40 protein-coding genes (1 of these 40 cut by a window edge) are annotated in these 57671 nt (G+C 55.0%); 14 read left to right on the top strand and 26 right to left on the bottom strand.

Annotation, left to right across the window (positions count from 1 at the left end; genetic code table 11):
- Positions 1-14: 14 nt before the first annotated feature.
- From C5Y96_RS10325 to C5Y96_RS10300, 6 genes are all read right to left on the bottom strand, one after another.
- Positions 15-1355: a TIGR04283 family arsenosugar biosynthesis glycosyltransferase gene (locus C5Y96_RS10325; protein ID WP_105352811.1), complete on the bottom strand. Its 1341-nt coding sequence runs from the start codon at positions 1353-1355 to the stop codon at positions 15-17.
- Positions 1352-2395: an arsenosugar biosynthesis radical SAM (seleno)protein ArsS gene (arsS, locus tag C5Y96_RS10320; protein WP_105352808.1), complete on the bottom strand. Its 1044-nt coding sequence runs from the start codon at positions 2393-2395 to the stop codon at positions 1352-1354. The genes C5Y96_RS10325 and arsS overlap by 4 nt, the downstream gene beginning before the upstream one ends.
- 40 nt (positions 2396-2435) lie before the next feature.
- Positions 2436-3590 (bottom strand): methyltransferase domain-containing protein, encoded by a 1155-nt coding sequence (locus C5Y96_RS10315; protein WP_233198905.1) that lies wholly within the window; start codon positions 3588-3590, stop codon positions 2436-2438.
- A gap of 78 nt (positions 3591-3668) precedes the next feature.
- Complete coding sequence (locus tag C5Y96_RS10310) at positions 3669-5225, bottom strand: mercuric reductase (RefSeq protein WP_105352804.1); 1557 nt, start codon at positions 5223-5225, stop codon at positions 3669-3671.
- A gap of 14 nt (positions 5226-5239) precedes the next feature.
- Positions 5240-6157, bottom strand: a complete 918-nt coding sequence (locus tag C5Y96_RS10305) for a TVP38/TMEM64 family protein (RefSeq protein ID WP_105352802.1) — start codon at positions 6155-6157, stop codon at positions 5240-5242.
- A 135-nt stretch (positions 6158-6292) separates the two neighbouring features.
- On the bottom strand, positions 6293-6937 hold the full coding sequence (locus C5Y96_RS10300) for a hypothetical protein (protein WP_105352799.1): 645 nt from the start codon (positions 6935-6937) through the stop codon (positions 6293-6295).
- 412 nt (positions 6938-7349) lie between these two features.
- Between C5Y96_RS10300 and C5Y96_RS10295 the strand changes: the two genes are divergently transcribed.
- The 5 genes from C5Y96_RS10295 (at position 7350) to C5Y96_RS10275 (ending at position 13701) form a co-directional block, all read left to right on the top strand.
- Entirely contained in the window at positions 7350-9362 is a 2013-nt protein-coding gene (locus C5Y96_RS10295; RefSeq protein WP_105352796.1) for an FAD-dependent oxidoreductase, read from the top strand.
- A 153-nt stretch (positions 9363-9515) separates the two neighbouring features.
- Positions 9516-10685, top strand: a complete 1170-nt coding sequence (locus tag C5Y96_RS10290; RefSeq protein WP_105352793.1) for a XylR family transcriptional regulator — start codon at positions 9516-9518, stop codon at positions 10683-10685.
- A gap of 167 nt (positions 10686-10852) precedes the next feature.
- Positions 10853-12148: a Gfo/Idh/MocA family protein gene (locus tag C5Y96_RS10285; protein WP_105352791.1), complete on the top strand. Its 1296-nt coding sequence runs from the start codon at positions 10853-10855 to the stop codon at positions 12146-12148.
- Positions 12149-12179: 31 nt separating this feature from the next.
- Complete coding sequence (locus C5Y96_RS10280; RefSeq protein ID WP_233198904.1) at positions 12180-13121, top strand: sugar phosphate isomerase/epimerase family protein; 942 nt, start codon at positions 12180-12182, stop codon at positions 13119-13121.
- A 1-nt stretch (position 13122) separates the two neighbouring features.
- Entirely contained in the window at positions 13123-13701 is a 579-nt protein-coding gene (locus C5Y96_RS10275) for a DJ-1/PfpI family protein (RefSeq protein WP_261341386.1), read from the top strand.
- Between the two features lie 3 nt (positions 13702-13704).
- Here the strand turns inward: C5Y96_RS10275 and C5Y96_RS10270 are convergent, their stop codons facing one another.
- The 6 genes from C5Y96_RS10270 to C5Y96_RS10245 all read right to left on the bottom strand — a co-directional run bounded on the left by C5Y96_RS10270 (position 13705) and on the right by C5Y96_RS10245 (position 22583).
- Complete coding sequence (locus tag C5Y96_RS10270) at positions 13705-16839, bottom strand: DUF6797 domain-containing protein (protein WP_105352784.1); 3135 nt, start codon at positions 16837-16839, stop codon at positions 13705-13707.
- A gap of 163 nt (positions 16840-17002) precedes the next feature.
- Entirely contained in the window at positions 17003-18004 is a 1002-nt protein-coding gene (gene gmd, locus C5Y96_RS10265; RefSeq protein WP_105352782.1) for a GDP-mannose 4,6-dehydratase, read from the bottom strand.
- A 110-nt stretch (positions 18005-18114) separates the two neighbouring features.
- Positions 18115-19470 (bottom strand): glycosyltransferase family 4 protein, encoded by a 1356-nt coding sequence (locus tag C5Y96_RS10260; RefSeq protein ID WP_105352780.1) that lies wholly within the window; start codon positions 19468-19470, stop codon positions 18115-18117.
- A gap of 324 nt (positions 19471-19794) precedes the next feature.
- Positions 19795-21072, bottom strand: a complete 1278-nt coding sequence (locus C5Y96_RS10255; protein ID WP_105352778.1) for an NRAMP family divalent metal transporter — start codon at positions 21070-21072, stop codon at positions 19795-19797.
- A gap of 108 nt (positions 21073-21180) precedes the next feature.
- Positions 21181-21579 carry a hypothetical protein gene (locus C5Y96_RS10250; RefSeq protein WP_233198903.1) on the bottom strand — a complete coding sequence of 133 codons (399 nt, stop codon included), beginning with the start codon at positions 21577-21579 and terminating at the stop codon, positions 21181-21183.
- 89 nt (positions 21580-21668) lie between these two features.
- Positions 21669-22583, bottom strand: a complete 915-nt coding sequence (locus C5Y96_RS10245; RefSeq protein WP_105352774.1) for a DUF1559 domain-containing protein — start codon at positions 22581-22583, stop codon at positions 21669-21671.
- A gap of 643 nt (positions 22584-23226) precedes the next feature.
- Here C5Y96_RS10245 and C5Y96_RS10240 point away from each other — a divergent pair.
- Complete coding sequence (locus tag C5Y96_RS10240) at positions 23227-23979, top strand: glucosamine-6-phosphate deaminase (RefSeq protein ID WP_105352772.1); 753 nt, start codon at positions 23227-23229, stop codon at positions 23977-23979.
- Positions 23980-23994: 15 nt separating this feature from the next.
- Positions 23995-24981 (top strand): N-acetylglucosamine-6-phosphate deacetylase, encoded by a 987-nt coding sequence (locus tag C5Y96_RS10235; protein WP_199188674.1) that lies wholly within the window; start codon positions 23995-23997, stop codon positions 24979-24981.
- Positions 24982-24986: 5 nt separating this feature from the next.
- Here the strand turns inward: C5Y96_RS10235 and C5Y96_RS10230 are convergent, their stop codons facing one another.
- The 3 genes from C5Y96_RS10230 to C5Y96_RS10220 form a co-directional block, all read right to left on the bottom strand.
- Positions 24987-26024 (bottom strand): LacI family DNA-binding transcriptional regulator, encoded by a 1038-nt coding sequence (locus C5Y96_RS10230; protein WP_105353346.1) that lies wholly within the window; start codon positions 26022-26024, stop codon positions 24987-24989.
- A gap of 146 nt (positions 26025-26170) precedes the next feature.
- Positions 26171-27619: a Gfo/Idh/MocA family protein gene (locus C5Y96_RS10225; RefSeq protein WP_105352770.1), complete on the bottom strand. Its 1449-nt coding sequence runs from the start codon at positions 27617-27619 to the stop codon at positions 26171-26173.
- Between the two features lie 62 nt (positions 27620-27681).
- Entirely contained in the window at positions 27682-28620 is a 939-nt protein-coding gene (locus C5Y96_RS10220) for a Gfo/Idh/MocA family protein (RefSeq protein ID WP_105352767.1), read from the bottom strand.
- A gap of 453 nt (positions 28621-29073) precedes the next feature.
- Between C5Y96_RS10220 and C5Y96_RS10215 the strand changes: the two genes are divergently transcribed.
- From C5Y96_RS10215 to C5Y96_RS10205, 3 genes are all read left to right on the top strand, one after another.
- On the top strand, positions 29074-30270 hold the full coding sequence (locus C5Y96_RS10215; protein ID WP_105352765.1) for an OmpP1/FadL family transporter: 1197 nt from the start codon (positions 29074-29076) through the stop codon (positions 30268-30270).
- A gap of 212 nt (positions 30271-30482) precedes the next feature.
- A complete protein-coding gene (locus C5Y96_RS10210; RefSeq protein ID WP_105352763.1) occupies positions 30483-30860 on the top strand; it encodes an Hpt domain-containing protein in 378 nt (125 codons plus the stop codon).
- A complete protein-coding gene (locus C5Y96_RS10205; RefSeq protein ID WP_105352762.1) occupies positions 30857-31960 on the top strand; it encodes an HD domain-containing phosphohydrolase in 1104 nt (367 codons plus the stop codon). Before C5Y96_RS10210 ends, C5Y96_RS10205 begins: the two co-directional genes overlap by 4 nt.
- On the opposite strand, the gene C5Y96_RS10200 is transcribed toward C5Y96_RS10205, so the two are convergent.
- Complete coding sequence (locus C5Y96_RS10200) at positions 31957-33072, bottom strand: SAM-dependent methyltransferase (protein ID WP_105352761.1); 1116 nt, start codon at positions 33070-33072, stop codon at positions 31957-31959. The two genes, C5Y96_RS10205 and C5Y96_RS10200, sit on opposite strands and share 4 nt — an antisense overlap.
- Before the next feature lie 400 nt (positions 33073-33472).
- Between C5Y96_RS10200 and C5Y96_RS10195 the strand changes: the two genes are divergently transcribed.
- On the top strand, positions 33473-39418 hold the full coding sequence (locus C5Y96_RS10195) for an ATP-binding protein (protein ID WP_105352760.1): 5946 nt from the start codon (positions 33473-33475) through the stop codon (positions 39416-39418).
- A gap of 15 nt (positions 39419-39433) precedes the next feature.
- On the opposite strand, the gene C5Y96_RS10190 is transcribed toward C5Y96_RS10195, so the two are convergent.
- From C5Y96_RS10190 to C5Y96_RS10160, 7 genes are all read right to left on the bottom strand, one after another.
- A complete protein-coding gene (locus C5Y96_RS10190; protein WP_105352759.1) occupies positions 39434-40870 on the bottom strand; it encodes a DUF1501 domain-containing protein in 1437 nt (478 codons plus the stop codon).
- A 15-nt stretch (positions 40871-40885) separates the two neighbouring features.
- Positions 40886-43228, bottom strand: coding sequence for a PSD1 and planctomycete cytochrome C domain-containing protein (locus C5Y96_RS10185; protein WP_105352758.1), 2343 nt, complete (start codon positions 43226-43228; stop codon positions 40886-40888).
- Between the two features lie 28 nt (positions 43229-43256).
- Positions 43257-44873, bottom strand: a complete 1617-nt coding sequence (locus tag C5Y96_RS10180; protein WP_158261171.1) for a LamG-like jellyroll fold domain-containing protein — start codon at positions 44871-44873, stop codon at positions 43257-43259.
- Positions 44874-44887: 14 nt separating this feature from the next.
- Entirely contained in the window at positions 44888-45424 is a 537-nt protein-coding gene (locus C5Y96_RS10175; protein WP_105352755.1) for a sigma-70 family RNA polymerase sigma factor, read from the bottom strand.
- A gap of 298 nt (positions 45425-45722) precedes the next feature.
- The gene (locus tag C5Y96_RS10170) at positions 45723-47063 is read right to left on the bottom strand and encodes a sulfatase-like hydrolase/transferase (RefSeq protein WP_158261169.1); all 1341 of its coding nucleotides are present in this window, start codon (positions 47061-47063) and stop codon (positions 45723-45725) included.
- A gap of 109 nt (positions 47064-47172) precedes the next feature.
- Positions 47173-48510 (bottom strand): FecR family protein, encoded by a 1338-nt coding sequence (locus C5Y96_RS10165; protein WP_105352751.1) that lies wholly within the window; start codon positions 48508-48510, stop codon positions 47173-47175.
- Complete coding sequence (locus tag C5Y96_RS10160; protein ID WP_105352749.1) at positions 48507-49058, bottom strand: sigma-70 family RNA polymerase sigma factor; 552 nt, start codon at positions 49056-49058, stop codon at positions 48507-48509. The genes C5Y96_RS10165 and C5Y96_RS10160 overlap by 4 nt, the downstream gene beginning before the upstream one ends.
- A 279-nt stretch (positions 49059-49337) precedes the next feature.
- On the opposite strand from C5Y96_RS10160, the gene C5Y96_RS10155 reads away from it, so the two are divergent.
- Entirely contained in the window at positions 49338-50348 is a 1011-nt protein-coding gene (locus C5Y96_RS10155) for a YybH family protein (protein WP_105352747.1), read from the top strand.
- A gap of 41 nt (positions 50349-50389) precedes the next feature.
- Entirely contained in the window at positions 50390-52048 is a 1659-nt protein-coding gene (locus C5Y96_RS27065) for a mu-protocadherin- cell-suface protein (RefSeq protein WP_146115602.1), read from the top strand.
- An 86-nt stretch (positions 52049-52134) separates the two neighbouring features.
- On the opposite strand, the gene C5Y96_RS10135 is transcribed toward C5Y96_RS27065, so the two are convergent.
- Positions 52135-53583 (bottom strand): sulfatase, encoded by a 1449-nt coding sequence (locus tag C5Y96_RS10135; RefSeq protein ID WP_105352739.1) that lies wholly within the window; start codon positions 53581-53583, stop codon positions 52135-52137.
- A gap of 123 nt (positions 53584-53706) precedes the next feature.
- Here C5Y96_RS10135 and C5Y96_RS10130 point away from each other — a divergent pair, with 123 nt between their 5' ends.
- Complete coding sequence (locus tag C5Y96_RS10130) at positions 53707-54534, top strand: class I SAM-dependent methyltransferase (protein ID WP_158261168.1); 828 nt, start codon at positions 53707-53709, stop codon at positions 54532-54534.
- On the opposite strand, the gene C5Y96_RS10125 is transcribed toward C5Y96_RS10130, so the two are convergent.
- Complete coding sequence (locus C5Y96_RS10125; protein WP_105352735.1) at positions 54505-55212, bottom strand: ion channel; 708 nt, start codon at positions 55210-55212, stop codon at positions 54505-54507. The two genes, C5Y96_RS10130 and C5Y96_RS10125, sit on opposite strands and share 30 nt — an antisense overlap.
- A 71-nt stretch (positions 55213-55283) precedes the next feature.
- Positions 55284-57671: the 3' portion of an efflux RND transporter permease subunit gene (locus tag C5Y96_RS10120; RefSeq protein WP_105352733.1), read on the bottom strand. It continues 942 nt past the right edge of the window; the window shows 2388 of its 3330 coding nt (coding positions 943-3330); its start codon lies beyond the right edge, outside the window — the gene reads right to left on this strand; it ends in the stop codon at positions 55284-55286.

The following is a 57671-nucleotide window of genomic DNA, read 5'->3' as shown; positions in this document are numbered from 1 at the left end:
CGGACTCGAAAACCTTACGAGGAGGATACTGGCTTACCACGATACCACATCGCCAACCGCTCTGGCGAAATGCCCAGACGCCAGGCCAACACGATTGCCTGATTCAAGCAGGTTGTCCTCACGATCCCTCGCTTCCGCCACCGCCGGGCCGAGACCGTCATTGACTGCTCGGCCAAAGCAATCGGGCCACGTTTACGTAGCCGCTGGACCAATTCAACGTCTTCCATCAACGGCCAGTTGCGAAAGCCTCCGACTTCGTAAAACGTATGCGACCGCAGGAATAGGCCTTGGTCTCCGTACGGCCGCTGCAGGAACTGCGAACGTAGATTGGCCAGGCGAGCCACCATCCGCAGCGATGGCGACTCGTGATCGATCCGCAGGCGAAACGCTCCAGCGATCGATTTGCCGGAGAGGATGGTTCGGATTGATTCGTCGTAGCGGCCTGGCAACTGCGCGTCGGCGTGTAGGAAGAGAAGAATCTCACCACTGGCGATCGCGGCTCCGGCGTTCATTTGAATGCCGCGGCCTGGGCGGCAGACGACGACCTTCACACCGTGATTCAAGGCGATGGGGACGGTATCGTCCTGGCTGCCGCCGTCGGCGATGATCACTTCCAGGTCTTGGCCTGGAGTGCTGCGGCTACGTACGGCATTAAGCGTATCGGCCAAGCGTTCTGCTTCGTTGAGCGTGGGAATGACGATTGAAAGTCGATCGCTGGTGCACGCAGGCAAGATGCCTTCAACGAGTTGCGGCCATTGGCGACACAGCACCAGGTCTTCCGGGTAGTCGATGTCGGAAAGGGGCTGAAGCAGCTTCCGGCGAAGAGGCAGGGCGTCGATCTTCTGCAGCGTTTTGGCGAGTACCTCGGATGTGCCCCACGGGATGTCTTGGAAAAGACTCGGCTGTGGCGACTTCAGGCCAATCAGGTAGTAGCCCCCATCCTCGGCCGGGCCAAGCACGACATCGTGATCTTCTAATTGTCGATTTGCTTCTCCCAACGTCTGTGCATCAAGTTGGGGGCAGTCGGCACCAATGACAATCACACGGTCGATCTCTTTCTGGAAGGCCAGGTCGATCGCATGCCGCAGGCGGTCTCCCAGGCCGTCTCCATGTTGGGGGGTGTAGTCAATGTCGTTACCGAACATCGCTTGCATGGCTGCTGCATCGCGACCGGCGAACTGTACTTGGGCATCGGCCTGGACTTGTTTCTGAAAGAGCCGTACAGCGTCGAGCGTCTGGGACGTGAGTCTTTGCTGCAGCAGCGCGGCACCATCAGCGCCGAGTGTGGGAATCAGCCTGGTCTTGGTGCTTCCGGCTTCCGGGTAGCGCGTGAAAACGATCAATTGCGATTTCATGAGAGAACCGCGCCCTGGCAACTGGAACCATTTCCGGCGGTGCATCCGAAGCAGTGCCTGCCGGTGGCGATGGTGCGGTGAACGATGTCGTCCCAGTTGAAGTCTTCAATGCGGTAACCCTTGACCGTCACCGGCAATTCGAGCATCTGGTTGAAGTCGCAGTCGTACAAATTGCCAAGCCAGTCGACCGAGAGAATCGTTCGGCACATGACATGCGGAACCGTTTGTGGATTAAAGTTATCGACAAGCTTGCGCATGTATGCTTCGTATTTGCCTGCCTGAAGCAGGTCGTCGAGAAAGCGGCTGATGGGCAGGTTCGTGATCGTGTGCAGTTGGTTGAAGACAACGCCATAGCGTGATTTCAGTTCGCGGCGATAGGCTTCTTCCAACTCGGCTTGCTTGGGAGGAAGCGAAGGACCGACTGGATTGTAGACCAGTGTGAGCCGCAACCCACTCTCGTTGTGGCCGTAACCGAGGTTGTTCAAAATTCGCAGCGCTTCGATGGATCGCTGAAAGACGCCATCACCTCGTTGGCGATCGCAGTTGTCTTCCAAGTAACAGGGAAGGGACGCCACGACTTCGACCTGGTGGTCGGCCAGGAACTGAGGCAGGTCTTGAAAACCGTTAGCAACCAGGATGGTCAGGTTGCAGCGATCGATGATGCGGCGATTGAGCGAGTGGGCCTGCTGAACGAGCCAGCGGAAGTTAGGGTTCATCTCCGGGGCACCGCCGGTGATATCGAGCGTGGGGATCTCCAGACGTGCTAGAGCGGCGATGATTGCTTCGGCCGTCTCGCGCGACATGCTCTCGCGCCGGTCGGGGCCTGCATCGACATGGCAGTGCGTGCACGTTTGATTGCAAAGCTTGCCAACGTTGATTTGCAGCACCTCGACGCCAGCGGCTGTCAGCAGCGGTAGTTGGTGCTGGGAGAGGGCCTGCTGAAAGTGCGGCAGGTCGGCTGCCTGGTTGCTTTCCAGAATCTCGCGCTGGGCCGCGGCATGGGCGAGCGTGCTTTGGCGGCGAACGAGTGATAGTTGCATCGAGCATTACTTTCGCGGTGTTGGGGGATCGTGGATCGGCTTAGCAGCAGTCTTCGCCGCAGTTGGAGGGCGCTTCGGTCGTGGCGTCGTAGTCGAGCCCTTTCGATTCACGCGGATGACGCAGGGCATTAGGCCGACAAGCAAACGGCTGGGCGTCGTCTAGAGGAATGGGCTCTCGCGGTTCGATGAAATCAAACATCGCCGCATAGGGCCCTGCCTTCAGCAAGCGAAATGTCTTGTCGCAAACGGCCATCCGTTCGCCCCGATAGTAAAGGTGACCGTCGTCATCTTTGACCGTCGAAAAGGGGCCGCGGTAGATGACGGCCTGATTGCGTTCCAGGCACGGACCTTGCTTCCCCTTGTAGGCCATGATAGTGACCGAGCGGAACTCGATACCTTCGACGGTCTGCCAAGGCTCGGCTTGCCGTTTGACGATCTCAATGCCATGGAAGCCAGCCTCGACGAACGCGCTGAGGAACTCATCTTCGCGAAACGCACCACTGATGCAGCCTGACCAGAGGGTCGGGTCATTCTTGAGCTCGTCCGGCACCGTCTCGTCACTCACAATATCACTGATCGCTACACGTCCGCCGACGCGCAGGACGCGGAACATCTCGGCGAACAATTGGCGGCGATCGGTCAGCTTCACCAGATTCAAAACGCAGTTGGAAAGGATGCAGTCGACCGAATCACTGGCAATCAGCGGGTGCTCGCTGCGAATTTGTTCGGTCGCATGCCGCAACGCGTGGTAGCTTGAAAGATCGCTTGCGGGTTGGTCGGCCAGAACGTTTGCCAGCTGGTCGAGATCGAGTTGCAGGTCTTGGATCATGCCGTTGCGGAACTCGACGTTCGCGTAGCCGATATGCTCGGCCACGGCCGGAGCATGTTTGCGGGCCAGGGCGAGCATCTCGGGATTGCAGTCGACGCCAATCACGCGTCCTTCACGACCGACCATCTGGGCCGAGATGAAGCAGAGCTTTCCGCCGCCGCTGCCCAGATCCAGGACGGTGTCGCCGGGGCGAACATAGGGAGTAGGATCGCCGCAGCCGTAGTCGCGCTCGATGACTTCGTCCGGAATCGCCTCTAACAGGCTTGTGTCGTATTGTACGGGACAGCAGAGGGCTGCTTCGCGCTGTTGTGCCGCACCCGCATATCGCTGGGCTACGGCCTGGTCGCTGTCGATCTTGGGAGTCATAGACATCGTTCCATTTCAGCTTGCAGTGAGTAAGTGTCTTGGGACCAACAGGTATGTTCTACGAAAGTTCGACCGCGATTACCGTGACCAGGTTAACCAACGCTCGAACAGCGACTTCACAAACGGAGTCAATCGCGTGCGGTTGTATTGGTCTCCCAGCTTGCGAATGGCCTCGGTTTGCGTGGGATAAGGGTGAATGGTGCTGCCGATTTTGCCAAGCCCCAGGCCATGCGTCATGGCGAGGGTGATCTCGGAAATCATTTCACCTGCGTGGGGAGCGACGATGGTGGCACCGACGATTTTGTCGGTGTTTTTTTTCACATGAACTTTCACCAGCCCCTCGGTTTCTCCTGCGAGGATGGCTCGATCGTTTTCGGTAAAGTGCTGCGAGTAGGTGTCGATTCCCCTGCCCTGCTCTTTCGCCTGGTGCTCGCTGAGACCAACGTGAGCAACTTCGGGCGATGTGTAAGTACACCAGGGGATGATCAGGTCGGTCCACCGCTTGCGACCGAAGAAGAGAGCATTTTGAATCACGGCCCGGGCCATGAAGTCCGCCGCATGGGTGAACTGATATGGAGAGCAAATATCTCCAGCGGCGAAGATGTTTCGATTGGTCGTCTGCAGGCGGTCATTTACCTGAACGCCTTGCTCGTTGTAGTGCACGCCGACGGCTTCAAGGTTCAAGTGCTCGACGTTGGGGCGACGACCCGTTGCGAACAGAAGCTGATCGACGTCTGCTTGGTGGCTTATTTCATTTTCGCTCCAGGTCAGCGAAATGGCTTCGCCAGGTTTGACTTGCAGGTTGGATGTTCCGTTGTGAATACGTACTCCATCACGAGTCATCGCCTTGGCGACGATGGTGCTGGCGTCTGCGTCTTCCTTGGGAAGCACATGGGGTGATCGTCCCAGCAACGTGACCTGCGAGCCCAATAGCGAAAAGGCTTGTGCCAGTTCACAGCCGATCGGGCCAGAGCCCACCACGCCCAGACGCGGAGGCAACTTCGTCAGGGAGAAGACGCTTTCGTTGGTCAGATAGTCGACTCGATCGAGCCCTGCGATGGAAGGAATCGCTGCGCGAGCCCCGGTGGCGATCACCGCCTTCTTGAACTTCAGGCGTTGGCCATCAACTTGCACGGTTTGCGAATCGACGAACTGAGCCTGACCGAAATAGACATCGACGCCCAGTTTGCAGAACCGCTCGGCGGAGTCGTTGGGGCTGATCTCAGCTCGTAGCGTTCTCATTCGCTGCATGACGGCGGCAAAGTCAATCGCTTCGTGCGCGGAGGTGTTGATACCAAACTCGCTGCCGCGACGCTGCTGTAGCACCATGCGAGCGGCGCTGATGATGCCTTTCGAGGGGACGCATCCGACGTTCAAGCAGTCGCCCCCCATGAGGTCGCGTTCGATCAATGCGACCTTGGCACCGAGGCCAGCGGCACCGGCGGCGGCGACCAGGCCTGCCGTTCCGGCACCAATCACCACCAGGTTGTATCTGCCGGATGGTTGCGGAGGCTTCCAATCCGCTGGGTGGACGTTCTCGACAAGTCGGCGATTAGCGGAGTCGTTGGGACTGGTCTGAGGCAGTCGGGAGATGACACCATCTGGAAACGATTGCGGCCTGTCCTGAGGAGCCATACTGCTTTCCTGCTTTACAAAGCTTCGCGAGGATGCGCGTTGAGCCAGGCCTCGATCGGTTGGGAATTGATGGCCAGCAGCACAAGAATCAAGGCGAGGCCAATCAATAAGAGCGTACGTCCTATGTACCTGGGAAGTGGCTCTGAGGTTTCGCTGGGCTCGCTCGCCGATGGTTCTGCTGCGGTGGAATCGGTGACCTGGTCGTGAATTTTACTGCGGGCCAGGCGAGCAATATAGACACTGACCAGCACGGTCGCGGCCAGGCCGATGCCAAGCAACGCCCATTCCAGCGGAGTGCGTTCGCGCTGTTGGCTGAGAGCCGCCCCAGTGATGTGCCCTAAGTAAACATACAGAAACGTGCCTGGCAGCATGGCCAACCAACTTGCGGTGACGTAGGGCCAGAATCGAACAGGCGTCAGTCCGTACAGATAGTTCTGCACGTTGAAAGGAATCGCTGGCGACAATCGCAACAAGGCCACAATCTTCCAGCCTCCTTCGCCGATGGCGCTGTCGATGGCTTGGAACAAGGGGTAACGCTGTGCCCAACGAGCAACGCGTTCTCGGGCAGCATAGCGCGCGATGAGAAAGCAGAGGGATGCACCAATCGTCGAACCAATCGAAACGATTACCGTTCCCACGCCAAGTCCATAAATGGCCCCTGCGACCAGCGTGAGAATTGTCCCAGGCACCAATAGCACCGTGGCCACAATGTAGGTCAGCGTCAGCACGACCGGTCCCCAGACGCCGAGTGACGAGATCCACGACTGGAGCGAAGCGATGAGATCCTTGGTCGGTAAGCTACGGACGAACACGACCAGACAGACCGCTCCGACAAGAACCGCGATCCAGCGGACGCGTTGCAGCCAAATGGCGACTGCGTCCGGGGGAACTTCGCGGGAAGCAGCGGAATCGGAAGCGAGATGGGCGTTCATGCGTTACGCAGACTCGGCGCAGCGGCGGAAGTTCGATCGACGGGATGTTCCTCAAGTCTACTCGAACGTGGGCCGGATACCGAGTGAAATCGCATACACTCGCTGGCTCAGCCGCTTGATTAGCCGACCGAAGTGTTAAGCGTTTCGCAGACGGTCGAAGAATCCTCGCACCGTGGATCCAAAGCCGTGGTCGGTCTCGTGACGCTGTTGCTGTTGGTGAAAACCGTCGATCTTGTCCAGCACGCTCAGGCGGGTGTATGGATCGTCCAGGCAAACCTGTTGACCGGTGTGGGTTGACACGATGTGCTCGAGCGTTTGCGAATTGATTTGATTCCGTGGAATCTGAACCTGACGCAGATCGGTACCGGGAACGCCAGTCGACGTTTGCTGCATGACCGGTGCAGGCGGAGGCGATGGCAGGCCTTCGTAGCCGGTGCTGGGCATATCGCTAGGGCTCCAGTTAGGAGCTTGAGCTGGAGTCGGAGCCGTCGTGGGACTGGTTACCTGGTAGGTCGGGTACGTTTCGTCGTAAGGAAGGTAGATCGCCCCGGTGTAAAAGTCGACGGCGAAGGCGACCACGCCAGGGACGAAGAAGAAAAGCATCCCCAGCCCGTTGAGGGCGGCGATTTTCCAGTCGATTTGGTGACTATGAGGTTGGCCGACGCGTTCCGAATGCATCAACGATCCGCAACCAGTCGAGAACAACGCCACAGGCGTCAAAGCAACCGGTGCCAAAACTACGGGGGTGGTGAGAGTCTTGAGAAATTGTCGCCGCTGCATTCTTTGCTTCCTTGGCCGAAGGCATTCCGCCGGTTGTTGGGGAGCCCTCTGGTCTAAACGTCTCGCCCCACCAAAGGTATCGACTTTTCGGATTGTGCCAGTTGAATCGAATTTGAGGTACGGATATTCCCAGCAACAATCGGCGGGATCAAGACTTATCCAATGTTAAAAGCACCGTCAGTGGGTTCGATCAGGGCTCGCAGATCTAACACGAAATTGGCGATTGCATTGGCCGTGTGATAGCACGATGTCGCTTTTGTATTGGCTTCGCTGCGTAAGTTCATATGTCGCAAGAGACTATCGCATGAAGCGAGAGGGACGAAGGCCCCGAGTCGGGGTTTGAATGTTGGCTGAGGAGAGAGTGTAATAGAGGAACGAATTTCGCCCCGTCCCCCCCTCATGGCCTCGCATCATGCACAAGACTTTTCTGCCAGCGGTTCTCCTTTTGATTTCTGTCGTTGCAAGTCATGGCCTGGCGCAAACACTGCCTGAGCCTGCGGTGGAGGGGCTGCGATATTACTACCCGCCAGAGAAAGTCGAGCCGCGCGAGATCGAAGCCGACATCTGCGTTTACGGCGGAACGAGTGGTGGTGTCGTCGCGGCCATTCAGGCACGTCGCATGGGCAAGTCAGCCGTGCTGCTGTCGTTTGGAAAGCACGTGGGTGGCTTAACCACCGGCGGCCTGAGCCATACCGATGGTGGCGGAGCGGACGTGTGCGGTGGGATTGCTCGCGAGTTCTACAATCAGATTGGCCAGAGCCATTTCAAGCCATCGGACGCCGAAGATGTTTACAAGAAGATGCTGGCCGAAGCCGGGGTGGAAGTGCATTACCTGGCTCACTTGGATAAGGTCACCAAGCAGGGAACGCAGATCACTTCGATCTCGATGGAGAACGGCCTGGTCGTGAAGGCTAAGCAGTTTATCGATGCAACGTACGAAGGAGACCTGCTTGCCAGAGCTGGTGTGTCGTATGCGGTCGGACGCGAAGCCAACAACGTGTATGACGAGACATACGATGGCATTCGTCAGCCAGGTACCGGCGGGCATAATTTTCCGAAGGCGATCGATCCCTACGTGAAGCCAGGCGATCCATCGAGTGGTCTATTGCCGCGGATCGTCGCCGATGGTGGTGTGCCTGGTGAAGGGGACAAAGCGATTCAGGCCTACTGTTTTCGGATGCGGCTTGTCAAAGGGGAAGACCGACTGCCGTTTCCCAAGCCGAATGTTTACGACACGCAGCAGTACGAGGTGTTGGCCCGGTTGTTCGAGTCCGGGGCCGATCCACGGATGGGGTGGTCGATCGATACGAACAATCACCACCTGTTCAACGGAGCCTACTTCATCGACTTCGTGGGCGGAAATACCGACTGGCCCGAAGGGGACTGGAAGACACGTGAGCAAATCTACCAGGATCATGCCAACTACCAGATCGGCGTGATGTACTACCTGACTCATTCGCCACGTATCCCCAGCGAGTGGCGAGAGAAGTTTGCCGCGTTTGGTCTTCCGACCGACGAGTATCGAGACACCAGCGGCTGGACGCACGAACTGTACATCCGCGAAGGACGCCGCATGCTGAGTGACTACGTGATGACTCAGGAGAACTGCCAAGGGTACGAAGTGCCGGAGGATTCGATCGGTCTGGCGTCGTACAATATGGACTCGCATCATTGCCAGATGGTGGCGGTCGATGGAGCGATTCGTAATGAAGGGAACGTCGAGATCCGCGTTTCCCCTTACCCGATCGCTTACCGCGCGATCACGCCGAAGTCGTCCGAGTGTACGAACCTGTTGGTGCCGGTGGCCTTGTCTTCCAGCCACATCGCATTTGGCTCGATTCGCATGGAGCCGGTCTTCATGATCCTCGGTCAAAGCGCCGCGACGGCCGCCTCACAGGCAATCGACGATAAGGTGAACGTACAAAATGTGCAGTACGATCAGCTAGCCAAACGATTGCTGGAAGATGGGCAGATTATCCAGTACAAGGGAGCATCGGGCGTGCCCGTCAGCCTAGCCAAATTGAAGGGGATCGGCGTTGACGACCGAGACGCCAAGCTGACCGGCGAGTGGGAAGAATCGAATCACATTCGTCCATTTGTGGGGCGGGGCTATCGTCACGACAAGAATGAAGCCAAGGGAGAATGCACCGCGACCTTCACTACAAAGCTGAAGCCGGGAGAGTATGAAGTTCGCCTGGCTTACTCGGCAAACGGCAACCGCGCAAGTAACTTGCCGGTAACGATCAAGTACGTCGGCGGCGAGCAAAAAGTGATCGTCAACCAGCGCGAGAAACCGAGTGTCGACGAGATCTTCGTTTCGCTGGGTAATTTTCGCTTTGATAAACAAGGTGAAGTCGTGGTCAGCAACGAAGGAACTAACGGACACGTGATCATCGACGCCGTCGTCTTTGTGCCGGTCGAGTAACGCTAAGAACCCATTCCGTTGCAACTGGCCGGCAAATTGGCATTACGTTAGCGAGAACCCACGATAGATACCGCGATCGAGCAGGTGCCCCAGAGATTTCAGAGTCGTCCGCCGATTCGTTGAATCGCTTCTTCCTCCATTGTGACTTGTTTCATGCCTGCAAAGAGTGCTGCACCGCATGTTGCGCTGCTGATTGAAACATCTCGGACCTATGGTCGCGAGTTGCTGCATGGGGTGCGTAAGTATGTGGCCGAGCAAGGTCCGTGGTCTCTATTGGTCGAGTCCCGTTCGCTTGAGTCCCCTGCCCCTCCTTGGTTGCCGGTGTGGAGTGGGAACGGAATCTTGACCCGTAGTGGTTCGCAGGCCATGGTCGACTCGGTGAAGCGAGCCAAGGTCCCGACGGTTGAGTTGCGTTCGACACGCCTGAAGCATTCATTTCCCTTTGTTGGGGTGAACAACTATTCGCTGGGGAAGCTGGTTGCCGAGCACTTTCTCGAACGAGGTTTTCGCCATTTTGCCGTGTATCAATTGGGGGCCGAAGAATACTTTCAGCAACGCTGCGAGAACTTCGTGCAAACCGTGGCCGAACATGGCTACGAGGCTTCGCGCTACAATCCCTTGAACCGCCGCGAACAGCCGACCGAATGGGAGCAGGCTCAGAGGGAATTGGCTGACTGGATCCACCAATTGCCCAAGCCAGTGGGAGTGATGGCTTGCACCGATCAGCTAGGCTTCTGGCTGTTGGATGCCTGTCGGCGCTGCGGGGCGATTGTGCCGGAAGAGGTGGCGGTGGTGGGGGTCGAGAATGACGCTTCGCTCTGCACGATGGCCACGACACCCCTATCGAGTGTCGAACTCAACGGTACCGCGATCGGTTACCGGGCCGCCGAACTCTTGGCACACTTGATGAAGGGAGGGGCACCTCCCAAGAAACCGATCCTGGTCGAACCGCTGGGAATCGTGACTCGGCTTTCGTCGGATATCGTGGCCCTGGACGACCGGGAACTGGCCAATGCGCTGCTCTTCATGCGCGAGTATGCCTGCGAAGGGATTAGCGTTTCCGATGTTCTGAAAGGAGTGGCGATTTCGCGCAGTTCGCTCGAACGAGGGCTACGGAAGATTCTAGGACGTTCGCCGAACCAGGAGTTGATACGCTTGAAGCTGTTGCGAGCGGAGGAAATGCTTACCCATACCGATCTCACACTTGCCGTGATTGCCCAGCGCTGTGGCTTTCGTCGCACACAGCATCTAGCCGAAACATTCCGGGAAATGTATGGCATGCCGCCTGGGCAATACCGCCAAGACCGACGTAAGGCTCGCTAACGATACCGCAAGAGTGATAAGATAACGGAGTATGTAGACGCATTTGCGGATTGTCTCAGTAAGGCATTTCCGTCACGATAGAAGCATCACTCAGGCTGGCGGAGGTTACCGCTGGAGAGTGTTTCCTCGAATTGCCCTCATCCCACTGCCTGCCTAGGAGCTACGTTATGTCCCGATCGTCTTTAGATCGCCGTCAATGGATTACACAAGTATCGGCGGCCGCTTCGGCTTCGATGGTTTTCGGAGCACTGCCGACCGTGAGTGCGGCTGAGAAACCGAAAGACGCGAATAGCCGGATCGGGATTGGGGCGATCGGCCTGCGGTACCAAGGTTCGGTCATCACCGAAAAGGCGGCCGCGCACGGTGATATCGTGGCTTTGGCCGACGTCGATCGAGAGATTCTGGAAAAGGCCAACTCCGACTTCGGCGGGAAGTCGGCCCTGATGGAAGACTACCGCGATCTGCTCGCACGCGACGATGTCGACGTCGTCATGATCGGCACGCCAGATCACTGGCACACCAAGATGGTGATCGATGCATGCCGTGCCGGTAAAGATGTTTACTGCGAGAAGCCGCTGACGTTGACGATCGACGAAGGAAAGAAGCTGCGCGAAGTCGTCAAGGAAACGGGACGCGTCGTGCAAGTTGGTTCCTGGCAGCGTAGCGATATTCGTTTTCGCACCGCAGTCGAAATGGTTCGCCAAGGCTGGGTTGGCAACTTGGAACGCGTGGATATCGTGCTGGGCAAAAACAAAACCGGTGGTCCGTTCGAGACTAAACCAGTTCCCAAGACATTCAACTGGGATCTCTGGCAGGGTCAAACGCCGGACGTTCCTTACATCCCCGAACGCTCGCACTACACCTTCCGCTGGTGGTACGAATACAGCGGCGGGCAAATGACCGACTGGGGAGCCCACCATATCGATATCGGTCAGTGGGGAGCCGGAGGCCTGCCGGTCGAGATCGATGGAACGGCCAAAATGCCGTCGGTGGAAAATGGCTACAACGTCGCAGTCGACTACCACGTTACGTACAAGTTAGACAACGGCGTCGTACTGACAGTTGCGGACGAAGGACGCAACGGTGTGATGTTTACCGGCGACAAGGGGCGGATCTTCGTGAATCGGGGAACGCTTGATGGGGCACCAACCGAGCGAAAGCTGCCCCGCGAAGACTTCGTGCTCTACGATTTCGATAACCTCGAACGACCAGAGCGGGCCGGCAAGCTCGATGCAATTATCAACCATATGGGGAACTTCTTCGACTGCGTCGCGAAGCGAAAGACGCCGGTCTCGGATATCGAAAGCCAGCATCGCAGCGTCAGCACGTGTCACTTGGGAAACATCTCGATGAAGCTGGGACGCAAGCTGACATGGAACCCCAAGACCGAGACGTTCGTTGGAGACGACGAAGCGAATCAGCACCTCAGCCGCGAGCAACGTGCCGGATACGAGACCGTCTGACGCCCCCCATTTTGATTTTGAAGTCACAACGATGAACACTCAACCTACGATGGATCGTCGTACGTTTCATAAGCTCTCGGCAGGGCTTGTGGGTGCGGCGTACGCCTCGCCGCTGCTCGCAGAGGACAGTAAGTTTCAGTTGAACTACATGCTGCCTTCGTGCATGTACGGCTACAGCAAGCTCGAAGAGATTCTACCGGAAGCTAAAAAGATTGGGGCAACCCATATCGACATTTGGCCGAAGGTCCACGGAGACCAACGCGAGCAAGTCGATGAGATGGGGGCCGATCGTTTCGCCGAACTGCTGCAAGCCAACGACGTCAAGTTGGGCTGCATTACGCAATACAAACTGGGACCGTTTGGTTTACAAAGTGAGATGCCGCTGGCTAAGCGTTTTGGCTGCCCCTTGATGATTACCGGCGGGGCCGGTCCCAAAGATGCCAAGGGACTGGAGCTTAAGAAGGCGGTGGGCGAGTTCATTGAGAAGATGAAGCCGCACCTTGAGGTTGCCGAGGAAAACGGCGTCACCATTGCGATCGAGAACCACGCGAACAACCTGATCGATTCGCCCGACTCGCTGCGATGGTTATTGGAACTGCGTCCCTCGAAGCATCTGGCGATTGCCTTGGCACCCTATCACCTGGCACAGGATGAAAAGCAACTGGCCGCGCTGATTCGCGAGCTGGGTGAAGGGATGCAGATGTTCTATGCCTGGCAGCATGGTGAGGGCTCGCATAAGCCGATGCCAGTCGAGCAGCAGTTATTACAGATGCCGGGACGTGGGCCGCTTGATTTTCAGCCCCTGCTAGAAGCCTTGGTAGACGTGAAGTATCAAGGGTGGACCGAGGTGTTCATGCACCCGTTTCCCCGAGGGATTCCTATCTTGCCGACCGTTGCCGAGACCACGGCCGAGATCGTGCGGGGGCGAGATTACTTAAGCCAGTGCATTTCAGACTTGAATGAAGGAAACTAACGTGTCGGACAAGGTACTTATCATTGTGGGGGACGCTTCGGAAACACTCGACACGATGTATCCCTACTACCGCCTGCAAGAAGGTGGATTCGAGCCGGTAGTCGCAGGCCCCAAGCGGGGGCTCTTTCAGATGGTGATGCACGAGGTCAAGCCCGGCTGGACCATCACCAAGGAGTGGGAAGGCTACACGATCGAAGCGAAGATCGCGTTTTCCGAGATCGTGCCGGAAGATTATGCCGGCATCATGATCAGCGGTGGTCGTGCGCCTGAATACATTCGCTACGACGAGCACCTGGTCGAGGCAACACGCTGGTTCGTTGATAACGGCAAACCGGTTGCTTCGGTATGCCATGGCGTGGAAGTGCTGGCGTACGCCGACCGCGTGCGTGGCCGTCGGATGGCCACGGTCCCGAAGTGCAAGTTCGACCTGGAAGTGTGCGGTGGAACGTTTGTCGACGAAGCGTGCGTGGTCGATGGAAACATCGTCAGCGGTCGGACGTTTCACGATAACGGCCGCTATTTCGGGGCGTTCATGAAACTGCTGGAAGAAGCACGCACGGCCAGTGGCGTGGGAGCGTAGCTTCTACTCCACCACCAACACGCCGTTCATTACCATCCAGTGGCCGGGGAAGCTGCAGAAATACGGATAGCGCCCCGGCTTCTCTGGTGCGTGGAAGTAGATGGTGAACTTCTGCTTGGGATCGACGATGTCGGTATAGGCCAGCACGTCGTCGGTCTTCGGTACGTACTGGTTTAATGCCGCCGCGGGGTCGGCCACCAGCTTGTTGGCCAGGTCTCCAACGGTCGCCAGTGTACCTGGCTTCAGGAGAACCCAGTTGTGCGGCACGACATCTGGGTTAGTGAACGTAAGCTCAACCAACTGGCCGGCCTTGGCTTTGAGTTCCGAGGTGGAATAGGTCAGGTTCTTGCCTGCTTCCAGTTGTAGCTTGGCATCTGGTTCCGACTCGGGTTTCTTTTGCCAGGGGTTCGGTTTGCGATCTCCCAGTAGGGCCAGATCTCTCAACAACGGATGGGCCGCAATCACTTTCTCGGCAGGTTGATACCCGGGGAAGATGACGTAGGGGCGATCGAGTTTGTGAACGGTGACGAACAGTTCTTGTGCGTCCCCTGAGTCAACTTGCAGCAACAGATGCAATTGGTTAACCAGCTGCAGGTCAGGCATCTCGACGAAGATGGTCTTTTCGTTAATTGGGTGAACGCCGGCGATCTCGATGGCTTCATGCCCCACAACATTTGGGTGGCTGGGGGCCATTTCCGGCGAACCGTATCCTGGTCCGTAGCGATAGTTCCACGCTTGGGCGAAATGGGTCTTCGCACTGCGAACGATCTCGCGATCGATCGGTTCCTGGTATTCGAGCAGTATGCCATTCGAGTGAACATGAAAGCGAGTCGGCATCTGCATCGGTTTGCCCGTGTATCGCACACGATGCAGACAGCCATCGTCCGGCGTATACGACCCCCAGCCGGCCATGCCGCTGACGTACAATTGTCCGTCGGCCGGGTTGGTTGCCGCGCGATGAGCTCCCGAACGAAACTCTCCAGGCAGCGGCATCACGGCACCTTGATCTTGCCCATCGACTTCATCTCGCAGTACCAGGAAATGGGTGCCCATGCCAAACGATGTGTGAATGAGGTGATTCTGCAGCGGGCCGAACCGGGCATCGGAGTTGATGGCCTGGCCGCCGCTGCTGTTATCGAGTCCACGTGGCATGTAGATCAACGGCAGAGAGGGGGCCTGGCCTTTCTTGGGGCCGCGATATCCATAGTGCGGTGTTTCCTTCAAGCTGGGATCGACCAGGCACACCATCGACGCCGGCGTCCATGCTCCTTCGCTGCACGGCACGGTAACCTTGCCGTCCGCCGTGACTGCCAGCCCATCTGGATTTCGAAAGCCGGTCGCGAGCAGATCGACCTGCTTGCCATCGGCGGAAATACGAAGCAGGCCATCCTTGCCCGAGGCAGTGTAGAAGTTGCCTAGGGAATCGACTTCCAGTCCGCACGTGTAGTCGTGCCCGCCGGAGGACGTATCGTAGATGTTTGAGAAACATTCGTAAAAGTCGGCTTCGCGATCGCTGTTGTGGTCGACCAAACGCGTGATTTGATCTCGTCCCAGGACATAGATTTGGTTGTCTCGCACGGCGACACCCAGGGGCTGGTGAAGCCCGGTGGCGAAGCGTTTCCAGCGAATCTCATCCAGGTCGGCATCCAGTCCGGAAGCCAGCCAGACGTCACCGGTCATGGTGGCCACGACCGCTGTGCCATCGGCCAGGAAGTCGTGATCACCGACGAACGTTAACGCTTCCCAGGGATTCTCTGTGGGCAATGGAATCGTGTCGACAGCATAGGGCAAGTCGTCACTGCCTAGCTGCCCATGGGTGATGATCTCTTCGGCCCACTGCGTTGGAGGGGACTGGATGGGCTTTGCCAACGGATGCTCGCTGGCAGGCATGACGGTTCGTGTGAACTTGCCATTTTCGACCCAAGGGGTATCGAGCATTTCCGTATTGCCAATCCGATACGAGAAAACAATCCGAGCCCCGACACGGTAGTAGCCATGGTACTGAATCGGCTGATCTGGCCGCTTCTCTTGCGGTTGCTCCACGATTGGACCGGCGGGACGTAGGCCGTCCATGAATCCATGCCGCACATCGGAGAACTTCACGAAGCCATCCTTCCAAACGGCGGGATAGGTCAGTGTTTCGGGATCGAAGCAGGTAGATAGTTCGCCGTTGTCCCCAAGCTGCACACAGATTCCTTTGTTGACTGTTTTACCCGGAAGATGAGTCACGCCTGCGAGAATCGGCGATTTCTCACGCTGGCTCCACCGAGCATCTTTCCAGACCGCTTCGTTCTGATTGCCCCAATGGCCGAATTTGCCGTCGTCGAGCCCCGGGAATGCAGGCAGCAAGTGCCAGTCGCGAGTGGCGGAAGCGAAGTGCATAGCCTGCTTGCGATAGAAGTCGTAGACGCGATCGCGGTTGACGTTCTCTTGCCACAGCTTCCAAAGTGCTGGTACGAGTGGAGCCCGGTCGTAGGTAAATGCGACAGGTTGATCTGCCTGATGAACCAGGGTGACTAATTCTTCGTCGTGGGCGAGATCCAGGAGGAAGCGAACCAAGTCGCGGCGCTGCGAAACGCTCATGGCGTTGGCCATGCCGGTCGGCATGAGTGTGCCTGACTCGCGGGACTGGTCGATATCTTCTTTGGCGAGTGAGATGATTTTCTGCGACGTTGGATCGAAGACTTCGATTAGCTCGCTGGTTTCATTTCGCTTGTATCCTTGAACGTTCTGTCCGTCGACTAATTGAAAGAGCCAGGTAGTATATTCCGGTTTGACGGTGTGGCTTGGCCAGAGGACGGCCTCGACGATCTGATCTGGCGTAAGACGTTTGTTGACTTCGTTGAGCGAGGGGCCGACGTTTCCTCCCTGCTTCCCCACCTGGTGACAGGAAAGACAGGCATACTTTGCCGATCGAAACACACTCATGCCCCGCATGGCATTCCCTTGGGCGGTTGCCAGCTTGGTGATCTTCTCGCAGTAGTCTTTGTCGAACGCCGCTGGTACCGGTGTCGCTACGGTGAGGTTAGGGTCGCCACAGAACTCGTCTGGGTTTTCTGCCAGTGAAAAGGATGACGCGAACGAGACGGTAAAGATGCAGAACAGGATGTGGGGGACTCGTTTCCAGCGGGTAGGCATCGTGGGCACCGTTCGTAACCAGTGGCGAAGGAATAGAGTTGAGGGGCGGGCAAAACGGAAGAGTGTGTAGTATAACCCGCGGCATTGACCGCGCACAAAAAAAGCTGGGAAACGCCATTCGCGAATCCCAGCTTGATGGATTGAATGCCAGTTGGCTGACAGCTTAGGCTGACTTACGCAGCACTTTCAGGCTGGTGTTGGTCAATGCCGACACTCGCTGTAGGTCGTGGTCGACCATCGTCTCGACGAGTTCCTGGAAAGACATCTTCGGCTTCCAGTTCAGCTCTTCCTGAGACTTCTTGGGATCGGCAAGCAGCAGATCGACTTCGGCTGGGCGGTAGAACTTAGGATCGATCACCACGTGATTTTCCCAGTTAAGGCCAACCCGATCGAATGCGATTTGAACGAAGTCACCGACTCGATAGGTTTCGCCAGTACCGATGACATAGTCAATGGGCTCGTCTTGTTGCAACATCAGCCACATCGCTTCAACGTAGTCGCCGGCGAATCCCCAGTCGCGACGGGCATCGAGGTTACCCAAGCGAACTTCCGTGGCGAGACCTAGCTTGATGCGTGCGACGGCATCGCTGATCTTACGGGTGACGAACTCGAGACCGCGGCGGGGCGATTCATGATTGAACAGAATCCCACCGCAGGCAAACATGTCGTAGCTTTCACGGTAGTTGACGGTCATCCAGTGGCCGTAAGCCTTGGCAACACCGTAAGGGCTGCGTGGGTGAAACGGGGTGGTTTCTCGCTGGGGTGTTTCATGGACCTTGCCAAACATCTCGCTGCTGCTGGCCTGGTAGAAACGGATCGATGTGTCGACCATGCGAATCGCTTCCAGCAGGCGAGTTACACCCAGGCCGGTTACTTCGCCGGTGAGGATCGGTTGATCCCAACTGCTGCCCACAAAGCTTTGGGCGGCCAGGTTGTAAACTTCGGTTGGCTTGACCTTGGCAACCAGGCGTTCCAGGGATGCTTGATCAAGCAGGTCAGTGCAGTGAAGTTCGATCTTGTCTAGCAGATGTTCGATGCGTTCGAAGGCGTTGGTGCTGCTTCGGCGAAAACAGCCATGTACCTCGTAACCCTTTTCGAGAAGGAATTCGGCAAGATACGAACCGTCCTGGCCCGTGATTCCGGTAATAAACGCGACATTCGACATAACAGTTTCTACGCCTTCATTGCGTGACAGGAGACCATCCATGGAACGGCAAAGATAGCGGAATTCGCGATCGGTTAAAATCCCAATCGAAGCCTGGAATCAGAGCGGACTCAGGCAGCTTGTGAAGCACTGGCGCGGCGGGCTTCCTGCACATTGCTGGCTAGCTGGGCCACAACATCGACCAGTTTGGGAAAGACATCCTTCCAGGGCTCATTTTTTACAGTGATATTGGGCTCGGACTCCCATCCCCGGTTGTTCTCGAAGTCGATGATCTGACGCTTAAGATGCGATGGATCTTCCAGTGAGAAGAACTGAGCTCCTGTGCCGGCAACTTCGCGAAATATTGGAATGTCGCTGGCAAATACGTGCAATCCGTGGTGTTGTGCCTCGACAATCGGCAGCCCGAACCCTTCCGATTTGGAAGAGAACAGAAAGGCTTTGCTGTTCTGGTAGATGTAGTTCAGCGCGTCATCGCCGATGTTGTTTAGCAGGTGGAGACGCTTACCCGATTCTGGGTGGTTGGCAATTCGCTCCATCAAGTCTTCGCATTTCCAACCGATGCGACCGACGAGTGCTAGCGAGACATCCTGCCCTTCGCCCCACAACTGGTCGAAAGCATCGAGCAGGTAGTGATGGTTTTTGCGGATTTCGAGAGTCGAAACCATCAAATACGGAGCCGTTTCTCGATTGCTGAAGATTCGGCGGATACTGGCTGGAACCTGGAAAAGGTCGATGGAACGGACTCTGCCGATATCACACCCTAGTCGAACATGGCCGACTTGGGATTTTTCGAGCGGGGCGTTCTGTTCCTGGATGTAACGCCAGAGGTCATCTTCCGCGGCTTGTGCGTCCCCAAGCATGAAATCGATCGAACGGACCAGGCGTTCGGCCCACGGGGCAAATTTCTTGCGCATCCCGTCGCCGAAGAATTCGGGAAAACGTAACGGGATCAGGTCGTGAACCATCGCACCGACGAGTGCTCCGTCTTGTCGTGCTTGGTCGATCGCATCGAACAACTCCGGCAAATCCCACCACGAGTCCGGCATCAAGATAACGTCGCCAGGGCCGGGATTGACGTCGACGTGAGGGGAGCGAAGTCGCTGAATCATCTTGCGAGCAAAACGATCAATGGTTCGCGGGTAAAGTAGTTTGCGGATGCGAGTACCGACCTTGTTGATTTTCAGGCGGGTTCCGGTTCCGACGAAGTCGGGAATAAAGGATTGCCAGTAAGACGCCCAGTCGCGATCCGATTTTCGGAATCCGCGGGCAACACACCAGCGATCCACGTGAACGAACCGACCATCGACGTGGATGATGGGATAGCACTCGATCGTTGTTTCGCGGTTTGCAGAATAAGCTAACGCTTCACGAGCCAGACTACGAACGACGCGCTGAATTCCCGTGTGGTAGTCTTGCGAAGCGGTGTGCGTGATGTCGATCAGTAGGCGACGTATCGGTGGGTTCATCCGTCCAATTCAATCCGTGCTTGCCACAAGTTTTCTATCCGTGAAATGGCAACGATGAACTTAGCACACCCTAGACCAGTGAAGAAGGCCAAACGATACGCGCAAGCGATGTCTTAGGTGGTTTCACGGCTTTTGATTAACAGAATGCGGTCGCCCTGTGTTGAACGTATCGCTGTGTGCTGATTCAATCGCCGCGCACTTGGAATTGCGAGCGTCTGGAGTTCGCTCTAACTCCTGTTATAGAAACATGTTACAATACGGACTTTGGGGCGAGTCGTTCGGCTAATACGTAAGGAGGGAGGGCTTTCCTACCAATGGTGGCAATTAGCTAAATCTTTCGATTAGCGACATCACCATTCTGCCCGAGAGCAAGACAGCGATCAGCAACGAACAAGTCGCAATCGTGCATGCCGGGCCTTTAAGCTTCGAGGAGGGAAGCTTCAGCGCCAGGAAGAGCATCGCGAATGCCAGCAGTGGAACGCCAATCACGGTGAGAGCCTGGGCAAAGACAATTAGCGACACGCTGGAAAGCCCTAGCCAATTGACCGCAATCGCGATCAGCATTCCCACGGCCAGGCCAACCACCGTGAGGGCTTTCACAGGCTGATCTTTCACACTGGCCGACATGCCTAAACTGTCGCTCAAAGCGGTTCCACCGATTAACGCGTTAACCAGAAGCGAGCTGAACGCACCGGCTGAGATACCGATACAAAACATGAACTTCGCTCGCGGTCCAATCAGCGGTTCGAGCTGCCTGGCAACGTCGGTGATGCTGGTCAGCTTCGCATCTTGCAGCACGGCAGCCGAGGTCACCATGATAATAAAGCTAATCCCCCCGAGCACGGCGATGCCGACGATGGAGTCAACAATCCCGTTGGCGACGTTGTCACGAGTCCAATTCTTTTCTCGTACGCCATAGATCTGATAGAACGCGCCGGCGATGGAAAAGGTTGTGCCAAACATTCCCAAGAGCATCACGATGTTTTCAGGCGAGCCCCCGCCGTCGGGAAGCGAAGGAACGAGCCCGGCAAAGATCTTGGAAACCGAAGGCTGAACGACCGCCAGGTTCACAACGAAGCCCAAAAGCATGAGCCCGACCATAACCATCATCATCTTTTCGATAAATCGATACGGGGTGCTACTGCCGTACAGTGCCCACACCAGTCCGGCATTGATCAGTACGATGGCCAAGAGTGACATCCACCAGGCCGAGGCCCCCATTTCGGTGCTGTCAGTCGCGATATTAATGACATCGATGATCGCCAGGTTGTTCGTAAATTGAAAACAGCTGGTGATCAGGAAGAAGACGATACCAATGCCGACGGAAATGGGGCGACCTAATCGGCTGGCGATTTCCGCGAAGGGAGTGCGATCGAAACTGGTCCCGATGATCGCCGCGAGAAAGACCGTCAGGGCCATAAAGATCGAAGCCAACGCCAGGACCCAGATCATGCTGTAGCCATACGCCGCGCCGACCTTGGAATTCGACAAGATGCTGCCTGGCCCAAGAACCACCGAGGCCACGACAATTGCTGGCCCGATCGCTTTGACAATTCTTAGGAAGGAAACTTGCTTTTGGCTTTCGGCCGCCGCATCCGACATAAGTGACTCGCTTTCCTGCGACTAGATCGGCGAAGAATGGAAATTCGTCGCCGACCATGGTGGGGTTTCAGAGAGGGGTGTTATTATCGCCGATTCATGGCGAAAGATTCAAAGGGAAAAGTCAACGATGTTTTCACCGGGTTCCACGTCGGCGGTAAGCCCCGACTTGCGATCGCTGCCGTACTTTTCTGGCAAGAGTGATTCCGCAGATACTTCCGGCCCGTGATCGATGAACGCCGAGATCATCACGCGATGTTTACCCAGCGGAACGCCAGGACCGAATTGTTCAGTACCAGCGACGTAAGTGCCGTCTTGTTGAATTTCGGCGAAGGCCATCAGGTCCCCTTCCTTTTCAGGGACGAACACGATGGTACCGGTTGGGAGTGCCTTACCTTTGTAGGTGACCTTTCCCGAAACATGCCCCGTCTCTGGTCCTTTGGAGCCGCAACCAGTCAGAAGTGCCATCAAAAGAAGGCAGGGAATGATTGTCCGAACAAACCTAGTCATGATAAAACCATTTAACTGTAGCAACAACGAAGCGAAGAAAAGTGATTGTCGCCCGCATGTACCCGAGCGACGATCGTTCAAGTTGAACCCTAGAGTCCCGAGACGACCTCGCCGTTGTGGCGAGTCGCAATTGCTTTCAGCGTGTCGAGGGGCATCGTTTCGGTAAGAAACTTAACGCTTCCGTCGCACATAACAAACATGGCTCCACCGGGATGGTAGCTGGAAAAAGGTGTCGAGTTGTTGCCGTACGATCCGGGAAAGTTGATGGGGTATTGAACCATCTTGTGATCGATCATGAGCCATTCGTTCGCGTTGTACGATGTCGATCCCCAGGTCCATGGTTTCAGGCCTGCGAAGCCTGAACCGGTACTGATTTTCGATGTTTCGCCCAGCAGAATCGTATTTGTGGTCCCGTCGATGATATCGGCAAATCTTGTTCGACTTTGTGGATAAATGATCCCAGACTTCGTGTATCCAACGCGGCCAGAGGTCGTTGCGGGAATGAATTCGACATCCACTGAACCTGCGTTACCTCGGTAGTGAAGTCCGCCTTGGACGTTGTGATACGGAAAGTTAGCAGAAACAACTTGATCGGAAGAAAGCTCGCCCAGCGGAGATGAAGGACAGGTAATCCCAGGCACCGCACCAAAGATAGGATCGTTCTGGTTATGACTTCGGTAGGGGCTGCGCGTCATCATGTAGTTCGCAGCGAGTGCTTCCATACCATCGTAGCGAGTACCCTGCTCGATGAATGGAAAGATGCGCGGGACCCAACCGACCGCATAGAACTGCCACGAGGTGTCTCCGCCGGTCATGAATCTCCCGTACGTGTCGTGATAGTTGTGAAATGCCAATCCTAACTGCTTCAGGTTATTACTGCATTGCATGCGACGAGCAGCTTCGCGTGCCTGTTGAACGGCCGGCAACAGCAAGGCGATCAGCACGCCAATAATGGCGATAACGACGAGTAGCTCGACTAGGGTAAAGCCGCGATTTCGATTCATTGGGTAACCTGCTGCAAGAATAAAAGGAGAAGAACTTTGTGTACAAATGGAACGTGATGTCAGCTGATATCAACTTGTCCAAAAAAATGCATGAAGGAATCTGAAAAGGGTTGCCAAAAGGCTGCGGACCAGACTCGCTCATGTTATTAGTCTTTCCAATTTGCAAAGGATGCGCCAGGAACGATCGAATCCTGCAACCGGTAACAACTTTCGACCGAAATGGTCTGAATTCGCCGAGAAACGGTCCAAAAAAGTAAGACAAGGTGCTAAGCGGGGGGAAAGCCATGCCGTCGATTTGATCGCGGCAAGTAGCTCTTCGCCCAAAAAATGGGCGAGGAAAGCTTGCTATTGGCCAGGCCACCCGTCAAAATGATATCAGCTGACATCATGTCGGCAAGAGAAAAAACTTGGTTACGATATATTTTCTGGGATAATCTATCGTGTGGATCATACAACTTGACTGGACGGCAGTTTTGCTAAAAGTGCCGACTAGAAGTACCTATGAGACGCGGTAGATTTTACAGGTTGACTTCAGCGGAAATGGTGTCAGAATGATGTCTCGTGACATCATTCTGACCTCTCAATGCCAGATTCTTATGTCAAAAAAGTTTGATCATCGTAGTAAGGAAGCGCAATCGCACTAATGAAACTCGAAGTCTTAGAAGATGCTAAACAGTTAGGGGTTGTCGCTGCTCGTCGCGGTGCGGAAGCGATCCGTCAGGCAATTGCCGAAAAAGGTCAGGCGAACATCATTGTCGCTACCGGGGCTTCCCAGTTCGAGACTTTATCGGCCTTGATTGCCGAACCGGATATTGATTGGAGCCGGGTCACGGGGTTTCATCTTGACGAATACCTGGGACTCGACGATCAGCATCCGGCTTCATTTTGTCGGTATTTGCGGGAACGTTTCGTGGAACACGTTCCTTTGAAGCAGTTTTACTATGTAGACGGGACGAGCGATGATCCACACTTGGTTTGCAGCGAGCTCGGGCGATTGATCCAGGATCATCCGATTGACGTCGCCTTTGTGGGGATCGGTGAAAACGGTCACCTTGCGTTTAACGATCCTCCAGCCGACTTCGAGACGACTGAGCCTTATCTGGTTGTCGAGTTGGATGAAGCCTGCCGTAAGCAGCAAGCCGGTGAAGGGTGGTTTGCCACACTAGATGACGTACCGAAGCAAGCGATCAGCATGTCTTGCCGTCAGATTTTGAAGTCGACGACAATCATCTGCAGTGTTCCCGATCGGCGCAAAGCGGAAGCTGTGCAAAAGAGCCTGGAAGGACCTGTTACCCCTGAAGTTCCCGCCTCCATTTTGCAGTCGCACGAGGGCACGACTTTGTTTATTGACAAGTCGGCCGCGGCACTGCTTACCTCTTCGACCTTCTCTGATTAAAACGCCAGGAGCCACATGTCTACTGCGAAATACTTCGATCTACAGATCAATGGCTATTTTGGTGTCGATTTCAACCAGGACAATATCTCGAGCGCTGATTTAAACGCGGCATGCGTGGCGCTAGAGCGTGATGGTGTCGAGCAAGTCCTGGTAACCGTTATCACGGACGACATCGGCAAGATGGCCTCGCGGATAAGTCGGCTCGTCAAATTACGCAATGAAGACTCCCACGCACGAAGCATGATCGCTGGAGTGCACGTTGAAGGACCATTCATCAGCACGCAAGCAGGATACGTCGGAGCGCATCCTGTCTATGCTGCCAAGCAGGCAAGTTGGCCTGAAATGGATACGCTTCTTGAAGCGGGAGGGGGGCTAGTACGAATCGTTACCTTGGCACCTGAGCAGGATCCTACGCAGGAGGTAACGCGTCGTCTCGTCGAGGAAGGAATTGTCGTTTCCGCCGGGCATACCAATGCATCATTGAACGATCTGGATGCTGCGATCGACGCTGGGCTCTCGATGTTCACGCATTTGGGCAATGGGTGTCCACGGATGATGGATCGGCACGACAACATCATTCAGCGGGTGCTAAGCCGGTCTGAACATCTGCAGATTGGACTTATCGCCGATGGAGCCCATGTTCCGTTTTTCGCGTTGAAGAATTACCTCGACATCATAGGCATCGATCGAGCGTTTATCGTTTCGGATGCCATTTCCGCCGCGGGCTGCGGGCCTGGGGTTTATCCACTGGGGGACCAAGAGGTGACGGTCGGTACCGATGGGGTTCCTCGTGCCGAGGACGACAGCCATCTGGTTGGCTCTGCCACTACCATGCAGCAAATGGCCGACAATCTTCAGCTTCGATTGGGGCTGACCTCGACCGAGGTGCGCCGGCTTACCTATACCAATCCGCTGAATCAGTTGGGGGGCTGCGAAAAGGTGCTCCCCCTGCGCATGAACGCTCCGCTGAAAAATGGTGGGCATCAAGCGACGACCACATAGCAGTACTACGTCGATTCGCGAACAATCAATTGCGGACGAATAACTCGCAATCGCTTTGTCGGAGAAATCGTTCCGGCGATTGTTTCTTCCACCAGGTCTAAGGCCTGTTTGGCGTATTCCGCGTGGCACTGGTCGATGGTCGTCAGCCCTGGCTCAATGACATCGGCGATATCGAGGTTATCGTAGCCTGTTACGGCGACATCTTTCGGAACCGAGTAGCCGTGCCGTTCGAGACCCTGGATCAGACGAACGGCCCATTCGTCATTCGACGCGATGATGGCGTCGGCCTTGTTCGTAACGACTAGTTTTTGAATGCAATCGTCGATCGCTTCACGAGATGGTTTTTGCGTTTCTTCCGGGTTGGTCCAGATCAGCGAACTGGTTGCCGGAAGTTTGCGGCGTTTGATGTTCTCTTTCCAGGCTTCACTTCGAATGGACATGAGTTGATCGGAGGGAGACCAAAGTTGAATCGCAATCTTCTTGCGACCTCGGTCAGCCAGGTGATCGACTAACTGCTCGATTGCCGAAGAGGTCTCGACGCGAACGCAAGGTTGTGATTTGAGGATGGGTGAAGAGTGCACAATGATGTTCTCGCGACCGCGGAACACTTTCTTCAACTTCGGCCGGAAGTCTTGCATCACGTCGAACATGCACAGGATGGCGTCCATCCCGTGATCGGTGAAGTCGTCCAGGTAGGTCTTGATTTCGTCAGGATCGTGATGGGCTTGGCCAATCATCAAGCGGTACCCGCGTGTATGGGCTTCGGCTTCGATGGCGGCCAGTCGAGCCGAGAAGACCGCAAGGTTCACGGTATCCAGGACGACACCAATGATTTTGGTTGGCATGCCACGGAGTCGCTGGGCGGCGCGATTGGGACGATAATCGAGTTCCGCCGCGATCTTGAGAACCTTCTCGCGTGTCGCCTCAGAGACGCGAACGCAGTCCGCTCCCGAGTTGTTTAGGATGTGCCCGACCGCGGCTCGGGAGACCCCAGCTTTATTCGCAATGTCGAGGAGGCGGACTTTCCGTGGTTCTTGAGCCATGTGTTCGTTCATCTGCAAGGATGGGCGGTCGGTCGAATGAAGTTTCGAGGAACCGCCGCATAGGACTTGGCGATTGGTCAGGCTTTCCAGAATACGGAAAACACTTACCTTGAATCAAGTCCCGCAGATGAACGAACTTCCGCACATTAAACGACTTCAGGCACGACGTAAGGTGCTCGATACTCGCGTTTTAGGAGTCCGTTGGCCTTTTCTTCGTGGGGGAAAGTCTCGGTCTTGGGGTCGATTTGGAGCGTTTTTCCAAGCTGAACTTGCGCCGAATTGACATCAACACCGTTGGCAGCCAGGTGAGATTGCATCCGATTGACGGCCTCGTGAACGAGTGGCTGGTCCTGGGTTTGCTCTGGCAGCGACTTCAGAGAAATGACATTCCCCACCTGGTGAGAGATATTGCCTAGGTGGCAAAGTGCCGTCGAGAGATGTCCAGTCCGGACATCGCAGTTCAGGTCCGAGGTCTTCCGCGAGCGGACAGCTTTCACGAAGTTTTCTCGATGAAGCTGTCGTCCGCCGTCGGGGCCGGTAGTGCCTTTGATTTCCCGAATCGTTTTTCCTTGGGAATCGATGACTTTACCCGAATCGAAACCGACATAGGTCGCGTCTTCCCCTTCAACCACGATACCGTAGCTGATTCCCATGTAGTCGCACGTGTCCTTCTTGCCAGTCGCCGTTGGCAGGTCGCGGATCTCAAACGTAATGGGCGCTTGGGCATATTCGTAACGAATTAGGTGCGTATTGGGCGTCTGGCCGTTGTCATCCCACACATAACGTCCACCCACACTGCTAACGGCGGTTGGAAATTCTTCCGCCCCAATCGACCAGCGGCAAAGGTCGAGAATATGCGGACCGTTATTACCTAGTTCCGCATTGCCGTAGTCCCAGAACCAATGCCAGTCGTAGTGATAGTTGGCTCGCTCCAGCTTGGTCGGAGCAGGACCACACCACAGGTCATGGTTCACCGTCGGGAGCGGTTTAGGGGGCGTCGAGGGGCGACCGATCGAATCGCGACGCGTCAGGTACAGGCCTTTGACCTGTTTCACTTTGCCGAGCACGCCTTGCTGGATCTCCTGGAAGAAGTCTTTCAGGTGCGCGAAGCTTCGTCGTTGGATGCCGATCTGAACAATCCGATCGTATTTCTTGGCAGCCTTCTCCATCTGTCCTGCTTCCCAGATGTTGTGGGAACATGGCTTCTCGGTATAGACGTCTTTACCTGCCTGGCAGCCCCACACGGTACCGAGACCGTGCCAATGATTGGGAACAGCCAGAACCACCGCATCGACATCCGGATCGTCGAATACTTGGCGCATGTCGCCGTATGTCTTCAGCTTGTTGTTGAACTTCTTCTGGAATTCTTCCGTTCGCTTGCCCAGGACGGCACTGTCGACATCGCACAGCCCTACGACGCGCACTCCGGAAATCTCCGGAAAGCCGTTCAGGTGAGTTCGCCCAATACCATTCGCACCAATCACAACAACGCGAAGTTCGTCGTTGGCCGACGCGAATGTCGGAGCAGTTGTCATCGAGGTAAAAGCCGTTGCAGAAGCAGCGGCAAGGAATTGGCGTCGATTGAAGGACAACATGTCGGTACCTGTAGGGCAGAACGGAGTTCAATAGGGATGAAACGCTGAGGCCAGGCGATGGACTATTTCTTTTCGCTTAATAGGCTATCCATCGAAATAGTTTTGCCATCAGCATCGCGGCTCATGTCGGCGGCAGTCATGAAGGCCACAATTTCAAGTGTCTGTTCGGGGGAAACCGGAGCCTCTTTCGTGCGGAAGAATTTGACGATCTCGACAACCAGTAAATCGTAGCCAGCACGAATCTTGGTTAGTTCAATATCTTTTTTGCCGAAGACGAGTACGCCGTAACCTGCCGCACCATCGCGAATCCCGCGAAAAGTTCCAACTCGGCCATCTTCCCAGACTCCGGTGACGATTTCGACCCCGTCGGCCTGAGTACGCTGCACGGACTGGCAGCCAGGGCCCATTACCGTAAAGAGGGTCTCTACGCCGTGAATGCCGTACCAGAAGAGATCGGGATGGGTCGGGTCAAGTTTGCAGGGGCTATAAGCAACGCAGCCGACGACATCTTCTTTCTTCAAATCGATCACCTCTTGGCAGAAGCGGAGGGTAGAAGAAGAGAAGAAAGGAGTACCGGTCTTCTTCGACAGGGCAATCAGCTGTTTGGTTTCGTCGAGCGAGGCCGTAATTGGCTTGTCGACGAAGATGGGAATGCCTGCCTCAAGAGCCGGCTTGGCTTGTTGCAGGTGCACGCGGCCGTCGACGCTGTTCATGATGACGGCATCCACCTTTTTGAGCAGGGCATCAATCGAGGGAACGATCTCGACCCCCATCTCGCTGACCTGCTTGGTGAAGCCCTCGATCCGATCGGCACTGGTTGGCAGGTCCGGACTTCCTCCAGGAAACGCGGCAACGACTTTGGCGTTTTTCAATTCAGGAATTGGCTCTTTCGCGTTGATCGTCTTAGTGAATGCCACGGCGTGGGAACTATCGAGGCCGATCAAGCCGATCCGAAGCGTGTCGGCGGCATTCGCTGAAGAGGTCATAAGCAAGCTAGCCATTAAACAAGCGGTCGTGGTGATAGCGAACGAGATTCTCACGGGCAGAGCCTTTGATTGGGAGGAGGCAGGAACGCCTGGCTGGCAGACCGGACGTCGAGTTCATCATTTCGATGACGCCAAAGATACCACGTGACATCATGTGAGTAAAGCTTTTTCTTTGGCCGTCGTCAGATCTGCAGGAAATCGCTTGTAAACGTTGTCTCAACTCCGGATACCACGGATGGCGGTAAGTGCGATTCCCCCGTCGGAATGGGAGTGCCAGCACCGTGTGGGCTGAAACTCGCAAGAACGTCAGTTCAGGTCACAGCAATCGGAAAAGCTTTGCGCATTGCCCCGATAATCTGGGGATACGTAGGTGAAATCCCTACCGAAATGCTATCGGATGCGCCGATGGCAAGTCTCGTATAGGTTCTATCGATTTTTCTGGCGGAATCTTCCTTGACGAGGCGGATAATGGCGATTCTCTCTCATCCTATTCGATACGTGCTGGGGATACTTCTGGTTTTGGCAACCGGAGCTATGGCTTATGGGCAAGGTATCGCCGTAACAGGGGTAGGCCCAGTGAATCGATCGATGGGTGGGGCAGGTACCGCAGCGCCACTCGATGCGATTGGGGCTCTGCACTGGAATCCGGCGTCGATCAGCTATCTTGAACAGTCTGAAGTGTCGTTCGGCATGGAAGGACTGTTGGCCGATATCGAGCTTTCATCCACTGTCGGGGGCAATACGAATACGACCAATGGGGAGGCTGGCGTGGCGATTATCCCTGCGGTTGGTTGGGTTGATCATCTTGAAGGGACCCCGTTGACCATCGGTATGGGGGTCTACGGGATTGGCGGCTTCCGGAATAATATGCCAGTCGACCCGAGTAATCCGCTGCTGGCATCAAGTCCCGTGTTTGCGGATGCGGAAATCATGCAGATCGCTCCCACCATGTCCGTTCGCTTGGGAGAATGCTGGTCGGTCGGTGTCGCTCCGACAATTACCGCTGCCCGCATGCAGTTCGACCCGCTAGGGCCTTCGGCCATTACGCCCACCAGCACGGCTGGCTCTGGCAACCGCGTACATTGGGGCGGCGGTATCCAAGGGGGGATTTATTATGCCAGCCCGAATTGTTGGCGAGCTGGTTTCACGATCAAGAGCACGCAGTGGTTTGAGCAGTTCCGCTTCTTTACTCCATCTGGCGTGGTTCGCTTTGATCTGGATTACCCCATGATCCTGTCCACTGGCCTGGCCTATTACGGCTGGGAACGCTGGGTCTTCGCCGCGGATGCACGTTATTTCGATTATGCCAATACTCAGGGTTTTAGCGATCTCGGCTGGGACAACGTCTTCGCTGGAGCGATCGGTGCTCAGTATCAACTGAACGACCTGTGGAAGTTGCGAGCTGGTTACAACTTCAATCAGAACCCGATCGGCTCGGAAGATGTCTTCACGAACGTTGCCAACCCGTTGATCCAGACGCATAACATCGCGTTGGGTGCCGGTTGTTTGTTGACCGACGGAGTCGAGTTGAATCTCGCCTATGTGTACCTGGTCGATTCTTCGGTTTCGGGACCAGCTCCTTCGCCCCCATTTGGTGCCAACGATACCATCTCGCACCGCATCAGTGCCCACTCGCTGGTAATGGGTGTTCAGATTCGGTATTAGTCAAAAATCGGGAGTTTGCATAAAACGCGCTACGCGACTTGGGGGTAGGCGAAAGTGTTATGCGGATTATGCCTGATGTGCCGCCGATTGACCGGTCAGAACCCAGGCGTTTTGACCCTCAGAGAAATGTAACCTATCTTTCGTAAGATATCCCGTTTTTGCACACCGCATCCTTTTCTTAGTGCATCGGTTACGTTCCGCGGAGGCAGTTGATGAGATTGCAGCAAACGCACGCGCCGGCTGAAGAACAGTCAATCAATTGGGAAACCTTGAAGTCACGATGTATTGGTCGTCTCGATCTGGTCGAGAAGGCTTTGAACCGCTTTCAAGATTCCTTGGTGGACGATCTTCAATCTCTGGAAGAGGCCGTTGAGTCACTCAATTCGCAGGAAGTTGCTCGCATTGCTCATCGCATTAAAGGTACGTCCTTGACTGTTTCGGCAGATCGCCTGGCAGGGTATGCGATGCATTTGGAAAGACGTGCGGAAGAAAAACTGAATTACGACGAAGAATCTCTTGCTGATATTCGTGACGAATGTTGCCGTTTGAGCCAACTCATTTCGCAACATCGGACCGGGGGAAGTCAATGATCATTCATGATCGAGATACCATCCAAGCTCCTATTTTGCTGGTAGATGATGATCCATCGTGCCTGGGCATGCTTAGTGACGTTCTCAGTGCACTGGGAATTCCCGTCGAAACAGCGCGGGATGGAAATGAAGCTCTGGAGATGATCTACCAGGGGGATTTCCGGATTGTTCTTTCTGACTGGCAGATGCCGGGAATGTCAGGAGTCGAACTTTGTCGACGCGTGCGTCAGCGTCCTTTAAGTGGATACGTGTATTTCATTCTGCTGACGTCACTCGATCGCCAACACAACCTTGTAAGCGGTCTCAGGGCAGGTGCCGACGACTTTATTACTAAGCCTTTCGACCCAGAAGAACTTCATATTCGGCTTCGTGCAGCGAATCGAATCGTATCGCTTGAAAGTCGTAACGTGATAATCTTCGCGTTGGCCAAACTAGCCGAATCACGCGATCCGGAAACCGGTGCCCATCTTGAACGCATGCGCGAGTACTCGCGTCTTCTGGCAGAGGACCTCTCGCAACAACCAAAGTACGCCGACACAGTCGATGCCGACTACGTCCGGACGATCTACCTGACCAGTCCGCTGCACGATATTGGCAAAGTCGGAATCCCGGATCACGTGTTGCTTAAGCCGGGCAAATTGACTGCGGAAGAGTTCGAGATCATGAAGCAGCATACGTTGGTGGGGTTCCACACGTTGGATGCTGCTTTGCGAGAACAACCGGAGGCTGCCTATCTGCGTTTCGCGCGAGATATCGCCTGCTCGCATCATGAAAAGTACGACGGCACTGGCTATCCTTACGGCCTCAAAGGTGAGGACATTCCTCTTTGTGGCCGCATTGTTGCTGTTGCCGACGTTTACGATGCACTGACCACCGCACGTGTCTACAAGGAAGCTTTCAGTCACGAGAAAGCTTGCCAGATTATCCGCGAGGGACGCGGTGCCCATTTCGATCCTGATGTTGTCGACGCCTTCTTCCGCCGTGAAGAAGAGATCGTCGACATCAATCAGCGACTTAATGACGCGTTGGTTTACCCAGAGCTCCCCCAGATGTCGCCAAGCGTATCGTTCCCTACGGGACCGATCCCCACAGCCAATTAGCTTTCGACGACCTTGCCATTCTTGGCAATTCGCCCAGCTCGGGAGGGGCGTGGCATTTCTGCGGCGTCTAGTCGGCGAATGCAGTCCGGTGCACGATGGCTTACATAGTTGACGATGATCCCTGTGCGATCACGCGACAATTCCATCTTATCTGTGTTAAATCCTGCCATATCATAAACATTTAACACATCTTCTACGGTTCGTTGATAGAAGAACCAGTCTAAATGCCATTGATAGGGGGTTTCGTCATATTGATCGGTATCCTTAAAGGCGATTACCAGGGCACCGCCATCCGACAAGGTTTCGCCAAGCCCACTAAAGATACCAATTAGATGGTCATCGGTGAGGTAGTCCGCCAAACCGACGCTATAGATTATATCGAATGTACCGTACTTCGCCTTGGTCGCTTCGGCGTTGCGAGCTCGCATGGCATTGAAGCGAACAGGCTTGAGAGTCGTCGAAGGTGGGAGTTGCGATGCGACAGTGGCCTCGATGTACTCCAATGCGACCGGATCATTATCCATCGCGATTACTTCAATGTTACGACCCTCAAACTCAGGCCAATCCAAAAACTCGCGGCATGGGCCACATGCAATGTCCATGATGCGCAGATCACCTTCGCGTTTGGCGATTTCGTTCAGAAGGTACTCGCGTACCATGTCTTTACGCCCGCGAACAGCATTTGCCAGAGGCAATTCTGAGATGCAAAGGTCGATATAAGCCCCAATTCCTCGGGCCGGAGTCTCTTCCTCGTAAAGTTTTACGAGCATCTCATAATCCCCGGCGAAACCGCTAGGCTTGGTACGCGAGCGATTGGCGATCCAGCTTTGCGAGAACCAGGGAGCGGTTTCGTCGAGAAAACGTGCTTGAACTTCTTTGATCAGGTCGGGATCGTTTTCGTGTTCCCGCTCGAAATCGCGACATGCTACTTGAGATTGCTGAAAGGCGGCGAGCGTTCGCTTATGAAACTCATCGTTTCGTTGCGGGATGGCATCCTTGTCGATCTCGCTCTCCAGTTGAGTAAGCTGACGCTTGAATTCCGCCACGTCCTTCGAGAAGAATTCGATCACACTTGGTCGTCTGAAAGTGGTCGAATCATTCGACTGTATCATGGCTAATACCTAAACACTAAGGTTCCAAAGTGGGCATATTTCGCCGCAAAAAAATTAAAGCGGCGTGACTCGCGAATACATCAGAATGTTTAAAGATGAGAAAATCAACCAAGAAAGTCGCTATTTAGACATAAGGGGGGGTGCGCTTGCGTAAGATTCATCAATTAAGTGCCCCTTATGACCCATACGTATTGCGCAGTAAGCGCTATAAGTATCTCGGTTCGTTTGTCCGCTCTAAAGAAAGCTATGGTTTAGCTGATTTCGTGCGCTAATAGCGCGCGCGAAAGAAACCTGGGAAGGTGCAGCATTCTCTCTTGGAAACAGGGATCGAATTGGCATTGGCAGAGAGTTGGTTTGCCAAAGGTCATGGCGGTGCCATAGATGAGAACGAAATAGGACCATGGTGGAAAGAGAAGCGGGAACAAAAGTCATCCCAACCGAAGTTGGATGGGAAGTGCCAGAAGAGATTCTCGCGCGATACGAGGTCAATGCATCCAGCGGTGATTCCCCCTTTGTGCGTACGTATTGGGGAAACGACCGAGAAACGGGCAATGGCGTCGAGATTAAAGTCATCGAATTGAAGTCTGTCACTTCAGGCACCCGCGCGCGCATTGAGTTCGAGGCGTCAATCCGCCATGAGCATCCCAACGCCCAGTTGGTTCCGGTGCTCGATTTCATTCGAACGGATACCGAGTTCTATGTGGTAATGCCTTGGAACGAGGGGATTTCGCTAAGTCAAAAGTTGACTACTAGCCCGCTTTCCGTGGAAGAAACCATTCAAATTGGCAAGGATCTCTTCACTGCTCTGGATTCGCTTCATCGGCGAGGTTCCCTGCATCGCGACGTGACGCCTTCGAATATGTTTGTCCGATCGCTAAGTAGCGATCCGGGGGTGATAGCTGGCGCGATGCTTGGTGGATTTGGCACCGTCAAGCGATTCCATCCTGATCAGCTGTTTGGCGAACGAGAATGCGAAACGGTCTCGTTCATGTCGCCTGAAGAAGCAGGCTCGATCGATACCGACGTGGGGCCTCCTTCCGATTTGTATGCGGCGGGAATCTTGCTGTTTCGCTGTTTGGCTGGACGGCTGCCGTTTCAGGGGCAAGGAGCCGGGGCGATCTTGTTCGAGCATCTTACGGCACCGGTGCCTGATTTGCCGACCATTAACCCGGAAGTTCCCCGAGATCTGGATGAACTGGTTCAACGTCTGCTGAGAAAAGATCCACACGACCGCTATCAACTGGCCAGTGCCGTGGTCGCTGACTTGCTTGCGATCGAGGAACTACTCGCCGCCGGTGATTCAGGCGCACACGTCGCGATTGGGGCCTGCGATCGCCGTTGTACGCTGACCGAACCGACATTCGTCGGACGAGAAGAAGAGCTGAAGCAACTTAATAGTTTCATTCGCGAAACACGGCAGGGTAAGTCCTCGGTGATCTTGGTCGAAGGGGAGTCAGGCCTCGGGAAGAGTCGCCTGTTGGTCGAAGCCGTACGTGTGGCTCGACGCAACAACAATTGGGTGCTACGCGGGCAAGCGACAACCAATGTCGGTCAACGTCCCTATCGAACCTTGGAGGGGATCGTCGACGGCTTTCTCTCGGTCGCTCAGAAAGACCGAGAGCTGCTCAGCCGTGTCCAAGAACGCGTGGGAGACATGGCGGATGCTCTGGTGGCTGCGTTGCCATCACTGGGAGCCGTGCTGCAACCGACAGGGCGCATCACCGATCAATCGCCAGCCGCATTTGGTGAAAACAGAACGATCGACTCATTGATCCGTTTTCTCGGAGCATTAGGTAGTCGAGATCGTCCCGCGATCATTATTCTCGACGATTGCCAGTGGGCCGACGCGTTAACTTACAGCTTGATTCGTCGCTGGCACACGCAGACGCGGCAAGAGGAACGCCATAGCTCGCTGATCTGTTCGTTTCGAAGCGAAGAGGTGAACGATGATCACGCGTTACGCTCGATCCCCAGATGCCAACAAATTTGCCTTTTGACCTTGCGAAAGGACGAGATTCGGCAGCTGGCCGAGTCGATGGCCGGTTCGCTACCACCGGAAGCGGTGGAGGTTGTTACACGATTGGCCAGCGGTAGTCCCTTTATGGCCTCGGCCGTATTGCGTGGCCTGGTCGAATCGGGAGCGTTGGTTGCGGAAGATGGTGCCTGGCAGGTCGACGAAAGAGCGATCCGCGATATCCAGTCTTCGCAAGAAGCGGCATCGTTCCTTGCTCATCGAATCGAGATGCTTCCCGAGGAAACGATCGAATTGCTGTCGGTCGGGGCCCTGGTGGGAAAAGAATTCAGCCTGGATACCGCAGCGTCTTTAGCTCGATTAACCGTACCGGCGGCAGTGGGAGCGTTGCTACACGCCAAAGATCGTAACCTGATCTGGGAGCGTGCGGATGGTGGCCAGTTCGTGTTCGTGCACGATAAGATTCGTAGTTCGTTGTTGGATCGACTCGATCCGAATGAACAGAAACAGTTACACCTCCGGGCAGCTTTGCATCTACAGGAACACAGCCCTTCACGCGTTTCCGAAATTGCTTACCACCTGGATGAAGCAGGTGCCTCGGAAACTGCCCTGGGGTATGCCTTGCAGGCCGCAGAACAGGCACGCAGTCAGTTTTCGTTGGAAGTTGCCGAACGGCAATATCGGATCGCGCAGAAGGGGGCGGAGAACCAACCTAAATCCATTCGCTTCCGGATTGCCGAAGGACTTGGTGATGCCCTGATGCTTCGGGGACAATACCCGGAAGCCGCACCACAGTTTGAGCTTGCCGCCGAGCTTGCCGAAGGAGATCTCGATCGCGCCAAGATTCAGAGCAAACTGGCCGAGCTGTCGTTCAAACGCGGCGATATGGAAGCCGCCACCAAAGGCTTTGAAACAGCCCTGCGAAGCTTAGGATGCATGGTCCCCAGAAATAAAGTCCTGGGAACGATTCTGCTCATGTGGGAAGCGTGCAAGCAGGTCCTGCATTCCTGCTTCCCAAAAATGTTGCTCCAACGAAAGCGGCGACCGCCGAATGACTCGGAGCGTCTGGCAATTCAACTTTTCGCCTTGTTGGCGCACGGCTGTTGGTACTGTCGAAGTAAACTGGAATGCCTATCCGCTCACTTGCGCGGGCTGAACTATGCGGAAGAATTCTTGCCAAGCCCTGAACTGGCAAGTGCTTACTCGTTGCACGCGCCGGTTGCGTGTCTGATTCCGTTATTCAAGCGAGCGATTGACTATGCCCAACGGTCGCTGAAATTGCGGAAGGAATTCGACGATGTCTGGGGGCAAGGACAGTCACTAAACTATTATAGTTGTTCGCTTTATGCAGCAGGTCAGTACCGAGAATGCATCGAAAAGGGACGCGAAGCGATTCAACTGCTGGAGCGTACCGGCGACTACTGGCAGGTTCATATTGCACGGTATCAGGTGGCAGCGTCGCTGTATCACCTAGGTAATTTCCGCGAAGCGATTGCCGAGGCGAAGAACAATCATCGGTCCGGCGTGGAACTTGGTGACGAGCAAGCGTCGGGAATTATTCTCGACGTGTGGGCCAGAGCAACGTTGGGCAACATCCCTGACTCGCTTTTCGAGGCAGAACTTGCTCGGACGCGTCACGATGCCCAAGGAAGAACTCAGCTCTATATCGCGGTCGGTATCCGCGACCTTCACCAGGGGAAAATCGAGTCGGCCATTGCGGCGCTTGAGCAAGCCGTTAACACGGCCAACTCGGCAGGCATTCAGAATGCCTACACGGCCCCTGCCCTGCCCTGGCTGGCGACGGCGATTCGCATGCAAGCGGAATCAACCGTGCCTCATGCACCAGCGCTGCGTAGCGAACGAATTGCCAAGGCAGAGCAGATCGCACTGCGGGCAATTGCCGCTGCGAAGGTGTGTCCCAATGATCTACCGAGAGCGATCCGCGAACGCGCAATCATTTCGGCTATGCGAGGAAACTATCGCCAATCACGCCGACTGTTCGATAAGTCGTTTGCGGTCGCGAAACAGCTAGGAGCCATTTACGAACAAGCACTGACGCTACAGCACCGAGGTCAGGTCGGGCAGTCAGCTGGCTGGACAGACGCGGTCCACGACGAACGTGAATCGCAACGGCTGTTTGATGAACTGACCATAGAGCAGGAAGCAGAAAACACTCGCGGTGGTCAGTTGGGAACGTTATCGCTCGTCGATCGATTCGATACAGTGCTGCACGTCGGACGTCGCATAGCCTCCGCACTTTCGACAGATCGAATTTATGAGGAAGCTTCGCTCGGGGCTACTCGTTTGCTGCGTGGCGAAAATAGCTTGCTATTGGAATTCGATCGTGATGATGCCTTAGCGGAACCAACACTCGTGCTCGGAGCTTCGGACGTTCCGTTCGATAGAACGAACCTGCAGCGTGCCACCGAAGCTGGCAGGGCGATGACGTTCATCGAAACGAGCAATGAAGGTGACTTACACCGCGACACGACGAACCCGCGTTCTGCGATTTACATTCCAATTTTCGTGCGAAATCGTCTTTCGGCGTGTGTTTGCGTTACTCATTCGCAGGTCGTTGGTTTGTTCGGCACCGATGAAGAACGCTTGGCAGACTTTGTCGGAACCATCGCTGGTGCTGCGTTGGAAAATGCTCAAGGGTTCATGGAACTGACCAACTTGAACACTACGCTCGAACAGCGTGTTGCCGAACGAACGGCGGCCGCTGAGACGAGAGCGGCAGAGTTGGCTCGATCGAACCTGCAATTGGAGCGAACCGCTAAGGAACTACGTCTGACCGAAGAACAGTTGCGTGTCGCGAAGGTTGCCGCCGAGACGGCCAATGATGCGAAGAGTCGATTCCTGGCCACCATGAGTCACGAGATTCGTACGCCGCTCAACGGCATTCTTGGCATGACCGAGCTGGCCTTGCGGACCCAGCTTACCTCCCAGCAGCGCAACTGTCTGACGGTGATCAACCAATCGGGCGACGCTTTGCTCAGCTTGCTTAACGATATCCTGGATATCTCGAAGATCGAAGCAGGCAAAATGCACTTGGAAGCAATTCCGATGCAGCCACAAGGCGTGATGACATCGTCAGTGCGGCCATTGGCCGTCAACGCCGCCAAGAAGGGATTGGAACTGCTTTATCGCATCGCGCCGAGTGTGCCTGAGACCGTGGAAGGGGATCCGTGCCGACTTCGTCAGGTCATCATGAACCTGGTGGGTAATGCGATAAAGTTCACCGATCATGGGGAAGTGTTTATCGATTGCACAGTCGAGTCAGAAGAAGACGGCCCACAGCTTCACATTGCTGTGCGAGATACGGGGCCGGGGATTCCCGAGGATAAGCTGGCGACCATCTTCGAGTCATTCGAGCAAAGTGACAGTTCGACGACACGCCGTTACGGTGGAACAGGCCTGGGGCTTGCCATCTCGTCACAGATTGTGGCCCTGATGGAAGGCAAGCTGTGGGTGGAAAGTAAACTGGGACATGGAAGTACTTTCCACGTTGCGATTCCGTTGAAATCGATTTCGGCTGAGGCCGAAATGTCCAGCAATCCATTGGACAGCCAGCGAGTTCTGCTCGTTTCCGAGCACCCAACTTCGCACGGTCTTTATCAAGAGATCTTAGAGCACGCTGGAGCCAATTGGGAGCGTGTTACCCTCGATCAGGCTTTGCGACATGTTCAAGCAGCGAACCAGATGGGCACGTCTGACGATACCGTACTGGTTCTCGACTGGGGGACGAATTCAGACCACCTGGAGCCATGGTTTACGAAGCCTGGTTCGGCGGATCTGTTCAAGGTACCCCATGTTGTGCTCATTCCGCCAACTGGTGTGCCTGCGGAAATCGATCACTGCAGCATGGTCACCATTGCCAAGCCAGTTTCCGCGAATGAGTTGGTGGATGCCATCAAGTCGGCAGGCCTTGGGTGTGCAGATTCTGAGGATATTGAGCTGCTAGATCACCCGAAGGGAGAACGCTCGCTGCACATTCTGTTGGCTGACGATGCGCCTGTGAACCAGGAGGTTGCTTCGGGCATTCTGGAAGTGTTTGGCCACACGTGCGAGGTCGCCAGCACCGGACGCGAGGCATTGGAATGTTACCAGCGAGGTAAGTTTGACTTGGTGCTGATGGACCTCGAGATGCCCGAGATGGACGGGAACCAGGCCACCGATGCAATCCGACAATGGGAACAAGAGAACGGTCAACGGACGCCGATCGTTGCGATGACCGCCCATGCCCTGGAAGGCGCACGAGAGAATTGTCTGGCCGCAGGCATGGACGACTATCTATCGAAGCCTATCCAGCCAGAGCGACTGAAGCAGTTGCTCGATGAGATTGCTGTTTCTGGAAACGTACCAACGGCCTAATGTTGCCGTTGGTCGTTACGCGATGATGTCTTTGACAACCCGGGCTGGTTCGACGCCGGTTAAACGCATGTCGAGACCCTGAAACTTGACGCTGAAGTGCTCGTGATCGATGCCCAGCAGATGGAGCATGGTCGCGTGCAGGTCGCGTACATGGACGACATTCTCAACGGCATGGTACCCCAGGTCGTCAGTAGAACCGTAGGTGGTTCCCCCTTTGATTGGCCCACCGGCCAGCCACATGCTGAAGCCTTTGATGTGGTGGTCGCGACCGATGTCTCCCTTGCCGGTTTGCGACATGGGTGTCCGGCCGAATTCACCGCCCCAAACGATGAGCGTATCTTTCAGCATGCCCCGTTGCTTGAGATCGGTCAGCAACGCATAAGTAGGCTTGTCGGTAAGGCCGGAGCAAATATCCATGTACTTGCTCAAGCCGCCATGGTGATCCCAGCCGCGGTGATAGAGGTGGATAAATCGTACGCCCCGTTCGGCCAGTCGGCGAGCGAGCAAGCAGTTCGACGCAAACGAACCATCTCCCGGTTTGGCCCCGTACATATCCAGAATATGTTGAGGCTCGTCCGACATGTCGGTCAATTCCGGGACCGACATCTGCATACGGAAAGCCATTTCGTACGCGGCAATTCGACTGGAGATTTCAGGGTCGCCAGCGGTCGACTGGTTTTGGCGATTCAGTTGGCTGATCGCATCGACCAAATGACGCTGCTGTGAACTATTGACCCCATTAGGATTGCGAACGTAGTAGACCGGATCGCCTGTCGAACTGAATTCGACTCCCTGATAGCGACTGGGCAGGAAGCCACTGGCCCATTGCCGCGATGCAATCGGTTGGGGATTTCGCCCCCCTACACTGCTCATGACGACAAACCCAGGCAATTCGTCCGTCTCGCAGCCGATGCCATAGTTGACCCAGGCACCCATTGAAGGACGACCACTGATGGCCGTGCCTGTGTTCATGAACGTGTGGGCCGGGTCATGGTTGATCTGCTCGGTGACCATCGAACGCACGATACAGATGTCGTCAGCCATCTTGGCATGCCACGGCAAGTACTCACTGATTTCCTGGCCATTAACGCCATGTTTGTTGAACTTGGCAATTGAGCCGAGGCACTTCAGTTCCTTGCCTTGCAGCTGCGCGATTGGCTGGCCTTCGGTATAAGAAGTCGGAAATGGCTTGCCATCCATTTCTGCCAGTTTCGGTCTGTAATCGAACGTTTCCAGGTGCGAAGGACCACCGGCCATGCAAAGAAAGATGACTCGCTTGACCTTCTGGGGAAGATTCGGCAAGCCAGGCTGACCTGCCACACCTCCATCGCTTTTGGTTGCCGAGAAACCATCGCGGGCAAGCAATGAACTCAAAGCGGCCGAGCCCAGGCCAACACCCGTTCGGGAAAGGAACGTGCGGCGATTCAGTTGCATTGGGTGAAATTCAGGCATGACTAACTCGGATGCTTAGTTACGGGTAATGAATTCATCGAGGTTGAAGATCACGCGGGCTACCTGAGTCCAGGCAGCCAGTTCGGCGACTTCAATGGCATCGTCCGACGGCTTGAGGCCGATCTCAAGCAGCTTCGCGGCAGAGTCGGTGTCTTGGCGATAGATCTCTCGGTTCTCGTTTAGAATCTGGCCAAGAACTTCCTTTTCGTTAGAGTCAGGTTCGCGGGAAAGTGCCAGCATATAGGCACGATTCAGGCGTACGTTGTCGTCGGCTGCTTCGCTGGAAAGGATACGGGTGGCGAACTCTCTGGCAGCTTCGATGTAAGTCGGATCGTTCAGTAACGCCAGGGCTGCCAAAGGAGTGTTCGAGCGCGCTCGCTCGACGGTGCACTCTTCGCGGCTCGGAGCATCAAAGGCCTTCAGGCTGGGGTGTAGGAATTGACGCTGCCAATGGACGTAAACACCGCGACGCCACTGCTGCTGATTTTTGTCCTCTTGGTACTTCCGCTGGGGGAAGTTCAAGTGGCGGTAGTAGCCAGCAGGCTGATAAGGCTTAACGCTCGGTCCGCCATATTCCAGGTTCAGCAGACCACTGACGGCCAGGGCATTGTCGCGAATCATTTCGGCTGGCAAGCGATGTCTAGTTTGATGGCTATAAAAGCGATTGTACGGATCTTGCTCGCGTGTTGCCTCGCTAGCGAACGACGACTGCTGGTAGGCGGATGTCATGATCATCGTTTTGACCAGTCGTTTAACATCCCAGCCGTTCTGGTAGAAGTCGATGGCAAGATAATCGAGCAACTCGGGATGGACTGGGGGTTCACCCTGGCCGCCGAAGTCTCCGAGGCTTGCCGAGAGACCCACGCCATAGAACAAGTACCACAACCGATTCGCAAAGACTCGCGCGGTGAGTCCGCCGGAACCGTGCTGCGGATCGGTGAGCCAATTAGCCAGATCAAGCCGGGTGGCTCGATCCTGAGTGGCATCGATGTTACCCAGGAAAGTGGGGATTGCCGGTGTGACAATCACGCCGCTTTCATCCAGCCAGTTTCCTCGCGGCAGCACACGCATTGGACGTGGTTTGATCGACTGGGTGATCATTGTCAAACGGGCCGACTTGTTGAGCTCGTCAATTTGCTTTTGTAGACGCTGCGATTCTGCCTGATTGTCGCTGGGGACTTCTGCTAGTACCGTTTGGAGTTCGGCCAGCTTGACGCGTTCTCGCTGAGAAAGCACTTTGATTTCAGGTGGCCGCTTGGTGGGAAGGGCATTCGTGCCAACCTTGAAGTGCTGGGCTTCGTCGACGTCCGCGAAGAACGCTGCCAGGCGATAGAAGTCGTCGATCGTGTAGGGATCGTATTTGTGCGTATGGCACTGGGCACATCCGACCGTCGCTCCCATCCAAACTTGCGATACGTTGCGAACCCGATCGGCCGCGTAGATTGCCAGGTACTCCTTTTCCTGCAGGCCCCCTTCATGGGTCGTTTGCAGAAGGCGGTTGTAGCCGGAGGCTATCTTCTGGTCGACGGTGCTATCGGGTAACAGGTCGCCTGCCAGTTGTTCACGCGTGAATTGATCGAACGGAAGGTTGGCGTTGAAAGCATCGAGGACATAGTCGCGATAGGGGGAAATGTTGTGATCTTGATCACCGTGATAGCCGACCGTGTCCGCAAAACGAACCAGGTCTAGCCAGTAGATCGCCATGCGTTCTCCAAAGCGATCAGAGGCCAGCAGGCGATCGACGACCTTTTCAAACGCGTCGGGCGATTGATCGTTCTGGTAGGCTTGCAGTTCTTCCACGGTAGGAGGAAGGCCGGTCAAGTCGAACGTTACCCGCCGAAGCAGTGTCACTTTGTCTGCTTCAGGAGACGGCTTCAGCCCTTCCGTTTCTATCTTGGCCAATAGAAAGCGATCGATATCACTCTTGGGCCAGTCCTTGTGTTGAACGTCTGGGACTGGATGAGACTTCGGCGGAACGTAAGCCCAATGCTTGTCGTACTGAGCTCCCTGCTCGATCCAACGCTTCAGCGTGGCAATATCCTTGGCCGAAAGTTTCTTGCCGGACTCAACCGGCGGCATGCGTGTATCTGCATCGGCAATGATCCGCTGATAGAACTCGCTTGATTCCAAGTCGCCTGGGACAATCGCATAATCCTTGGCGGACTCTTCTTCGTCGAAACGCAGATCAGCCTCGCGATGTTCTGGATCCGGCCCATGGCAGTAGAAGCAGTTTTCGGAAAGGATGGGCCGGACATCACGATTGTAATCCAACGGCTTATCAGCGAACGCGAGATGACCGTGCATTACCAGTGAGATGGCAGTTAGAAGTGCAATCGTGCGGATAGGAATCATCGACATGGTGGGGTGTCTGTGAATAAGGTAACGATCAAGTCTTAGGCGGGCCGGCGATAATCTCATAATGGCGACGGATTTGTTCTTCCGTCAAAGCTTTCTCGTAAATGGCAACTTCGTCGAGTTGCCCTTCGAGTTGCCGCATGGAACGCACGGAATCGAGTTGCCCCAGCACGACGGTATAAGGAGAGGAATCATCAAAGTCGAGATCATCCAGGTTGACCTGTAACTGGCCGTCGCAATACAGGCGAATCGCTTCGGGGGTCTTCACTGCGACAATGTGGGTCCAGATGCCAGGTGTACACGAGTTGGGGCTGAATATATTCTTTCCGCCATCGTAGGTAGTTGGCGGATAGCGATACAGCATCCGAATCGTCGCCGGACGATGAACGACGTTGGTCTGGTTGGCATATTCAAGGACACACAAGTGACTCTCTTTTTCAGGGTCGGCCTGCGTCACAGGCAGTAGCCCCAAGAAAGTGCCCCAGTGCATTCGGTCGGTGCGAACCCAGAATTCGATGGAAAACGCGCGGCGGTTGATGCCTTCAATCGGTTCACTCAGGCCAACATGTCGCCCTTGCGGGCTTTTGGCAAAGCGAATCCTACCGCGGCTGATTTCAATGGAACCATCTTCGGCCGAGTGGATTTCGCCATGGTGATGATCTCCCATGTGATTCACGATTTGGTTGCCGATGACATCTCCATCTTCAAAACGCCAATAGACGAGCGGGGCATCCGCTTTCACCGCTTCGGCGTACTGATCGGTTGGATTCAAATAGAGGTTGTCGACTGGGATTGTGTCGATGCGTTGTGATTGGTCAAACGTCTTCGACGAGACCGTCAGTTCTCCGTCAGCGAACAACGCACGGTGGTTCGACGTGACCATTTCGTTCAAAAGCGTATCGCCTGACGGACCTAACAAAGAGGTCATTACCTCGCCTTGGAAGACATCGACTTCACCACGACCGGGGCCTTCGACGTGAAGAACGAATTCGCTTGAACCGTTTACCACGGCCGATACTGGACCGTTGAGCGAGAACGAATCGGAGTCAGGCGGAGTAACCACACCGGCCTGGCCACTAAGTAGCGTGGCCTGGTGTTCGGTAAGTAGGTGCATCTCGGCAGGGCCTGTCAGTTGAACACGCACGCCTGAGAGGAACTCGAGTTGCAGGTCGCCACGATTCAAACGTAGGGCCCCAGGTTTCAGACGATCGCCGATTTGCAGTGGCGAACCGGCACTTGCTTCCTCACTGCGACGGATCACCATCGCTACCGGCCCCTGGCCGATGAGCTGCGATTCGGCAAAGTCGAGCATCGGCTCGCCAAAGAAGGCCGATTTCCATGAGTTGATAAAGAACAGATTGGCAAAGCCGAGTAAGATCAGAACCGAAAGGGCAATGGCGAAAGGGAGGCCCCACGATGATGATTCCGCATGGTCGGTATTAATGGTCAGTGGCGGAAACGACCGCAGGTGATGCTCCAGTTCCGACTGCATGTCGGATTGCTCGACGTAAGCCAGGCGAAACGACTGGTCCGTCAGCAAGCGTTGTTCCAGTCTCGCGAATTCTTCGGGCGATATCTGACCATCAACCAGGCGGTCGATGGCCAAGCGTGCTTCGCGTTCGAGTTGGGGTGTTGTCTGTTGAGACATGGAGCTTTCGACTATTATTCTTCGGCCAAGGCCACACGTCGACGAACGCATTGGGCCAGCTTGTCACGTATTCGGTCTAAACGACGGTACAAGGTCTTGGCAGTCGTTTCTAACTGGCTGGCAAGTTCCCCGATGGTGATCTCAGAGTCGTAGCGAGACCTGAGCAACGCCAGATCTTTTCCTTCCAGGGCTTCCATGCAAGTCTTCAAGGCACGACTTCGGCGGTCTAAATGTTCCTGCGAGGCCTGGTGCGTGTCCGCAATGGCCTGCATCGCACTTTCCGAGAACACCATCCGATCGCGGGCAACTTTGCGTCTCTGTTTCAAGGACTCGAAGTAGGCGAATTTCTGGGCCCAGGGAAGGAATTCTCGCTCGTGATCAAACTCGTCGAACTTCTCCCACAAGACGATGGCCGTGGCTTGCCAAACTTCTTCCGCGTCATCCAGCCGAGGGACCAAAGACCGGATATAACGCATCAAGGGCCTTTCGAATTTCACAATCAATTCAACGAAAGGAGTCGGATCTCGATGCGAGGAGGTTGGCTCGACCATGATGTGGAGGGAGAAGACCAATGCGGGAAGGTTCTATCGCATTAAGTATTCTACCGTGGCGTCCCAAATTCCCCTTGGGAAATCGGTTGGTAGACAAGAATTGCCGATTTCCTCGGCACGCCGTAGACGCGGGTTATGGGACTTGAGGGAGCGATGCGTCTTTGTGAAACCCGCTGTGGTGTAAGAGTTTACGGTGATTGACAAGAAGGCGAGTGCGAACTGGGAAGGCTGTTCGCACTCGCTGGTGATTCATCTTCGGTCGAGCTTGCGGTTAAATGGCCACAGGCTCTATGGGCAATTACATTTTCGCTCTGCCACCTCCCCACGTAGGGGTGGGGAAATCCTTCTTCCACTCCATGTACATCGTTTCCATCTTCTTGACCTGCTCTGGGTGTTGAGTCGCGATATTGACCTTCTCCTCGGCGTCTTGGCTCAGGTCATACAGTTCTGGCTCGCCCGATCCGCCCGTGGCCACCACCAATTTCAGATTGCCATCGCGAACCGCCCAGTTAGCTCCGCTCTTCCAGAATAAGGTCTTATGCGGTGGGGTTGGGGTCTTGCCGGTCAGAAAGGGCATCAGGTCGGTGCCATCTAAGGGGAGTCCTGGCGACTGGGAAACGCCAGCGGCACTCATGGCGGTCGGGAAGATGTCTAGGGCGATAACGGCCTCGTCGACAACCTTCCCTGCAGCGATCTTGCCTGGCCACTGCATGACGAAAGGCACGCGAATCCCACCTTCCCAGGCCGAACCTTTTTTGCCTCGCAAAGGTGTATTGTCGTGCCCAGTCGCGCCACCGTTATCGTTCAGGAAGATAACGATCGTGTTATCCTTGATCTCTTGCTGCTCGATGGCATCCAGTACGGTCCCCACGGCGCGGTCGAGGGCGATCGTCATGGCGCGGTGCTTGGCCTGGCGGCTATCTCCTCCCAGCGAGTCGAGGTCGGCCTGTAAGACGTGATTTGGCGTATGGATCGCATTGAAGGCAACGTACATGAAGAAGGGGCGGTCTTCGCTTTGGGCGATGTAATCGGCCGCAGCAAGTGCCAGTTCATCGGTCATGTACTCGAAGCTTTCCGGTGTCACTGGTTCGCGATCTCGCAGAAGTTGATTCAGGCGATTCGGTTTATCGAGAGGGAAGTAGCTTCGTGACCCTTGCAGAAAGCCATAGAAATCCGTGAAGCCACGCTCCATGGGATGGAACTTGGGAGCATATCCCAGGTGCCATTTACCAAGGGCAATGGTCTGGTAGCCTGCTTGCTTCATCACGTCGGCAATGGTCGTTTCTTCCAACGGCAGGCCATTTGTTTCGCTATATGCCGGGGGGATGTTGAACTCGTGTCCGAAGCGATTCTGATACCGACCCGTTAGCAGACCAGCACGGGATGGACTGCAGACGGTCCCGGAAACGTAGCCGTTGGTGAAGCGAACGCCATTAGCGGCGATCGAGTTGATGCGGGGCGTTGGAAAGAGTTCAGCTCCGTGCATCGAGAACTCGTTGTACCCGGCATCATCTGAGAAAAGGATGATGACGTTCGGTTTCGCAGGGTCCTTGCTGGCAGCCAATACGTCGCTTGCAAATAGGCACAAGGCCAGAAGAAAGGTAGCGGCGATACAGCAGGTTCCAAGAAGAGCTTTCATCGGGAGTATTCTCTTTGCCAGGTGGCCGAAAAGGAGTATGGGAAGATGAACTTTCAGGCGTAGTGACCTACAGCTACTCATTTGATTATCTGACTTGGTTCTTGGAGAATTACTGCTCCAAAGCTTTGGCGGCGATGCCGTACATGGCGTAACGCGTGCTGGTCGACCGGTTGTGATTCCCTCCCAGCGTAACGGTGCCTGCAGAGACATCGCGCTGCCAGACTTCGTATTCAACGTAAATGTCTTCTCCATCCGACACCTCGATCGAGGAAATGATATCGTTGGAAGGAGGCCAGGGACCGCTTCGCAGTTTTACGTCGGTCTTTTCAAAATCATTGGACAGCCAATCGGGAGGCTCCAATCGTGAATCGTGCCAGACAAACAGGCGACTGGGTACGGAAATGTTCACGTAATATTCGAGGTTCGGATAGAATCGGTCCTGCGAATACATCAACACGACATCGGCACCACGCATCGTTTCCGGAAAACGCTCTCCCTTCAGCGGTCGCCACTTTGGGAGCCCCAGTCCGACATAGCTTTTGGTCGGTGGTCCTAAACCACCGACACGTACGCTATAGCAGCGATTCTTGCGATGATGTTTTCCATTGTCGTTGATGTCAGTGATCACCGGTGTCGGATCCTTGTTGCCAGCGAGAACCTCGTCGCGTTCACCGCGAACGACTACGCTCGTCAATCGTTTCGAACCTTTTCCTTTATCAACGCGAATCGCTTCCCCTTCTTTAAGATTGGCAATTGCCTGGGATGGTTTCGATTGCCGGGGAGGTGTGTGAACGTCGACAGCCCCTTCAAAGACCACGACATCGGTCTCGCCGGTATCGCGAACGGAAACACCAAATCGTGTTCCCAGATCAATGATCTGAGCCTCGGCGGTTTCCACTTGAAATCCGATCGCGTCATCCCCCACGTCAACCGTGACACTACCATGCGTGACGCGCAGCAGCATGTCGCTGACAAGCTCGAACTGAACGGGACCAATCGCCTCGATCTCTGCCCCTGAATCGAGCCGAAACTTCAAAGAGCCTTGGGGAATATCAATTTGCCGTCGGTAGATGCGGCTTCCTTTGGCCAGTTCCAGGTCGGTTGCCGAAATTACCACTAGGGGAATTCCATTTGCTGACGATAGCCACCACCCGGTAAGCCCGACTGCGAGTATAAGAAGCGAGAGAGCTAAACCCAGGGCCGAGAAGTTCCATCGCGAAATTGAAGAAGGTGTTTCTGGTTTTGTGGAAATAACCAGCGACTCATCGACCGCTGCACGACCATGTTGCCAGGTCAGATAGGCATGGATCTTCATTTGATCGCGGTAGGCCTGACGACACTGGGGATCGTCTCGGAGAGCCGTTTGGAATTCGGCAAGCTCGGCTTCATTTGCCTGACCTTCCAGAACCGCGTTGCAGAGGGTGACGAACCTGCTTTGATTGTTCATTCGTAGGCCTCCTGACGAAGGGCCAATTCAATGCAGTCTGCCAGGGTCTTGCGGACGCGATAAAACAACGCCGACATCGCATTCTCGGTACGGCATTGACGGGCAGCGATATCCTGCACCGCTTCTCCTCGTCCGTAGCGAGCGTCGAGTAGGTCTCGTTGTTGCTGGGGTAGTTTGTCAAGGCATCCTTCGAGCGCGGTAATTTGCTGAGTTGAGTCGCCGGCGGTGCCATCCCAGTCGGAAGCAATCAGGGCAACCAGTTCATCATCCAAGACAATTCGCGAGCGAGACTGCTTTTTGCGCCAGGCCATGACCTCGAAGCGTGCAAAGACATATGCCCAGCGGAGAAACGGCTGCGCTGGATCGTATTCGCTTGCCTTGTTGCAAAGTTTGAGATTGGTTTCTTGAAGTACGTCATTCGCTTCCGAAACACCCCCCATTAAGGAAGCAATAAAGGCGTACAGCGCACTCTGACTGGCAATCAGGTGTTGAGCGAATTCCGGGGAAATTCCCGACGCTTGCGGGGATGTAGGTGAGGTCGATTCCATAGCAATCTCTTTCAGCCCCCAATTTCAAATCTGACGCCAAATAATGGCGCGATATCGTGATTTTAAACCTCTGGCGATACGTCTGCCGAGAGTACCGTCCATCACCCAACTTTGATGAGGTGAAAAGTTGGGGAATAGTCCTCGATTTGTGGCTTTCTGTTGGTGGGACCGCTATGTTGATAGATGAGTACATGGATTTCGCTGTTCGAAGCCATCTATGACATCCCATTGCCGTGACTTTGACAGCATTGCTCTTACTTTGCATTGGCTAGGTACAACATGAAACGACTATTTGCGGGTCTTGCCGTGGCTCTGCTGCTTTGCGGGTCAAGTTGGTCTCAGGATGCCAATCCGGCCGCTCCTGCTAACACGGAAAACGGAAAAAAGGTACAAGAAGATGCGGCCCCAGCTTCCGCTGAAGATGCCCCAGATGTGGGAGGTGCGGTCGTCGAGATTGAGTTGGTACTTACCAAGGACGAAGCAGAAATCTTGGCTGCCGTCGACTCCTATGCTGCCGCGTTTAACAAGGGAGATGCCAAAGCCTTAGCCGCCCATTGGACTGAAAATGGTGAATATGTCACACCCGGCGGCGATGTCCTGAAAGGACGTCAGGCTCTGGAGGATGACTTCGCAACGTACTTCAAGGAGAACTCAGGTGCGAAGTTAGAACTGGTGGATACCCAAATCAAGATGCTCTCGCCTCATGTCGCTTCTGAAACAGGGGTTGCCCGAGTGATTCTCGAAGGGCAGGGACCCAACGAGACAACCTACGAGGCCATCCACGTGAAGACTGCTGACGGTTGGCGAATCGATACCGTTAAAGAAGAGGAAGCGGCGCAGCCTGCTCCGACACACTACGAGCAACTTCAGGCTCTTGAATGGATGATTGGAACGTGGGTGGACAACTCAGAGGAGGGCATTACCGTCGAAACAACCGGTCGCTGGACAACGAATAATAACTTCATAGTCCGAACGTTCCGTGTATTCATTCAGGACCAGGTCGACTTCGAGGGAACGCAGGTCGTTGGCTGGGACCCCAGCGCCGGCGCGATCCGCTCGTGGACGTTCGATTCTGATGGCGGTTTCGGTACCGGGCGATGGTCGAATCAAGGAAATCGTTGGACGGTTCAGGCACTGAATGTGCTGCCTGACGGACGTCGCGCATCGTCGACCAACATTTACGACTTGATGGATGAAAATACGATCGAATTCAAGTCGATTGGTCGCCAGGTCGACGGCGAGCTGCTCCCCAGTATCGATACGTTCACCATGGTTCGGGCAGCTGAATAACAAGAATCAAATCGCACAACTCAACGCGCAAGGATAGTCCTATGAAGACAAAGTTAACGACATTGGTTGTAGCAGCCATGATCGGCTCGCTGGTTGTCGGCGACGCTTACGCTCGTGGTGGACGTGGCGGTGGTGGTGGCGGAGGAAGATCCATTGGCGGAGGTGGCGGCGGTCATTCGATCTCGCGTCCCAGTGGTGGCGGTCATACGCCCTCAATGAGCCGACCTTCCGTTAGTCGACCATCTCCTTCGGTAAGTCGACCATCTCCATCGATCAGCCGTCCCTCTCCATCGCCGAGCCGTCCGTCGATCAGTACTCCCTCGGTAAATCGACCGACATCGAGTCGGCCTACAATTAGTCGTCCATCGACCGGAAGCACGCCGAGCATTTCACGGCCAAGTACCGGAGGAGCGACTCGTCCCAGTATTACGACGCCGGGAAGTGGTTCCAGCAACAATCGACCAGGCATCACTCGTCCTGGCAGCGGAGATAGTGCGAATCGTCCTGGAGTCACGCGGCCTGGGAGTGGCGACAGCAACCGCCCAGGTATTACACGTCCAGGAAGTGGAGATGGCAATCGTCCCAGTTTCGATCGACCAGGCACGGGTGATCGTCCAAGCTTCACCCGCCCTGGAGGAAGCGATTCGGGCTTCTCGCGTCCCAGCAAAAATGATCTGAAAGACTTCCTCGATCTTCCAGGAACGCCTGGTGGTGGCAGCGGCGACCGCTTCCCGAACCGCCCGGGAACGGGCGATCGTCCCAATATTGGAGACCGCCCGAACGTAGGTGATCGTCCCAATATTGGAGATCGGCCGAACGTGGGTGATCGTCCTAATATTGGAGATCGGCCAAATGTGGGTGATCGCCCCAATGTCGGCGATCGATTGCCAAATCGCCCGGGCGGCGGTGACGGGATCAATATCGGCGGTGGTGACAAAGTGAATATTGGTGGGGGCGACCGCAACAATATTAATGTCAACATTGGTAATCGCGAAAACAATATCAACAACATTCGCAACAAGTGGACCAACATCGATCATGATCGCCGTCCCTTCAATCGAGATTGGTGGGATGGCGGTTATCACCACGGTCATGATTGGCATTGGCACAACTCGTGGAATCGGTATCCCAATGGTTGGTGCTGGCGTCCAGCGGCATGGGCCGCTTTTGGAACGTGGTTTACTTGGGCGGCGTGGCCTCAGCCCTATACGTATGATTATGGCACCACCGTGGTCTATCGTGACAACTATGTCTACGTGAACGATCAGCAGTATGCGTCGGCCGATCAGTACTACACCCAGGCAGTTAACATTGCCGAAAGTGTGCCTGAGAATCTCGATGAGGAAAAGGTCGAATGGATGCCACTGGGTGTCTTCGCAATTGCCGAAGAATCGGCAACCGATACCGGGATGATGGTGCAACTGGCGGTGAGTAAGGAAGGGATCATCGCGGGAACGTTTTACAATGACATCACTGGCGAAGATCGACCGCTTCAGGGTATGGTCGACCAAAAGACACAGCGGGCTGCCTGGCAGTTTGCTGACGGCAAGAACCAGGATATCGTCATGGAAACCGGGATCTACAACTTGACGAAAGACGAAGCGACCGCTTTGGTTCATTTCGGAGAAAAGGAAACCCAGACATGGCTGATGGTTCGACTGCCTGAGCCAGAGCAGGACAGCAGCCAACCGGCTCAATAGCCAAGCTGAAACGGTAGATGCCAATAGAAAAGGGGACCCACAAGGGTCCCCTTTTTTCATGAGCCAGCCGGATGATTGGCTGCCAATTATCGGGCAGATGCGGAAGCCAGAACGGGATCGTTAATCGCCTTCATGTTGTCAAGAATCTTCGCGTCGAGCGTCTTGATGATGGACTTGACCTCGGGTGTATCCGCATTGATCAAGTTATTCGCCTCCGCAGGATCATCGGTTAAGTGGTAAAGTTCATCGCGACCTTCATTCAAGAAATCGCGAATCAACTTCCACTCTGGCGTGCGAATCATCCGCATATGGGTGTGTGACTGATGCTTGGTGCTATACTCGGCATAAAAGTCGTTGTCCCAATCCACATTCTTCTCTTTCAGAAGCGGAACAATGCTCTCTCCGTGGATATTGAGATCAGAGGGAAGCTCGACGCCTGCCATTTCCAACAAAGTCGGAAACCAATCGAGATTAGAAACGGTTTGTTCGATCTTGATACCTGGCTTGATCGTTCCCGGCCAGCGAATAATGGTAGGGACGCGGATCGAGTTATCGTACATGTTCGGGCGTTGGCCGTTGGGGATATTCTGGGTCGCTGGTGGATTCTTGGTCAGCACCCAGTGTCCGTTTCCTTTGTGCCAAATCCCGTTATGTCCCATGTTATAGCCATGATCGCTCGAGAAAATCACGACCGTATTATCAACGAGATGTTTGTCCTTTAGCAGCTGTAAGATTCGACCCACGTTGCGATCGACGCCGGCGACGCTGGCCAGATATTCACGTGTCATCTTTTTAACCCGTGGAACATCCAGGTTCGGGTAGTCCGGGTTAGGGATGGTCGGATCAAGGTCGGCAAATGGGGCCCAGTCTTCGTCGGCAACAGGAAGCCAGGCCGTATGGGGTGCACGATAATGGAGCGACAAACAGAACGGTTTGTCGGCTGGAGCATTGCTGAGAAACTCCAAGGCATGGTCGGTCAGGATATCGGTTGTCAGCCCTTCGATCTTTTGGTTCTGGCCGTTCTTCTCGAGTGTCGGGTTCTTGGTCGGTGCGCCTCCGGTGCGGAAGCCCATGAAGTAGTCGTAACCGAATTTGGTGGGATGCATGGAGTCAGGCGTTCCCAGGTGCCACTTGCCGACGAGGCCGGTGTGGTAGCCGGCTTTTTGCAACAACTGAACCCAGGTTGTGGTAGCGGTGGGTAGACCTAGCTCCGGTTCGCGATTGGGATGTATCCAATCCGTGATGCCTAGCTCCGAACCATACCTCCCAGAGATTAACGATGCACGAGAGGGGCTGCACACCGGTGTCACGGTAAATGCGTTGGTCAAATAGGCACCCTGCTTAACCAGGGTGTCCATGTTCGGAGTCACCGCGTGAGGGTGTCCTGCTGCTTCGAGCGCCCATGGGGCCTGGTCGTCGGTGAACAGGAACAGAATGTTCGGCCTCGACTGCTCGGCGGCCTTGGTTTCTGCGACGAACAGGAAAACCAGAGGTGCAACGCAGCATGCAAGGAGCATCTTCGTGATTGATTTCATGTCAGACCTTTAAAGACAAGGGGTGATTTCAGGCATGAAGTGGGTCGCCAGCGCAGACAAATACGCTAAGGTAGGTTAGGAACAATCGTACTCCAAACCAAACTGTTTCCCAACTGGTTCTTCGTGAATCCCAAGCATCCGATCTCTCTGACGAATCTGCAGAAGACTCTTTTGATTACGCTTCATGCGAAAGCCGTCGAGAGTGAGTGCCACGATTCTATTTTGAATGATCGATACGCAGTCAAAGCGGCAGAGGAGATCGACTTCGACTTCTCAAGATTCAAGCTTTCTCGAAACGCGATCGTCGCGTTGGCTATTCGCGCCAAAGCACTCGACCTGTGGACGGAAGCATTTCTCAGAGAAAACAGGTGTGCCAATGTCATTCACGTGGGATGTGGGCTGGATAGCCGCTGTTTGCGAGTAAATCCCGCAGAAGGGGTGGCGTGGTGGGAAATTGATTATCCGGAAGTCATTTCACTTCGTGAGAGAATCTATGAAGAGCGACCAGGGTGCCACCTGATTGGTGTCGATATCTTGGAAGACGGCTGGTTGCAGCAAATCCCGATTGATGTGCCTACGATCGTGGTAGCGGAAGGTGTTCTGCCCTACTTTTCGAAGGAGGCGGCAATCAGGTTTCTGTCGAACCTGGTCGCCCACTTCACTTCCGGTCAGATTGCTTTTGATGCCTACAATCGATGGGGCGTGATATGGTTGAATCAGTTGCCGATCATGCGGCAAACCCAGGAAACATTGAACTGGTTTGTCGATGATCCCAGGCAACTTGAAACAGAGATACCGCATTTACGCTTGCAGGAGGAGAACACCAGCGGTTTGCCCGAGTACCTACAGCGGGCTGGTTTCTGGTCGCGTACGGCATTTCGGCTCAGTCGAACGCTTCCTCCATTTCGCCGAATGGGACAGCTACTGCTCTACGACTTTGGTGCTCTCTGATCGTTCCTGCCTGGGCATGGCACTGACCAAGCGAGCAACTAACACGGCAAGATAGAACTGCCCCGTGACCGATTGGGTCCAGGTCAGGGTTCGCGCCAAATCAGACTGCGGAGTAATGTCACCATAGCCAAGGGTCGACATCGTCACGAAGCTAAAGTAAAGCAACGTGGCCAGGCTCGGGGGATCGCCAGCAGTGCTAGAAGTTGTTTCTGGAAGATGGAAGGGGGCCTCTTCAAAGACCGTCAATGCCGAATATCCCAAGGCCCACATTAGCCCCAGAAGGAGATAAACACAGATTGAACCGAGAATGGCATTTGGGGTAACTTCATCGCGGCCAATGATGGACTTAAGCAACATCGCGGCCGTGAACCCGAGAAAGAAAAAACCTGCGATATAGCGAAGGATGGAAAGACTATCATCGGGAAAGAATAGGGTGAGCCAATGCAGCACAAGCGAAATGACTGCCGCAATTGCGAACAACCAGAGCTTCATTCGGTGCTGCCAGTTAATGAAAACTGCCGCAACAAAGACGAGTGTTAGACAGCTAAGCTGAATCAGGTCCCCTAGTCGCGTTGCTTCCAAGAGAGGTGCGACGACCACCGCGATAAGGAGCGAAGCCAACAAAAGAGAGAATCGAATCTCTTTTCCCATATCATCAGATGTCAGATGCGCAGACATCTCGAACCCCCATGGCTTTTCAGCTTACAAACGTACTTCCAGCGCGCGGTGATTGTAACGATCTCGCGTTCCTAGGAAGCAGGTGGAGTAGACGTATCTTTCGAGGGACTCAGCCATTCGCCAAGTCCACGGAATATAACAAAAAAGGAAGGCACGAAAGCAAGCGAGAAAACGGTGGCCGCGATCATGCCTCCGACGACGGCATTGCCCACCGCTTGTCGGCTTGCGGCCCCTGCCCCTGAAGCGATTAAAAGAGGCAAAAAACCTAAAATCGATGAGAAGGCAGTCATAAGAATAGCGCGAAATCGAAGCGTCGCCGCTTCAATCGCCGAATCGAATAAGCCTTTGCCATCGCGTCGCTGCTCGGCAGCGAATTCCACAATGAGGATTGCATTCTTGCTCGCCAGGGCTACCAACAGCACCAGGCCGATCTGTGTATAGACGTTGTTGTCGGCTCCGCGGCTTAACAGGGCGACCACAACCCCGAGTGCCGCAAGGGGCACGACCGCGATCACAGCCATAGGGCTGGTCCAGCTTTCATATTGCGCCGCCAGGACCAAGAAGACGAGACAAATCGAAAGAACGAGAATGAATGTCGGGTTCTCGGTAAGGGAATCGGAATCGCTCAGCAGCTTCTCTTGGTAGGACATGCCTGTCCATTCGTAAGAGATTGAGCGAGGAAACTTGTTGGCGGCCATCTGTTCCATCAAGTTGATCGCCTGTCCTGAACTATACCCTGGTGCCGGTTCGCCATTGATTTGCGCAGACGGATAAAGGTTGTAACGCTGGATGATCTGCGGGCCAACCGTTCGCTCGACTGTTGTAAACGTTCCCAAGGGAATCATCTCACCTTGGTTGTTGCGAACCTGGAGACGAAGCAAGTCCTCGGCCTCGATACGAAAGCTTTGATCTGCCTGCACACGAACTTGCCAGGTTCGTCCAAATCTGTTGAAGTCGTTCACGTACGCCGATCCCATGAAGGCCTGCATCGTCTCGAAGACAGAATTCAAAGGAATACCCAGACTCTTGACCTTGGTACGGTCGATATCGGCGTAGAGCTGTGGAACATCAGCCCTGAATGTGGTGTTCACGCGAGTTAGTCCCGACTGGGCGTTCCCATCACGAACCATTTCATCGGCCATGGTTTGCAATGTAGTTAGCCCAGCCCCGCCCACGTCTTGAATCTGCATCTGAAAGCCACTGGCATTTCCCAGCCCGTCTATCGGCGGAGGAGGAAAGACAACCACGTTGGCCTTTTTGAGCTGAGAAAGACGTTTCTGGAGCCCTCCCAGGATGGCCATCTGACTGAGGCCTGGCGTTTGGCGATCTTCCCACGGGTCGAAGACGATGGCCACAAGACCACTATTAGAGCCGGCCGTCCCACTTAAGATGGAATACCCCGAAATCGAAACCCAGTCCGCGACTCCTGGCGTCTCGCGAACGATGCCATCAATTTCGCGAAGAACTTCTTCCGTGCGTGAAAGCGAGGCGGCATCTGGCAACTGAATGTTGGCGAATGCGTACCCTTGATCTTCCAAAGGAACGAATCCGGTCGGAATCGACCGGAGCCCATAACCGGTGATTGCCAGGAGCACGACAAAGAGAATCATCGCGACAGCAATTCGTCGGACCAGGCCGCTGACAATGCCCTTGTAGCCATTGGTTGTATGATCGAAGACATAGTTGAAGCCGTCGAAGAACCCACGCAGCAATCGATTGAGTAGAGCCGCGCAAAACCAGCCGGCGAGTGCCGCGACGATCGGGGCACCAATCACAACTGCCCAGGAGGTCATACCCATTCCGGATAAGAAGCGGTAAGCCAGCCAGCAGGCTAAAATGGCAAGCAACAATGCGATAACCGTGCGTGGTATGAACTCACCTCTTCGCTTGGTTTCTTCGCTCGGCCTGAGCAGCAGCCCGCACAATGCAGGGCTCAAGGAAAGTGCGTTCACCGTGCTGATCGCGACGGCCGCGGATATCGTCAGGGCGAACTGACGATACATCTGTCCCACGATACCACCCATGAATGCCGTCGGAACAAACACGGCCAGCAGCACCAGCGTGGTGGCGATCACAGGGCCAGTGATTTCGTCCATCGCTTTGACGGCGGCATCCTTGGAGGAAAGTCCATTGTCGATATGCCGGGCAGAATTCTCGACGACAACGATCGCGTCGTCGACCACGATCCCAATCGCCAGCACAACTCCAAACAGCGTTAGCATGTTGATCGAAAAGCCGAGCCCGGCCATCACGGCGAAGGTACCGATCAAGGCTACCGGGATGGCTGCAGTAGGAACGAGGGTGGCTCGCCAATCTTGAAGAAAAATAAAGATCACCAGCACAACTAGCAGCACGGCTACAAAGAGCGTCGAGTAGACTTCCATAATCGAAGCTTCGACGAATCGTGTGGTGTCGAAGGGAATCGAGAATTTCATCCCCTCCGGAAAATTACCAGACAT

Origin of the sequence: Blastopirellula marina, from assembly GCF_002967715.1 — a bacterium.
GTDB lineage: Bacteria > Planctomycetota > Planctomycetia > Pirellulales > Pirellulaceae > Bremerella > Bremerella marina_B.
This window is presented reverse-complemented; position numbering and strand designations above follow the sequence as displayed.

Coding starts and splice junctions, on each gene's coding strand:
- C5Y96_RS10325 (WP_105352811.1), bottom strand. CDS start 1,355: ATGAAATCGCAATTGATCGTTTTCACGCGCTACCCGGAAGCCGGAAGC.
- arsS (WP_105352808.1), bottom strand. CDS start 2,395: ATGCAACTATCACTCGTTCGCCGCCAAAGCACGCTCGCCCATGCCGCG.
- C5Y96_RS10315 (WP_233198905.1), bottom strand. CDS start 3,590: ATGACTCCCAAGATCGACAGCGACCAGGCCGTAGCCCAGCGATATGCG.
- C5Y96_RS10310 (WP_105352804.1), bottom strand. CDS start 5,225: ATGGCTCCTCAGGACAGGCCGCAATCGTTTCCAGATGGTGTCATCTCC.
- C5Y96_RS10305 (WP_105352802.1), bottom strand. CDS start 6,157: ATGAACGCCCATCTCGCTTCCGATTCCGCTGCTTCCCGCGAAGTTCCC.
- C5Y96_RS10300 (WP_105352799.1), bottom strand. CDS start 6,937: ATGCAGCGGCGACAATTTCTCAAGACTCTCACCACCCCCGTAGTTTTG.
- C5Y96_RS10295 (WP_105352796.1), top strand. CDS start 7,350: ATGCACAAGACTTTTCTGCCAGCGGTTCTCCTTTTGATTTCTGTCGTT.
- C5Y96_RS10290 (WP_105352793.1), top strand. CDS start 9,516: ATGCCTGCAAAGAGTGCTGCACCGCATGTTGCGCTGCTGATTGAAACA.
- C5Y96_RS10285 (WP_105352791.1), top strand. CDS start 10,853: ATGTCCCGATCGTCTTTAGATCGCCGTCAATGGATTACACAAGTATCG.
- C5Y96_RS10280 (WP_233198904.1), top strand. CDS start 12,180: ATGAACACTCAACCTACGATGGATCGTCGTACGTTTCATAAGCTCTCG.
- C5Y96_RS10270 (WP_105352784.1), bottom strand. CDS start 16,839: ATGCCTACCCGCTGGAAACGAGTCCCCCACATCCTGTTCTGCATCTTT.
- gmd (WP_105352782.1), bottom strand. CDS start 18,004: ATGTCGAATGTCGCGTTTATTACCGGAATCACGGGCCAGGACGGTTCG.
- C5Y96_RS10260 (WP_105352780.1), bottom strand. CDS start 19,470: ATGAACCCACCGATACGTCGCCTACTGATCGACATCACGCACACCGCT.
- C5Y96_RS10255 (WP_105352778.1), bottom strand. CDS start 21,072: ATGTCGGATGCGGCGGCCGAAAGCCAAAAGCAAGTTTCCTTCCTAAGA.
- C5Y96_RS10250 (WP_233198903.1), bottom strand. CDS start 21,579: ATGACTAGGTTTGTTCGGACAATCATTCCCTGCCTTCTTTTGATGGCA.
- C5Y96_RS10245 (WP_105352774.1), bottom strand. CDS start 22,583: ATGAATCGAAATCGCGGCTTTACCCTAGTCGAGCTACTCGTCGTTATC.
- C5Y96_RS10240 (WP_105352772.1), top strand. CDS start 23,227: ATGAAACTCGAAGTCTTAGAAGATGCTAAACAGTTAGGGGTTGTCGCT.
- C5Y96_RS10235 (WP_199188674.1), top strand. CDS start 23,995: ATGTCTACTGCGAAATACTTCGATCTACAGATCAATGGCTATTTTGGT.
- C5Y96_RS10230 (WP_105353346.1), bottom strand. CDS start 26,024: ATGGCTCAAGAACCACGGAAAGTCCGCCTCCTCGACATTGCGAATAAA.
- C5Y96_RS10225 (WP_105352770.1), bottom strand. CDS start 27,619: ATGTTGTCCTTCAATCGACGCCAATTCCTTGCCGCTGCTTCTGCAACG.
- C5Y96_RS10220 (WP_105352767.1), bottom strand. CDS start 28,620: ATGGCTAGCTTGCTTATGACCTCTTCAGCGAATGCCGCCGACACGCTT.
- C5Y96_RS10215 (WP_105352765.1), top strand. CDS start 29,074: ATGGCGATTCTCTCTCATCCTATTCGATACGTGCTGGGGATACTTCTG.
- C5Y96_RS10210 (WP_105352763.1), top strand. CDS start 30,483: ATGAGATTGCAGCAAACGCACGCGCCGGCTGAAGAACAGTCAATCAAT.
- C5Y96_RS10205 (WP_105352762.1), top strand. CDS start 30,857: ATGATCATTCATGATCGAGATACCATCCAAGCTCCTATTTTGCTGGTA.
- C5Y96_RS10200 (WP_105352761.1), bottom strand. CDS start 33,072: ATGATACAGTCGAATGATTCGACCACTTTCAGACGACCAAGTGTGATC.
- C5Y96_RS10195 (WP_105352760.1), top strand. CDS start 33,473: ATGGTGGAAAGAGAAGCGGGAACAAAAGTCATCCCAACCGAAGTTGGA.
- C5Y96_RS10190 (WP_105352759.1), bottom strand. CDS start 40,870: ATGCCTGAATTTCACCCAATGCAACTGAATCGCCGCACGTTCCTTTCC.
- C5Y96_RS10185 (WP_105352758.1), bottom strand. CDS start 43,228: ATGTCGATGATTCCTATCCGCACGATTGCACTTCTAACTGCCATCTCA.
- C5Y96_RS10180 (WP_158261171.1), bottom strand. CDS start 44,873: ATGTCTCAACAGACAACACCCCAACTCGAACGCGAAGCACGCTTGGCC.
- C5Y96_RS10175 (WP_105352755.1), bottom strand. CDS start 45,424: ATGGTCGAGCCAACCTCCTCGCATCGAGATCCGACTCCTTTCGTTGAA.
- C5Y96_RS10170 (WP_158261169.1), bottom strand. CDS start 47,063: ATGAAAGCTCTTCTTGGAACCTGCTGTATCGCCGCTACCTTTCTTCTG.
- C5Y96_RS10165 (WP_105352751.1), bottom strand. CDS start 48,510: ATGAACAATCAAAGCAGGTTCGTCACCCTCTGCAACGCGGTTCTGGAA.
- C5Y96_RS10160 (WP_105352749.1), bottom strand. CDS start 49,058: ATGGAATCGACCTCACCTACATCCCCGCAAGCGTCGGGAATTTCCCCG.
- C5Y96_RS10155 (WP_105352747.1), top strand. CDS start 49,338: ATGAAACGACTATTTGCGGGTCTTGCCGTGGCTCTGCTGCTTTGCGGG.
- C5Y96_RS27065 (WP_146115602.1), top strand. CDS start 50,390: ATGAAGACAAAGTTAACGACATTGGTTGTAGCAGCCATGATCGGCTCG.
- C5Y96_RS10135 (WP_105352739.1), bottom strand. CDS start 53,583: ATGAAATCAATCACGAAGATGCTCCTTGCATGCTGCGTTGCACCTCTG.
- C5Y96_RS10125 (WP_105352735.1), bottom strand. CDS start 55,212: ATGTCTGCGCATCTGACATCTGATGATATGGGAAAAGAGATTCGATTC.